This window comes from Pseudomonas sp. GW822-FHT06B12, assembly GCF_058799675.1.
Window position 1 is genome coordinate 1 of the sequence record NZ_JBXALR010000007.1, and the last position, 56,688, is coordinate 56,688.

General features: G+C 59.2%; 51 protein-coding genes and 4 tRNA genes (1 of these 55 only partly in view). 29 read left to right on the forward strand and 26 right to left on the reverse strand.

Annotated features, from left to right (window positions below; translation table 11 throughout):
• Positions 1–84: 84 nt before the first annotated feature.
• From msrQ to AC1RKH_RS16835, 6 genes are all read right to left on the reverse strand, one after another.
• Positions 85–705, reverse strand: a complete 621-nt coding sequence (gene msrQ, locus AC1RKH_RS16810) for a protein-methionine-sulfoxide reductase heme-binding subunit MsrQ (RefSeq protein ID WP_493064410.1) — start codon at positions 703–705, stop codon at positions 85–87.
• A complete protein-coding gene (gene msrP / locus AC1RKH_RS16815) occupies positions 705–1,718 on the reverse strand; it encodes a protein-methionine-sulfoxide reductase catalytic subunit MsrP (protein ID WP_493064411.1) in 1,014 nt (337 codons plus the stop codon). The genes msrQ and msrP overlap by 1 nt, the downstream gene beginning before the upstream one ends.
• A gap of 63 nt (positions 1,719–1,781) precedes the next feature.
• Positions 1,782–2,639, reverse strand: coding sequence for a CDP-diacylglycerol--serine O-phosphatidyltransferase (pssA, locus tag AC1RKH_RS16820; RefSeq protein ID WP_493064412.1), 858 nt, complete (start codon positions 2,637–2,639; stop codon positions 1,782–1,784).
• 144 nt (positions 2,640–2,783) lie between these two features.
• A complete protein-coding gene (ilvC, locus tag AC1RKH_RS16825; RefSeq protein ID WP_007948647.1) occupies positions 2,784–3,800 on the reverse strand; it encodes a ketol-acid reductoisomerase in 1,017 nt (338 codons plus the stop codon).
• A 46-nt stretch (positions 3,801–3,846) separates the two neighbouring features.
• Entirely contained in the window at positions 3,847–4,338 is a 492-nt protein-coding gene (ilvN, locus tag AC1RKH_RS16830; protein WP_003176102.1) for an acetolactate synthase small subunit, read from the reverse strand.
• A 2-nt stretch (positions 4,339–4,340) separates the two neighbouring features.
• Positions 4,341–6,065 carry an acetolactate synthase 3 large subunit gene (locus AC1RKH_RS16835; RefSeq protein ID WP_493064413.1) on the reverse strand — a complete coding sequence of 575 codons (1,725 nt, stop codon included), beginning with the start codon at positions 6,063–6,065 and terminating at the stop codon, positions 4,341–4,343.
• 399 nt (positions 6,066–6,464) lie between these two features.
• Here AC1RKH_RS16835 and AC1RKH_RS16840 point away from each other — a divergent pair, with 399 nt between their 5' ends.
• On the forward strand, positions 6,465–6,887 hold the full coding sequence (locus tag AC1RKH_RS16840; protein ID WP_493064414.1) for a DUF4124 domain-containing protein: 423 nt from the start codon (positions 6,465–6,467) through the stop codon (positions 6,885–6,887).
• 18 nt (positions 6,888–6,905) lie between these two features.
• Here the strand turns inward: AC1RKH_RS16840 and AC1RKH_RS16845 are convergent, their stop codons facing one another.
• From AC1RKH_RS16845 to mrcB, 3 genes are read right to left on the reverse strand one after another with little or no spacing between them, the layout of a single operon-like run.
• On the reverse strand, positions 6,906–7,241 hold the full coding sequence (locus AC1RKH_RS16845; RefSeq protein ID WP_123423652.1) for a YqcC family protein: 336 nt from the start codon (positions 7,239–7,241) through the stop codon (positions 6,906–6,908).
• Positions 7,241–7,999, reverse strand: a complete 759-nt coding sequence (locus tag AC1RKH_RS16850) for a tetratricopeptide repeat protein (protein WP_493064415.1) — start codon at positions 7,997–7,999, stop codon at positions 7,241–7,243. The genes AC1RKH_RS16845 and AC1RKH_RS16850 overlap by 1 nt, the downstream gene beginning before the upstream one ends.
• A gap of 16 nt (positions 8,000–8,015) precedes the next feature.
• A complete protein-coding gene (gene mrcB / locus AC1RKH_RS16855) occupies positions 8,016–10,340 on the reverse strand; it encodes a penicillin-binding protein 1B (protein WP_493064416.1) in 2,325 nt (774 codons plus the stop codon).
• 117 nt (positions 10,341–10,457) lie between these two features.
• Between mrcB and AC1RKH_RS16860 the strand changes: the two genes are divergently transcribed.
• The 3 genes from AC1RKH_RS16860 to AC1RKH_RS16870 all read left to right on the forward strand — a co-directional run bounded on the left by AC1RKH_RS16860 (position 10,458) and on the right by AC1RKH_RS16870 (position 12,952).
• Positions 10,458–12,014, forward strand: coding sequence for a bifunctional aminoglycoside phosphotransferase/ATP-binding protein (locus AC1RKH_RS16860; protein WP_493064417.1), 1,557 nt, complete (start codon positions 10,458–10,460; stop codon positions 12,012–12,014).
• 94 nt (positions 12,015–12,108) lie between these two features.
• Positions 12,109–12,453 carry a pentapeptide repeat-containing protein gene (locus AC1RKH_RS16865; protein ID WP_123423648.1) on the forward strand — a complete coding sequence of 115 codons (345 nt, stop codon included), beginning with the start codon at positions 12,109–12,111 and terminating at the stop codon, positions 12,451–12,453.
• A 226-nt stretch (positions 12,454–12,679) separates the two neighbouring features.
• Complete coding sequence (locus tag AC1RKH_RS16870; protein WP_123423647.1) at positions 12,680–12,952, forward strand: TfoX/Sxy family protein; 273 nt, start codon at positions 12,680–12,682, stop codon at positions 12,950–12,952.
• 253 nt (positions 12,953–13,205) lie between these two features.
• Here AC1RKH_RS16870 and AC1RKH_RS16875 read toward each other — a convergent pair whose 3' ends face one another.
• From AC1RKH_RS16875 to AC1RKH_RS16890, 4 genes are read right to left on the reverse strand one after another with little or no spacing between them, the layout of a single operon-like run.
• The gene (locus AC1RKH_RS16875) at positions 13,206–14,057 is read right to left on the reverse strand and encodes a ChaN family lipoprotein (RefSeq protein WP_493064418.1); all 852 of its coding nucleotides are present in this window, start codon (positions 14,055–14,057) and stop codon (positions 13,206–13,208) included.
• 9 nt (positions 14,058–14,066) lie between these two features.
• Positions 14,067–14,834, reverse strand: a complete 768-nt coding sequence (locus AC1RKH_RS16880; RefSeq protein WP_493064419.1) for a heme ABC transporter ATP-binding protein — start codon at positions 14,832–14,834, stop codon at positions 14,067–14,069.
• Entirely contained in the window at positions 14,834–15,871 is a 1,038-nt protein-coding gene (locus AC1RKH_RS16885) for a FecCD family ABC transporter permease (RefSeq protein ID WP_493064420.1), read from the reverse strand. The genes AC1RKH_RS16880 and AC1RKH_RS16885 overlap by 1 nt, the downstream gene beginning before the upstream one ends.
• Positions 15,868–16,755: a heme/hemin ABC transporter substrate-binding protein gene (locus AC1RKH_RS16890; protein WP_493064421.1), complete on the reverse strand. Its 888-nt coding sequence runs from the start codon at positions 16,753–16,755 to the stop codon at positions 15,868–15,870. Before AC1RKH_RS16890 ends, AC1RKH_RS16885 begins: the two co-directional genes overlap by 4 nt.
• A 185-nt stretch (positions 16,756–16,940) precedes the next feature.
• Between AC1RKH_RS16890 and AC1RKH_RS16895 the strand changes: the two genes are divergently transcribed.
• Positions 16,941–17,258, forward strand: a complete 318-nt coding sequence (locus tag AC1RKH_RS16895) for a Rieske (2Fe-2S) protein (RefSeq protein ID WP_493064422.1) — start codon at positions 16,941–16,943, stop codon at positions 17,256–17,258.
• Here AC1RKH_RS16895 and sfsA read toward each other — a convergent pair.
• Positions 17,255–17,968: a DNA/RNA nuclease SfsA gene (gene sfsA, locus AC1RKH_RS16900; RefSeq protein ID WP_493064423.1), complete on the reverse strand. Its 714-nt coding sequence runs from the start codon at positions 17,966–17,968 to the stop codon at positions 17,255–17,257. The two genes, AC1RKH_RS16895 and sfsA, sit on opposite strands and share 4 nt — an antisense overlap.
• Positions 17,968–19,140, reverse strand: coding sequence for a pyridoxal phosphate-dependent aminotransferase (locus tag AC1RKH_RS16905; RefSeq protein WP_493064424.1), 1,173 nt, complete (start codon positions 19,138–19,140; stop codon positions 17,968–17,970). The genes sfsA and AC1RKH_RS16905 overlap by 1 nt, the downstream gene beginning before the upstream one ends.
• A gap of 331 nt (positions 19,141–19,471) precedes the next feature.
• On the opposite strand from AC1RKH_RS16905, the gene dksA reads away from it, so the two are divergent.
• From dksA to AC1RKH_RS16985, 16 genes are all read left to right on the forward strand, one after another.
• On the forward strand, positions 19,472–19,915 hold the full coding sequence (gene dksA / locus AC1RKH_RS16910) for an RNA polymerase-binding protein DksA (RefSeq protein WP_123423639.1): 444 nt from the start codon (positions 19,472–19,474) through the stop codon (positions 19,913–19,915).
• A gap of 218 nt (positions 19,916–20,133) precedes the next feature.
• Positions 20,134–21,030, forward strand: a complete 897-nt coding sequence (gene gluQRS / locus AC1RKH_RS16915) for a tRNA glutamyl-Q(34) synthetase GluQRS (protein WP_493064425.1) — start codon at positions 20,134–20,136, stop codon at positions 21,028–21,030.
• A 77-nt stretch (positions 21,031–21,107) separates the two neighbouring features.
• Positions 21,108–21,284, forward strand: a complete 177-nt coding sequence (locus AC1RKH_RS16920; protein ID WP_003176118.1) for a hypothetical protein — start codon at positions 21,108–21,110, stop codon at positions 21,282–21,284.
• A complete protein-coding gene (locus AC1RKH_RS16925; protein ID WP_185015277.1) occupies positions 21,268–24,222 on the forward strand; it encodes a sensor histidine kinase in 2,955 nt (984 codons plus the stop codon). The genes AC1RKH_RS16920 and AC1RKH_RS16925 overlap by 17 nt, the downstream gene beginning before the upstream one ends.
• A gap of 22 nt (positions 24,223–24,244) precedes the next feature.
• The gene (locus AC1RKH_RS16930; protein WP_493064426.1) at positions 24,245–25,681 is read left to right on the forward strand and encodes a sigma-54-dependent transcriptional regulator; all 1,437 of its coding nucleotides are present in this window, start codon (positions 24,245–24,247) and stop codon (positions 25,679–25,681) included.
• 735 nt (positions 25,682–26,416) lie between these two features.
• Positions 26,417–27,820: a polynucleotide adenylyltransferase PcnB gene (locus tag AC1RKH_RS16935; protein ID WP_493064427.1), complete on the forward strand. Its 1,404-nt coding sequence runs from the start codon at positions 26,417–26,419 to the stop codon at positions 27,818–27,820.
• Between the two features lie 4 nt (positions 27,821–27,824).
• The gene (gene folK, locus AC1RKH_RS16940) at positions 27,825–28,304 is read left to right on the forward strand and encodes a 2-amino-4-hydroxy-6-hydroxymethyldihydropteridine diphosphokinase (RefSeq protein WP_493064428.1); all 480 of its coding nucleotides are present in this window, start codon (positions 27,825–27,827) and stop codon (positions 28,302–28,304) included.
• A 392-nt stretch (positions 28,305–28,696) separates the two neighbouring features.
• Positions 28,697–29,497 (forward strand): 3-methyl-2-oxobutanoate hydroxymethyltransferase, encoded by an 801-nt coding sequence (panB, locus tag AC1RKH_RS16945; RefSeq protein ID WP_493064429.1) that lies wholly within the window; start codon positions 28,697–28,699, stop codon positions 29,495–29,497.
• Complete coding sequence (gene panC / locus AC1RKH_RS16950; protein WP_493064430.1) at positions 29,494–30,354, forward strand: pantoate--beta-alanine ligase; 861 nt, start codon at positions 29,494–29,496, stop codon at positions 30,352–30,354. The genes panB and panC overlap by 4 nt, the downstream gene beginning before the upstream one ends.
• A 227-nt stretch (positions 30,355–30,581) precedes the next feature.
• Positions 30,582–30,962, forward strand: a complete 381-nt coding sequence (gene panD, locus AC1RKH_RS16955; protein ID WP_003228271.1) for an aspartate 1-decarboxylase — start codon at positions 30,582–30,584, stop codon at positions 30,960–30,962.
• A gap of 244 nt (positions 30,963–31,206) precedes the next feature.
• The gene (pgi, locus tag AC1RKH_RS16960; protein ID WP_123423631.1) at positions 31,207–32,871 is read left to right on the forward strand and encodes a glucose-6-phosphate isomerase; all 1,665 of its coding nucleotides are present in this window, start codon (positions 31,207–31,209) and stop codon (positions 32,869–32,871) included.
• Between the two features lie 205 nt (positions 32,872–33,076).
• Complete coding sequence (acs, locus tag AC1RKH_RS16965; RefSeq protein ID WP_493064431.1) at positions 33,077–35,014, forward strand: acetate--CoA ligase; 1,938 nt, start codon at positions 33,077–33,079, stop codon at positions 35,012–35,014.
• A gap of 62 nt (positions 35,015–35,076) precedes the next feature.
• Positions 35,077–35,949: an oxygenase MpaB family protein gene (locus AC1RKH_RS16970; RefSeq protein WP_493064432.1), complete on the forward strand. Its 873-nt coding sequence runs from the start codon at positions 35,077–35,079 to the stop codon at positions 35,947–35,949.
• Positions 35,950–36,124: 175 nt separating this feature from the next.
• Positions 36,125–37,141 carry a class I SAM-dependent rRNA methyltransferase gene (locus tag AC1RKH_RS16975; protein ID WP_493064433.1) on the forward strand — a complete coding sequence of 339 codons (1,017 nt, stop codon included), beginning with the start codon at positions 36,125–36,127 and terminating at the stop codon, positions 37,139–37,141.
• Positions 37,142–37,248: 107 nt separating this feature from the next.
• A complete protein-coding gene (locus AC1RKH_RS16980) occupies positions 37,249–40,191 on the forward strand; it encodes a DUF748 domain-containing protein (RefSeq protein ID WP_493064434.1) in 2,943 nt (980 codons plus the stop codon).
• Positions 40,192–40,193: 2 nt separating this feature from the next.
• Positions 40,194–40,490, forward strand: coding sequence for a DUF2845 domain-containing protein (locus tag AC1RKH_RS16985; RefSeq protein ID WP_123423626.1), 297 nt, complete (start codon positions 40,194–40,196; stop codon positions 40,488–40,490).
• 165 nt (positions 40,491–40,655) lie between these two features.
• Here the strand turns inward: AC1RKH_RS16985 and AC1RKH_RS16990 are convergent, their stop codons facing one another.
• Together AC1RKH_RS16990 and AC1RKH_RS16995 are read right to left on the reverse strand one after the other, a co-directional pair.
• Positions 40,656–41,012 (reverse strand): BON domain-containing protein, encoded by a 357-nt coding sequence (locus AC1RKH_RS16990; RefSeq protein WP_123423625.1) that lies wholly within the window; start codon positions 41,010–41,012, stop codon positions 40,656–40,658.
• A gap of 315 nt (positions 41,013–41,327) precedes the next feature.
• Positions 41,328–41,738 (reverse strand): pilin, encoded by a 411-nt coding sequence (locus AC1RKH_RS16995; RefSeq protein WP_401122159.1) that lies wholly within the window; start codon positions 41,736–41,738, stop codon positions 41,328–41,330.
• A gap of 226 nt (positions 41,739–41,964) precedes the next feature.
• Here AC1RKH_RS16995 and pilB point away from each other — a divergent pair, with 226 nt between their 5' ends.
• Genes pilB through yacG form a run of 5 tightly spaced genes read left to right on the forward strand, consistent with a single transcriptional unit; the run spans position 41,965 to position 46,578 of the window.
• The gene (gene pilB, locus AC1RKH_RS17000; RefSeq protein WP_123423623.1) at positions 41,965–43,665 is read left to right on the forward strand and encodes a type IV-A pilus assembly ATPase PilB; all 1,701 of its coding nucleotides are present in this window, start codon (positions 41,965–41,967) and stop codon (positions 43,663–43,665) included.
• Between the two features lie 3 nt (positions 43,666–43,668).
• Positions 43,669–44,886 carry a type II secretion system F family protein gene (locus AC1RKH_RS17005; RefSeq protein WP_493064435.1) on the forward strand — a complete coding sequence of 406 codons (1,218 nt, stop codon included), beginning with the start codon at positions 43,669–43,671 and terminating at the stop codon, positions 44,884–44,886.
• Positions 44,887–44,888: 2 nt separating this feature from the next.
• Positions 44,889–45,761, forward strand: a complete 873-nt coding sequence (locus tag AC1RKH_RS17010; RefSeq protein WP_493064436.1) for a prepilin peptidase — start codon at positions 44,889–44,891, stop codon at positions 45,759–45,761.
• The gene (gene coaE, locus AC1RKH_RS17015; RefSeq protein ID WP_493064437.1) at positions 45,758–46,381 is read left to right on the forward strand and encodes a dephospho-CoA kinase; all 624 of its coding nucleotides are present in this window, start codon (positions 45,758–45,760) and stop codon (positions 46,379–46,381) included. The genes AC1RKH_RS17010 and coaE overlap by 4 nt, the downstream gene beginning before the upstream one ends.
• Entirely contained in the window at positions 46,378–46,578 is a 201-nt protein-coding gene (yacG, locus tag AC1RKH_RS17020) for a DNA gyrase inhibitor YacG (protein ID WP_493064438.1), read from the forward strand. Before coaE ends, yacG begins: the two co-directional genes overlap by 4 nt.
• Positions 46,579–46,621: 43 nt before the next feature.
• Here the strand turns inward: yacG and AC1RKH_RS17025 are convergent, their stop codons facing one another.
• Complete coding sequence (locus AC1RKH_RS17025) at positions 46,622–47,308, reverse strand: energy-coupling factor ABC transporter permease (protein WP_493064439.1); 687 nt, start codon at positions 47,306–47,308, stop codon at positions 46,622–46,624.
• 131 nt (positions 47,309–47,439) lie between these two features.
• Between AC1RKH_RS17025 and AC1RKH_RS17030 the strand changes: the two genes are divergently transcribed.
• The 3 genes from AC1RKH_RS17030 (at position 47,440) to AC1RKH_RS17040 (ending at position 49,702) form a co-directional block, all read left to right on the forward strand.
• A complete protein-coding gene (locus AC1RKH_RS17030; protein WP_071553268.1) occupies positions 47,440–48,066 on the forward strand; it encodes a DUF1780 domain-containing protein in 627 nt (208 codons plus the stop codon).
• Positions 48,067–48,169: 103 nt separating this feature from the next.
• A complete protein-coding gene (locus AC1RKH_RS17035; protein ID WP_123423616.1) occupies positions 48,170–48,343 on the forward strand; it encodes a DUF3094 family protein in 174 nt (57 codons plus the stop codon).
• Between the two features lie 60 nt (positions 48,344–48,403).
• A complete protein-coding gene (locus AC1RKH_RS17040) occupies positions 48,404–49,702 on the forward strand; it encodes an NAD(P)/FAD-dependent oxidoreductase (RefSeq protein WP_123423615.1) in 1,299 nt (432 codons plus the stop codon).
• A gap of 120 nt (positions 49,703–49,822) precedes the next feature.
• On the opposite strand, the gene AC1RKH_RS17045 is transcribed toward AC1RKH_RS17040, so the two are convergent.
• From AC1RKH_RS17045 to rluD, 8 genes are all read right to left on the reverse strand, one after another.
• Entirely contained in the window at positions 49,823–51,448 is a 1,626-nt protein-coding gene (locus AC1RKH_RS17045) for a methyl-accepting chemotaxis protein (RefSeq protein ID WP_493064440.1), read from the reverse strand.
• A 166-nt stretch (positions 51,449–51,614) separates the two neighbouring features.
• Positions 51,615–51,688 (reverse strand) — tRNA-Pro (locus AC1RKH_RS17050).
• Positions 51,689–51,786: 98 nt separating this feature from the next.
• Positions 51,787–51,862, reverse strand: a tRNA-Lys gene (locus AC1RKH_RS17055).
• A 5-nt stretch (positions 51,863–51,867) separates the two neighbouring features.
• Positions 51,868–51,944: transfer RNA gene (locus AC1RKH_RS17060), tRNA-Pro, on the reverse strand.
• A gap of 9 nt (positions 51,945–51,953) precedes the next feature.
• Positions 51,954–52,029, reverse strand: a tRNA-Asn gene (locus AC1RKH_RS17065).
• Positions 52,030–52,325: 296 nt separating this feature from the next.
• Positions 52,326–54,890, reverse strand: coding sequence for an ATP-dependent chaperone ClpB (gene clpB, locus AC1RKH_RS17070; RefSeq protein WP_123423613.1), 2,565 nt, complete (start codon positions 54,888–54,890; stop codon positions 52,326–52,328).
• 130 nt (positions 54,891–55,020) lie between these two features.
• Positions 55,021–55,746: a peptidoglycan editing factor PgeF gene (gene pgeF / locus AC1RKH_RS17075; RefSeq protein WP_493064442.1), complete on the reverse strand. Its 726-nt coding sequence runs from the start codon at positions 55,744–55,746 to the stop codon at positions 55,021–55,023.
• Positions 55,743–56,688, reverse strand: partial view of a 23S rRNA pseudouridine(1911/1915/1917) synthase RluD gene (gene rluD, locus AC1RKH_RS17080; protein WP_123423611.1) — the 3' portion only. 17 nt of this gene lie beyond the right edge of the window; only the last 946 of its 963 coding nucleotides appear in the window; its start codon lies off the right edge, out of view; it ends in the stop codon at positions 55,743–55,745. Before rluD ends, pgeF begins: the two co-directional genes overlap by 4 nt.

Sequence of the window (56,688 nt, forward strand, 5' to 3'; positions counted from 1 at the left end):
TTTGTTTACCAAGGAGTTTTCCGTTTCGACTGCGCCGGAAGTGGGGCGAATTATAGACTTCCAGAATCTGCCGTCAAGGGTTAATTACGCTTTTGTTGCAGAAGGTGCTTTTCTGGCCACTAAACGCGGAACTCGGCGCGTTACAGATGGCACACGCAGCACTAATAGCAGCGCACCTATAGAGGCATAGATCGCCCACTCCTTCAGATCAGCCCGAACTATCCAGAGCATATGCAGCAATCCAAGACCAAGGATTACATAGACCAAGCGATGCAACTTCTTCCAGCGGACACCCAAACGTCGCTGGCTATAACGATTGGACGTTACCGCCAGCATCAACAAACAAAGGAACCCCAGGCTGCCGATAATAATGTACGGCCGCTTGCTCAGCTCCACACCCAACTGAGACCAATCAAGACCAAGGATAAAAACCAGATAAGCACTCAGATGCAGAACAACATAAGCAAAACACCACAAACCGAGCTGCCGCCGAACAGCAATCCAGCCCGCCCACCCCGTCAGCCTCTGTATAGGCGTCATGCTCAAAGTGATCAACAGCAGGATCAGCGCTCCCAACCCCAATCGATCAACCAGCACCTTTCCCGGATCCGGCCCCAACGCAAAGCTCCAAGCCTCATACAGCCAGAGTAACGGCCACACCATCACTGCTATAAAGACGCCGACGCGCCACACAGAAAAACGCATCAGTAGTTCTTCCTCAGATCGAGACCTGTATAGAGAGAAGCAACTTCATCCGCGTAGCCATTGAACATCTGCGTCTCACGCACATTGGGCTTCAACAATCCGCTCGGCAGACGTCGCTCGCGCGCTTGAGTCCAGCGCGGGTGATCAACCGTCGGATTCACGTTTGCATAGAAGCCATACTCATCGGACGCGATGCTTTGCCAGGTGGTTTTCGGTTGCTCGCTGACCAGACTGATACGCACGATGGATTTGACGCTCTTGAACCCGTACTTCCACGGCACCACCAAGCGCAAAGGCGCGCCATTCTGATTGGGCAGCTCGCGGCCATACATGCCGACGGCAAGAATCGCCAACGGATTCATCGCTTCGTCCAGACGCAGTCCTTCTACATAAGGCCAGTCGATCAAGGCAAAACCTGAGCGCTGCCCCGGCATGGTCTTGGGGTCCTGCAAGGTTTCAAAACGAATGTATTTAGCCTTGGAGGTAGGCTCCACCTGACTGAGTAATGCCGAGATGGGAAAGCCGATCCACGGAATCACCATCGACCAGGCCTCTACACAGCGCAGCCGATAAATGCGCTCCTCCAACTGATACGGCTTCATGAAGTCCTCCAGCGCATAACGCCCTGGCTTACTCACCTCACCATCAACAACCACAGACCACGGTTCGGTTTTCAGCGCGCCAGCGTTCTGCGCGGGATCGCCCTTGTCAGTACCGAACTCATAGAAGTTGTTGTAGTGGGTCGCATCCTTGAACGGCGTGATCGCCTCATCCTTGACGGTCACCGCCCCCCACTGGGTTGCAGGAAGCTTTTCGGAAAACCAGGAAGGCGCCTTGCCCGACTCGACATCCGCGTACCGAGCCGCGTTGTCGGCGCTGGCCCAACGTGGCAGGCCGCTGACCGCCATACCGGCGATAGCCCCACCGAGCACACTGCGACGAGAGAGGTAGAGGGACTCAGGCGTGACGTCCGACTCATGACAGTCGGACGACTTGGGAAACTTGAATAACATGGCAACTCCGCAGAATTGGAGGACAGATGCACCAATAGACTGCGGAGTATGGGGGAAATTACATCACTCGGCTTTTTTGTGCCGACGAAGACGCAACAGGTACTGCACCGGACCAGAAGCTGCATAGGCGAGGAAAACCAGCAGCAAAATGCGCGGTGGATCGCTGAAGACCACCGCAAACACCAGCACCACAGCCAGGATCGCCACGAAAGGTACGCGCCCTTTCAGGTCCAGCTCCTTGAAGCTGTTGTACTTGATGTTGCTGACCATCAGCATGCCAGCGGCGGCAACCATCAGCGCAACCAGGAAGGACATCTTGGAGCCCTGAATCCCGTAATCGCTGAATGCCCAGACAATACCTGCGACTACACCGGCAGCGGCCGGACTGGCCAGACCGATGAAGTAACGTTTATCCGCAGTGCCGACCTGAGTATTGAAGCGCGCCAGACGCAATGCCGCGCCCGCAACATAGATGAAGGCAACCATCCAGCCAACCTTACCCATATCCCCCAGCGCCCAGCCGAATGCCAGCAATGCCGGCGCGACACCAAAGGCGACCATGTCCGACAGCGAGTCGTACTCGGCACCGAAGGCGCTTTCGGTATTGGTCATGCGCGCTACCCGGCCATCAAGGCCGTCGAGGACCATGGCGACGAAAATCGCGATCGCCGCGAAAGCAAAATACTTGCTCGCGCTTGCAGCATCACCGGCACTCAAGGCGCTCTGGGCGCTCATCGAGTTGATGATGGAATAGAACCCTGCGAACAGGTTCGCAGTGGTGAACAGATTCGGCAGAAGATAGATACCACGATGCCGGACTTTACGGCCGTCAGCGTCATGCCCCTCTTCGACATGCTCATCGATGGGTAGCAGGCTTTCGGCGTCAGAGGCCTGGTTTGGCTCTTCGGGACGTTCGCTCATGGACATTACCTTGCAACGGCGTGGAAAGTTTCGACAGGAGTCTGCGACAACGGTTCGGCCGCAAACGATGCAGCTTTATACCAGAACCGACCACTCAAACGAAAAAACGCGGCCTAAGCCGCGTTTTCTGTACAAGCTCGTGACTTAGTTTTTGGCTTTGTCGACGATTTTGTTGGCGCCGATCCACGGCATCATCGAGCGCAGTTGCTCGCCGATGATCTCGATGCCGTGCGCAGCGTTGTTACGACGCTTGGCGGTCATCGAAGGATAGCCGGTAGCACCTTCGCTGATGAACATCTTGGCGTATTCACCGTCCTGAATACGTTTCAGGGCATTACGCATGGCCTGACGGGATTCAGCGTTGATGACTTCAGGACCGGTAACGTACTCGCCGTACTCGGCGTTGTTGGAGATCGAGTAGTTCATGTTGGCGATACCGCCTTCGTACATGAGGTCAACGATCAGCTTCAGTTCGTGCAGGCACTCGAAGTAGGCCATTTCTGGCGCGTAGCCAGCTTCAACCAGAGTTTCGAAACCGGCTTTGACCAGTTCAACGGTACCGCCACACAGAACGGCTTGTTCGCCGAACAGGTCGGTTTCGGTCTCGTCCTTGAAAGTGGTTTCGATGATACCGGTACGACCACCGCCAACACCGGCAGCGTAGGACAGTGCAACGTTTTTGGCGTTGCCGGAAGCATCCTGATAGATCGCGATCAGGTCAGGAATACCGCCGCCCTTTACGAACTCGGAACGCACGGTGTGGCCCGGAGCCTTCGGCGCGATCATGATCACGTCGAGGTCAGCGCGCGGCACAACCTGGTTGTAGTGGATCGCGAAGCCGTGGGAGAAGGCCAGGGTGGCGCCTTTCTTGATGTTCGGCTCGATTTCGTTCTTGTACAGCGCAGACTGGAACTCGTCCGGGGTCAGGATCATGACCAGGTCGGCAGCAGCAACAGCAGAAGCAACGTCAGTCACTTTCAGGCCGTGAGCTTCGGCTTTGGCAACAGTGGCCGAACCTTTACGCAGACCAACAGTAACGTCAACGCCGGAGTCTTTCAGGTTGCACGCTTGAGCGTGGCCCTGGGAACCGTAACCGATGATGGCAACTTTCTTGCCCTGGATGATCGACAGGTCGCAGTCTTTTTCGTAATAAACTTTCATGAATTTCCCCTATATCCAGGCCGTTCAGGCCGTTCGCTAATTTGGTTTAGATGCTGAGTACTTTGTCGCCGCGGGCAATCCCGGTGACGCCACTGCGTACGGTTTCCAGAATCGAGGCAGTGCCGATCGACTGAATGAAACTGTCGAGCTTGTCGCTGGTACCGGTCAATTGAACGGTATACACGCTGGCGCTGACATCGACGATCTGTCCACGATAAATATCGGTAGTGCGTTTGATCTCGGCGCGCTGGGCGCCGGTGGCCTTGACCTTGACCAGCATCAGTTCACGCTCGATGTGAGCACTCTCCGACAGGTCAACCAGTTTCACCACTTCGATCAGCTTGTTCAGGTTCTTGGTGATCTGCTCGATCACTTCATCGTGGCCGACTGTAGTCAACGTCAGACGCGACAGGGTCGGGTCTTCGGTCGGCGCCACGGTCAGGCTTTCGATGTTGTAGTTGCGCTGCGAGAACAGACCGACTACACGAGACAAAGCGCCCGGTTCGTTTTCCAGAAGCAAGGAAATAATGTGTCGCATGATTAAGTACGCTCCGTCTTGCTCAGCCACATATCGCGCATGGAGCCGTCTTTGATCTGCATCGGGTAGACGTGCTCACTGGTGTCGACCGAAATGTCGATCACCACCAGGCGATCCTTCATGGCGAACGCTTCCTCCATCTTCGACTTCAAATCTTTCGAATCGGTGATGCGCACGCCGACGTGGCCATAGGCCTCTGCCAACTTGACGAAGTCAGGCAGCGACTCCATGTAGGAATGCGAGTGACGACTACCGTAACTCATGTCCTGCCACTGGCGAACCATACCCAGAACACCGTTGTTCAGGATGACGATCTTTACCGGCAAACCGTATTGCAGGCAGGTCGACAATTCCTGAATGTTCATCTGGATACTGCCCTCGCCCGTTACGCAGGCGACGTCGGCATCCGGGAAGCTCAACTTGATGCCCATGGCCGCCGGGAAACCGAAGCCCATGGTGCCCAGGCCGCCGGAGTTGATCCAGCGGTTAGGCTTGTTGAACTTGTAGTACTGCGCCGCGAACATCTGGTGCTGACCCACGTCGGAGGTCACAAAGGCATCGCCCTTGGTCACTTCGCAGAGGGTTTCGATCACGGTTTGCGGCTTGATGACGCTGCCGTCGCCCTTGTCATACGGGAACAGGCCGCGATCACCGCGCCACTCGTCGACTTGCTTCCACCAACTGGCAACGGACTCCTTGTTCGGGGTCTCGCCGATTTCCTTGAGGATTGCGACCATCTCGGTCAGGACGCTCTCGACCGGGCCAACGATAGGCACGTCTGCCTTGATGGTTTTGGAAATCGAAGCCGGGTCGATGTCGATGTGAATGATCTTGGCATTTGGACAGAACTTGGCCGGGCCGTTGATCACGCGGTCATCGAAACGCGCGCCGACAGCAAGAATCACGTCGGCGTGGTGCATGGCCAGGTTAGCGGTGTAGCTACCGTGCATGCCGAGCATGCCGATGAACTGACGGTCGGTGCCAGGGTAGGCACCCAGGCCCATCAGGGTGTTGGTCACCGGCAGGTTGAGCATTTGCGCCAGTTCGGTCAGCGGCGCGGAGCCACCACCAAGAATCACGCCGCCGCCTGCGTAGAGCACAGGACGCTTGGCCGCCAGGAGCATTTCTGCTGCCTTGCGGATTTGCCCGGAGTGACCGCGAACAGCCGGGCTGTAGGAACGCAGCTTGGCTTTTTTCGGGAAGACGTATTCGAACTTCTCGGCCGGGTTGGTCATGTCTTTCGGGATATCGACAACGACAGGACCAGGACGACCGGATTGCGCCAGGTAGAACGCCTTCTTCATGACTTCCGGGATTTCCGACGCGTGCTTGATCATGAAGCTGTGCTTCACGATCGGCCGGGAGATACCGATCATGTCGGTTTCCTGGAACGCATCGGTGCCTACCATGGTGCTAGGCACCTGGCCGGAAATGATCACCATCGGAATGGAGTCCATGTAGGCCGTGGCAATACCGGTGATGGCGTTGGTTGCGCCCGGGCCAGAGGTCACCAGTACTACGCCGGCTTTACCGGTAGCACGGGCATAGCCGTCAGCCATATGGGTCGCAGCCTGTTCGTGACGAACCAGGATGTGGGTCACTTCCGGTTCTTTGAACAGGGCATCGTATACATGAAGGAGAGCACCACCCGGGTACCCGTAGATATATTTGACGCCTTCGTCACGCAAAAAGCGGACGAGCATCTCACCGCCAGATAAAAGCTCCACGTTGTTCACCTCTAAAACGCCAGAATACCGCCCACATATAGGGGACGGGTCTTAATAGGTTTACTTCTCGGCAGAGCATGAGCGACGGTGGTCGCCGACTACGTCAGCACTGACTGAGCAAGTATTGGGATCGTCCCAAGTGTTGCGGGGCTTTCCCACCCAGCGCGAGGTAACGCGTTGCGGGTGTAACAGGTCGGCGCGGATGTGCGCCTCATGATCTGCCGAGTGGGTCTGCTTCTGGCAGTCCCTCTACAGCGGACTTTGGATTCTTCTGTTTCGCCCTCTGCAAGTCAAGTCGTCAATGTGCTTTATTCGAACTAAGCGCATGAGAACGCAAGAAAAAACCTTTAAACAGCAGGTGTGTTAGCTTCAATTGCGCACCCACGACAAGGAAACGGCATGCGAACGTTCTTCTTCACGGCCAGTCTGCTGATCGGCCTGAGCCCTTTGTGCATGGCCAGTCCGATCTACAAATGGATCGATGGCCAGGGCGTTACCCATTTCGATGCTCAGCCGCCCCAGGGCCAGGAAGCCACGACTGTGGTGAAGCCCGCCCTGCCCGTCGGCAAACCGAGCCCGCCACCACGCAGCAGCGCCATAGGCGATCAACAGGCCATCGACAACTCGGTGAAAAAACAGGTAGCCGAGCAGCAAGCCCAGCTCAAGACGTTCTGCGAACAGGCGCGAACGAACCTGGCTCAATTGCAGAACAATCCGCGATTACGCGAGGAAGTCGACGGTGAGATGCGTCGCCTGACAGACCAACAGCGTCAGGAACGCATCACCGAAGCACAAAAACAGATCAAGGATAACTGCCAGTAGGCACTGGCAGTTTTCGGCTTAGCGGGAAGCCGTGATGAGCTGATCGAACTCTTTGAGCAAGACCTGCAGCTGCCGATCCTTGCCCTGGACATTGCGCGCAGCGAAGACCATCTCGGCCATTTCCTGAATGCCCGAGGCATTGGGCAGCGGCAGGTTGTTCTCAAGGATGGCCTTCATGCGCGGCAAGAAGATCCATTGCAGCCACTGTTCGAAATCCAGCGTATCGACGGAAAATGGCTCGACGCTGTTCAACGCTTCAGCGCTTGGCGGGAGCTCGTCCCACCAACCCTGAAGACGCAACTCGCGCTCGATCAGCAGCAGCTGTTCAGCGATCTTCGGAAAACGTACATCCATCAGAGCGTAACCTTGGCCTTTTGACGAGCCAGTGCGGCACCGGCGGAATCACCCTGCTTTTCACGCGCCTGGGCGATCAACGCCCACAGACTGGCCTGAAGATCCGGACGACCATTGGCAAACGTCAAACCGCGACGAGCGAACTGCTCGGCCTGCGCTGCATCGCCCTGGGCCATGCGCACCTGCGCCAGACGGTAAAGCACTTGCGGTTCACGCGGAGCAACCCGTTGGGCACGCTCAAGGCTGGACGACGCACCGTTGAGATCACCGCTCGCCTGTTGCTGCTGAGCGGTAGTCAGCAAGGCCAGCACCGGACCGTCCAGTTGCTCGTCGGCAGACAAACCGCCGGCGCTGCTGGCGGAAGGAATCCCGCTCGGCGTCGATGGCATGCTGTAGTTACCCTGATTGATCGGCGCCGACTGGAGCGGTCCGCTGTCGATCGGACCCGGAGTTATCGGACCGGAGCTGATCGGGCCAGGGCTGATCGGTTGAGTGCTGATTGGCGTCGAAGTCGTCGCGCCAGCACCCGGCACCATCACCACCACGCCAGTGTCACCCTGCGGGATCGCCTGAGTCTGGGCTTGTGCCGGACGCTTCACGGTAGTTTTGCGGAAACCGCCATTGGCAGAAATCCGTTCACTGTTGGACACCGCCGTACCGGAGTCGACCACTGGAATCGAGCCGTGCTGCACACTGGAGCAGCCGCTGAGCAAAGCCAGAGCTGTCACCGTAACCGCTGGAATAAACCACTTGTTCACTTGAAACCCTCTTCGCTTAATTCATCCAGCCCTTGACCCAATCCATCACCGACTCGCCTGAAGCGGGGCTTGAGCCACCGCACGTAGCGCCGGGAGGCGGTTCGCTGCCGCGAATATACGGCATCTGCACTGCGCCTGGGCAGCTGGCTTCAGAGCCCTGCCCGGTACGCGAATCGACCCAGGCCTGAACGACATTATCCGGCTGCGGCATATCCAGCGGCAACGGGTCGGCCTTGCGCATGAAACTGGTCCAGACTTGCAGCGCGCCCGTGGCACCGGTGAACGGCGTCTTGCCGTTGTCATCGCGACCCAGCCAGACCACCGCCAGCAGATCCTGACTGAAACCGGCAAACCAGCTGTCTCGCGAGTCGTTACTGGTACCGGTTTTACCCGCCAGGGTCAGCGTCTTGGGCAGCACGTTATAGACCGAACTGCCGGTACCTTCACGCATCACGCGCTGCATGGCGCTCTGGATCAGGTAGATGGAAGCCGGATCGAAACGTTGCTGAATCTGGAACGGATAACGCTTGAGCGGCTGACCTTCGGCGGTCAGTACGCTGCGAATCCCGCGCATCGGCGTGTTGAAACCGCCGTTGGCGAGGGTCTGGTACATGGTTGCCACTTCGATCGGCGTCAAGCCACCCGCCCCCAGCAACATCGACGGGAAGGCCGGGAATTCCCGGGTGATGCCCAGACGCCCAAGGGTTTTCAGGACGTTCGGCACGCCGACTTCCAGACCCAGACGCGCGGTCGACAGGTTGTAGGAATGCGCCAGCCCCTGGTACAGGAATACCGTGCCGTGGGAGCGACGATCATAGTTCTGTGGCTTCCAGACCTGACCATCCGCACCTTTTACCGAGAAGGATTCATCGGACAGCCAACTGGTCAAGGTGTACTGGCTCGGTTTCTCAAGCGCGGTCAGGTACACCGCCGGCTTGATCAGGGAACCGATTGGCCGCACCGCATCCAGCGCGCGGTTGAAGCCGGCGAAACTCGCCTGACGGCTGCCGATCATCGCCTGAACTTCACCGGTTTCCGGGTTGGTCACGACCATCGCCGCCTCAACGTCGTCCGAACCTTTACGGCCGGCGAGGCGCTTGAAGGTATCGTTGACCGAGGCTTCAGCCTTCATCTGCAGGATCGGGTCGAAGCTGGTGAAAATCCGCAGGCCTTCTTCGGTCAAGTCTTCGTCGCGGTAGTCTTGGCGCAGTTGGCGCTTGACCAGATCGAGGAAGCCCGGAAACGAGCTGTCTGCCAGGCTGCCGCGCTTGGTCACGCCCAGCGGCATCTTCTTCGCAGCGGCGACTTGCTCGGCGGTGGCAACACCTTGTTGTTCCAGCAGATCGAGCACCAGATTGCGTCGCTCAAGCGCGCGTTCCGGGTAGCGACGCGGGTTGTAGTAGGAAGGCCCTTTGACCATGCCCACCAACAACGCGACTTGATGCAACTTGAGTTCGGACAGCGGCTGGCTGAAGAAGAACTGACTGGCCAGACCAAAACCGTGCACGGCACGCTGACCGTCCTGACCGATGAACACTTCATTGAGGTACGCCTCAAGAATGTCCGGCTTTTTGTAGTGCAACTCAAGCAGCATCGCCATCATCGCCTCGGTCAGCTTACGGCTCAGGCTGCGCTCGTTGGTCAGGTAGAAGTTCTTGACCAGCTGCTGCGTCAATGTACTACCGCCCTGACGCATTTGCCCGGCCGACGTGTTGACCCAAACGGCCCGCATGATCGACTTTGGCGACACACCAAAGTGGTGATAGAAGTCGCGGTCTTCCACCGCTACCAGCGTATCGAGCAGATACGGCGGCACCTGATCGATCTTGATCAGGATGCGGTCTTCGAGGTTTTTCGGATAAAGACCACCGATCAGCAGCGGTTCAAGGCGCACTACGGATAACTTCGAACCGTTGGTCGCCGACAACTCGGCGACGTAATCGCCAGAGAAACGCACACGTACCGGTTGAGCCTGCTCCAGGCCTTCATAGAACTGGAAACCACGGGTGTTCAAGTCAACGGTATTGCCGTTGACCGACGCCGCGCCCGGCCCATTGGCGACGCTTTCGCGGCGATAACCCAGGGCGTCGAGCTCGGTGAGAAAGTCATCCCTGCTCAGCTTCTGTCCGACGAACAGCTCGAGCGGGCGCGCATAAACCTTGGCCGGAATGGTCCAGCGCTTGCCGGAGAACTTCTCCTGGACCACGGCGTCGAGGTAAACCGCGAAGCCTGCCAGCACCACGAGGCCGACCAGACTGAGCTTCAAGGCCCAGCCTAACCAGGGGCGCAGGCCGCTAGAAGGAGGTTTTTTAGGGGAACGAGGGGATCGGGTACGAGTCATGGCGGCGGATTATACGCACTTTATTCCCGATCAACATGAGCCCGGCGAGGTTTGCGTTAGCCCCGCTTGCGGCCATAATGTCGCCCTTGAATTTTCCCAGACTCTGAAGGATCACCTGTGAGCCAATCCTTGATCGCTGCCCTGCAAAACCCGGCCCTCTACCCTCACCCTGTAGAGGGCTTCCAGGTCATCGAGACGCACATCTCATGGGTGCTGCTCACGGGCCCTTACGCTTATAAAGTGAAGAAGCCGGTCAATTTCGGTTTCCTCGACTTCACAAGCATTGAGTCGCGCGAACATTTCTGCGGCGAAGAACTGCGCCTGAACCAGCGCCTGACCAACGATTTGTATCTTGAAGTGTTGCCGATCACCGGCAGCGTTGAAGCACCGCAATTCGGTGGTACAGGCCCGGTGCTCGATTACGCGCTGAAAATGCGCCAGTTCCCACAAAGCCAGTTGCTCAGTACCCTGCAAGCCAATGGTGAACTGACGACCACGCACATCGACGAGATGGCCAGGCAGATAGCTCAGTTCCACCTCAGCGCACCGAAGGTTCCGGCAGCTCACGAAGCCGGCACGCCTGAAAGCGTCATGGCGCCAGTACGCCAGAACTTCGAACAAATCCGCCCGTTTCTCAGTGAAAAGGCCGACCTATTGCAACTCGACGCCCTGCAAGCCTGGGCCGAGAGCAGCTTCGAACGCCTGAAACCGCTGCTGGACCAACGCAAGGCCGAAGGTTTCATCCGCGAATGCCACGGTGACATCCATTTGGGCAACGCCACCGTGATCGACGGCAAGGTGGTGATTTTCGACTGCATCGAATTCAACGAACCGTTCCGCTTCACCGACGTCTATGCCGACACCGGCTTCCTGGCGATGGACCTCGAAGACCGTGGCCTGAAAAGCCTGGCACGCCGCTTCATGAGCCAGTACCTGGAGTTGACCGGCGATTATCAGGGCCTTGAGCTGCTGAACTTCTATAAAGCCTACCGCGCACTGGTTCGCGCCAAGGTCAGCCTGTTCAGCATGCCCGCCGAAGCCGATCCGGTGCAGCGCGCCACTACCCTGCGCCAGTACCGCAATTACGCCAACCTGGCGGAAAGCTACAGCACCATTCCATCGCGCTTCCTGGCAATCACCCACGGCGTTTCCGCCGTCGGTAAAAGCCACGTCGCCATGCGCCTGGTAGAAGCGCTGGGCGCGATTCGGCTGCGTTCCGATGTCGAGCGCAAGCGTCTGTTCGGCGAGCAACATGTACCAAACGACCCGCAAGCCGGTATCTACAGCACCGACGCCAGCGCCGCCACCTACACCCGCCTGCATGAAATCGCTGACGTGATTCTGCGCGCCGGTTTCCCGGTGGTCATCGACGCGACTTACCTCAAGCGTGAACAACGCGATAGCGCGGCAAAAATCGCCGAAGCGACGGGTGCGCCGTTCCTGATCCTTGATTGCAATGCACCACAAGCGGTGATCGAGAGCTGGCTGGCGCAGCGTCAGGCAGACAAAAACGATCCGTCTGACGCCAACCTGGCTGTTATCGCCGCTCAACAAGCCAATCGCGAGCCGCTGACACCGACAGAGATTCTCTGCAGCAAACGCGTTCAGACCAATGAAAGCGGAACCCTCGACACAGTGGTCGCGCAGATCCGTCAGCGTCTGCCGGGGCTGTAAGAAACTATTTCAGGCGTGAAGCTCTAACCGGCTTCACGCCTGCAAAATAGTGGCACTATACTGGCGCCATAAAACCAACAGGTGATGACATCCTATGAGCCAGCCAAAACTTCTCGACACCCCGCTATATGCCTTGCTGCACAAAGACGACATCACCGGTTTCAATCGCGAAAGGCCCAAGTCCGGACCTATCGACATGGTGGGCGGCGATTTCCGTGGCCTCGACCTGCGCGAGCTGAACGCCGAAGGTATCGATTTCAGCGACGCCTACTTCCGCTCTGCCGACCTGCGTGGTATCGATTTTCGTAATGCCTCTCTGGAAGGTGCGAGTCTGGCCCACGCGCAAATCTCCGGTGCTTACTTCCCGCCTGAGCTGAGCGCTGACGAAATTCTCATGTCGATGAATTTCGGTACTCGCCTGCGCTACCGCACCCGCTGACACCTGCCCTCACCTGAAGTCCGGCGTCCACCGCTGCGCGTCGGACTGCATGCATGACCTTCCCAAGTCCTTTCCGACTGCCCTTACTGCCCTTTCCAGAACTATCTGGCAGAACGCCTTAGAAGCTTTTGCGTTCAAACTGACCAAACAACCACGCTTTTCCTACTGACCGCTACACTCCTTTGAGGCTCGCCCACGCACTCTTCGGCTGTCGCAAGGAGGCTTGATGAATGATGAACTGCAACACCTGAAAAACCTTGGCAAGACGTCGGCGCAATGGCTGCATGCCGTGGGCATCCACAGCGCCTCGGACTTGCGCCGCCTGGGGGCGGTGGATGCTTATCGGGCGGTGCGCACTCGCGGGTTTCGCGCATCGAAGGTGTTGTTGTACGCGATTGAGGGGGCGCTGATGGACGTGCACTGGAACGACATCCCCGCCGAACGCAAGGACGCACTCAATAAACAGCTCGAAGCCATATCCTCACGTCACAAGGTCTAAAGCCCAGCATTTACGGGCAATCCAAACAAGTGTTTGGCAAAAGAGAAAAGAATTCAGAAAACATCGATTGACTTAGAAATGAGAATCGTTATGATTATCGCAACTGGTCGCGAGATCAGCTGATCTTCTGAAAGACCATTGGTTCGGACTCTCAGATTATCTCCTCATCAGGCTAATCACGGTTATTTGACCCGGCTCTTGCCGGGTCTTTTTTTGCCTGACGAAAAGTGATTCCTGGATACGCCCAAACCGCCTACTGACGCATTTGCGCACAATAGTCCTGCACGGGCCGGGCGGCCGTGTACCAGACGTAATCAGCCGAATTCGACGAGACCTCAGCCCCCTTCTCCGCCAGCATCACCACCACGGGCGCCGAATGCTTGCCAAGATCCTGCACATGCACCGGCACGCCAATGTCCAGACGCGCGTGATAAGCACCAGCAAACAGCAACGCCGGCGCAGGGGCTGCCAGCAGTCGTTCGGCCATCTGCCGATCGCGTTGTTGCTGAACCGCCAGCATGGCCGGCATCCGGCTTTCGGGTAACAACCCGCAATGAGACTCACGGATTTGCGCCAGCAGCTCATTCTTGACCGCTGGCGCATTCGACCGGGCCCCACTCACGGCCGGCGCTTGCTTATAAATGCGCCGAACGTCGGTCGAGTCCAGATTCGCCGCCAGTAGCGGATAAGGCTGAGCCAGGGCATACCGCACAATCGGCCCATACAGATTCCAGTCCCAACCTGATTGCCAGGCCAACGCCGCCGGCAAATCGACAGGCCAGTGAGCGGCATTCGATGCATGGACTTCATCGACACGCCCCTGCTGATCCGGCGTCAGCATTTCCAGCAACACGCTGCCTTGAGCCCGGCGCTGAGCCAGCGCCTGTAATAACCACAGTTGCGCATGATGGTGATCGGGATTGTCATGCTGCTCGCCAACGATCAGCCGTGGCGCCTCGGCCAATCGTTCGACCAGCGCTTGCGCACTCAGACGCTGACCGCTGTGCAGATCGCGAATAACGCCAGCCGGTTGATCCATGGCACTGGGTGTCATGTTTTGACAGGCGCCCAGTAACAGCAGCGCCAGAATCAATATCCCACGCATGAGGTCACCTCAACGGGCAATGATCAGCGGATGCCCGCGCTCCGGGTGCGGCTGCACCAACACATCCAGTCCGAACACGGCTTTCAGCGGTTCCGGCCGCAGCACCTGCTGCGGTGTGTCCAACGCATGCGGACGGCCACCTTCGAGCAGCAGAATACGATCACAATAACGCGCCGCCAGATTCAGATCATGCAGAATTACCAGCACTGCTGCCCCGCGATCGGCGAATTCACGAATCGCCTGCAAGGTGGTGTGCTGATGCAACGGGTCAAGCATCGACGTCGGCTCGTCGAGCAGCAAGGTTTGCCCGGCCTCCCCCGGCCAAAGCTGCGCCAGTACCCGCGCCAGGTGCACACGTTGGCGCTCACCGCCAGACAGGGCCAGATAGCTGCGACCACTCAAATGCCCGACATCGGCGGCCTGCAAGGCGGCAGCGACAATTTCGTCATCGCGCACCCGGCCTGTTTGATGAGGCAAACGCCCCATGCCGACCACTTCCTCGACGCGGAAGGCAAAGTCCAGGGTCGAGGTCTGCGGCAATACCGCCAAGCGTTGCGCTCGTTGTGCGCCATCCCACTGGCTCAGTTCGCGCTGATCGAGCCAGACACGACCATGATCAGGCCGTAACTCGCCACACAACGCGCCGAGCAAGGTGCTTTTGCCCGCGCCGTTGGGGCCCAGCACACCGAGGACTTCACCCGGTTGAAGCTCAAGATCGATGTCCGCCAGGACGATTTTTTTGCCACGGCAGATCTGCAGATTTTCTACTCGCAGCATCAGGCGCGACCTCGCAACAGCAAATACAGAAAGAACGGTGCGCCAATAAATGCAGTGACGATGCCAATCGGCAATTCAGCCGGGGCCAGCGCCAACCGCGCCACCAGATCAGCAAACAGCAACAGGCTGGCACCCGCCAGGACCGAAGCCGGCAACAGCACACGATGATCGGGACCGGCCAGCAGTCGCACCAGATGCGGCACCACCAACCCGACAAAACCGATCATCCCCGCCGCCGCAACAGCGGCACCGACGCCCAACGCGGTGCAGAACACCAGTTCGCGCTTCAGCCCTTCGACATTGATCCCCAAATGGCTGGCCTCGGACTCGCCGAGCAATAGTGCATTCAGCGCCTTGGCCCGGCGCGGCAACCACAGCGCTACCGCCGCGCTCACCAGCAGCAATGGCCAGAGTCGCGCATAGCTGGCGCCATTGAGGCTGCCCAGGTTCCAGAAAGTCAGCGTACGCAAGGTCGCGTCGTCCGCCAGATAGGTGAACAAGCCCACCGCCGAACTGGCCAGCGCCGTCAGGGCGATGCCCGCCAGCAACATGGTCGCAACGTTGGTCTGGCCGTTCCGCCGGCCGAGGCGGTAAACCAGCGCCGTCACCCCGAGTCCGCCAAGGAACGCACACAGCGATAACAGATACGGGCCGATCGCCTCAGGTAAACCACCAAACATCGAGCCGCCGACAATCGCAATCGCCGCGCCCAAGGCTGCACCACTGGAAACGCCGACCAACCCCGGATCCGCCAGCGGATTGCGGAACAACCCCTGCATCGCCACGCCCGACAACGCCAGCACCCCGCCCACCGCCAGACCGAGCAAGGTACGCGGCAAACGAATCTGCCCGAGAATCAGTTCGGCCTGCTCCAGCCCTTCAGCGGGAATCGGCAGACCGATCAAGCGCATCGCGGCGCGCAAGGTATCGAGCAGCGGCAAGCTGACCGGGCCCAGGGCCAATGACAGCCAGATCGCCAGTAAACACAGCAGACTCAGACCGATGAATAAAGAACGTGGTTTAACCAGAGTCGTCATGGGGCGGTGTTTGCCTTGGCTGATTCAGCGGGATAGAACCCGGCGGACAGCTCCACCAGGCTCGCAGGCAAGCGCGGCCCCAAGCCACCGACCAACAGCGTCGGGTCCAGCTCGAACACCCGCCCGGCCTTGGCCGCCGGAGTCGACGCGAGAATCGGGTTTTCCTTGAACAACGCGGCACGCGCGGCGTCACCGGTCAGCGCCCGGTCGGCAAACACCAACACCTCTGGCGTCAAGCCAGCCAGGGACTCAACAGAAAAGGGTTTGTAACCGGTATGGGTCGCCAGGTTATGCCCACCCGCCTGTTGCAACAGCCAATCGGCTGCGGTGTCCTTGCCGGCGATCAGCGGTTTGCCGCCAGCATGCCCCAGCAGTAACAACACACCCGGCGCCTTCTGTTTGGCCTGGGCCTGGCTGACCCAGTCTTTTTGCTGTTCAAGTTGCTGCTGATAACTGTGAAACAGCGTTGTGGCTTGCGGCTCGCTACCGAGCAATTTACCCAGGTGCTGCAAGTTGCCTTGCAGGGTTGGCAAATCCGGCTGCGCCGAGAACAACTCGACTTGCACCCCGGCACTGCGAATCTGTGACAACACCGGCGGCGGGCCCATTTCTTCGGTGCCGATAAGAATCTGTGGGCGCAAACTCAGAATGCCCTCCGCCGACAATTGCCGTTGATAACCGATACTCGGCAAGGCCTTGAGCGATTCGGGATGCTGGCTGGTGCTGTCGACGCCGACCAGCTTCGACTCGCCGCCCAACGCACTCACCCACTCCGACAAAGCCCCGCCGGCACTGACCCAGCGTTGCGGCAATTCGGTCGCTGCGGCCCCATGGTTGACCAAAAGTCCGACACAGAGCGCAATAGCACTGGTACTCAGGCGCATAACAGGGTTTCCTTTGAGGGTATTCCCGCAAAATCGAAGCGTTTTCAGCAACGCTTACAGCACGGGCGAAGCGCCCATTTGATAATTGTTAGCATTTGCACGTCAAGCACAGACACATTTGCTAACCAGTGAACGCGCGCCGCATAACCGCCAGAGGCCAGAGCCCTCGGCACTTGAGGATAGTCATGAAGTTTCTTTGCACCAGCGCCGAGCTGGTCGATGCCAGCAGCCGTGGTTTCGAGATCGACGGCCAAAAACTGTTTGCCGTGCGCCGTGAAGGCCAGGTCTACGTGTATGAAAATCGCTGCCCGCATCGCGGCGTCGGCCTGGAATGGCACCCCGACCAGTTTCTCGACCCCAGTGCCAGCCTGATCCAGTGCGCCACCCATGGCGCGCTGTTTCTGATTGAAAGCGGTGAATGCGTGGCCGGCCCCTGCGCCGGGCAATCTCTCAGTGCCCTGGCATGCCGTGAAGACAGCCAGGGAATCTGGATAACCCCTTAAGCGCCGAACAACACCTCCAGCCGACGGTCGACGCGTACTTCGTGCGCGGTCAGGCTCACGCCATACGCCAACACCTCAACCCCGGCCGCTTTCGCCTCACGCAAAGCGGCTGCGTAACCCGGATCGATCTCTTGGGCCGGGCGCACCGCGTCGATCCCCGTCAGATTGACGCAGTACAACTGCACCGCACGGATACCGTCCCGCGCCAGGCACGCCAGCTCGCGCAAATGCTTGGCGCCGCGCAGAGTCACCGCGTCCGGAAAAGCCGCGACTGCCGATCCGTCGAAACCCAGCGTGACGCTTTTGACTTCGACGAAGGCCGGGCCGCTCGGGTAGTCGAGACGAAAATCTATGCGGCTGTTTTCCTGGCCATATGGCACTTCACGCTTGAGCCCGGTAAAACCGTTGAGCTCGGTGATCAAACCGCCACGTAGCGCCTCTTCAATCAAGGTATTGGCCCGCGCAGTATTCACGCAGGCCAACCGCCCTTGCGGAGTTTCGCTGATTTCCCAGGTACCGGGCAGCTTGCGTTTCGGGTCATTGGAACGGCTGAACCAGACCTGCCCGCCTTCGACCATGCAATTGAACATCGACCCGGTGTTGGGGCAGTGAATGGTCAGCAACTCGCCACCAACGGTTTCGATATCGGCGAGAAAACGCTTGTAACGACGAATCAGCCGACCTTCTTCGAGAGGAGGATTGAAGTGCATCAGCCTTGCCAGCTCCGCAAGCCACGGGCAATCCGCACCACCGCTTCCTGCAAGCGCGGCAGGCTTTGGGTGTAGGCGAACCGCACGTGATGACCCGCCTGATACCGGCCAAAATCCAGGCCTGGGGTGAAGGCGACGTGTTCGGTTTCCAGGAAGTGCCGGCAGAAGGCAAACGCATCACCGCCAAAGGCACTGATGTCCGCATACAAATAGAAGGCGCCTTCCGGCTCCACGGCGATTCCAAAACCCAGTTCACGCAAGGCCGGCAGCAGGAAGTCACGCCTGCGCCCGAACTCAGCCCGGCGCTCTTCGAGAATGCTCAGGGTATCCGGCTCGAAGCAGGCCAGCGCTGCGTGCTGAGCCATGCTCGGCGCGCTGATGTAAAGGTTCTGCGCGAGCTTTTCCAACTCGCCGACCGCAGCCTCCGGGGCGACCAGCCAACCAAGGCGCCAGCCGGTCATGCCGAAATACTTGGAGAAACTGTTCAGCACAAAAGCGCTGTCATCGACTTCCAGCACACTGGCGGCGTCGGTGCCGTAAGTCAGGCCGTGATAGATCTCATCTACCACCAGATGGCCGTGACGCTGTTTGATGGCTGCTGACAACCCGGCCAGTTCATCGCGGGTCAGGATGGTCCCGGTCGGGTTGGCCGGTGAAGCGACCAATGCACCGACGCTGTCGTGGTCCCAGTAGCGCTCGACCAGCTCCGGTGTCAGCTGATAACGCACGTCCGGGCCGACCGGCACCAGTTGCGCCGCGCCTTCCACCAACCGCAGGAAATGCCGGTTGCACGGGTAACCCGGGTCGGCCAGCAGCCAGTGTTTACCCGGATCGACCAGCAAGGCGCTGGCCAACAGTAACGCGCCAGAACCGCCCGGCGTGATCAGGATGCGTTGCGGGTCGATATTCAACCCGTAACGCTGCTGATAGAAGCCCGAAATGGCTTCACGCAGCTCTGGAATGCCGCGAGCGGCGGTGTAACGGGTTTTCCCCGCCGTCAGCGCAGCCTGACCGGCCTTGATGATCGGCTCGGCAGTGGTGAAGTCCGGTTCGCCGATTTCCAGGTGAATCACGTCGTGTCCGGCCGCCTGCAACTCATTGGCGCGCGCCAGCAATGCCATGACATGGAAAGGTTCGATAGCGCGGCTGCGCGCACTGTAGGGCTGAGCCATTAGCCTTCCTTCAACGGGGAAAAGAATTGATTCTACCCAAGCGCAGGAACGAGCGAGAACCTAAAGCGGTCATAACCGGAAGTTCACCCGTAAAAGAGCTGATACATAAGGCTCAGGATTGACTAAAATCAATATCTGATCAGGTCTCCAGACCCACCAGACAAGGCTTTGCAAACTTTTGCAAGCCTTGCGGGGCGCAGCCTCGACATCCGGGAGTAGCGCGCTCCGATTTGATCTGGTAAGTTCGCCCGCTTGCAGCCGCAGGGCCGGCAGGTGTCGGTGATGGAGCAATCCTGCGCAATGGATTACAAGAGTAGAGGCGGTCCATTTCATGCCCACCCAAGCAAAGCAACAGCAGAACCAGTCGATCAGCGGCTTCGAACCCTACAAAGAAGTGAAGGGCGAGGAGTACATGGGCCAGCCCATGCGCGCGCACTTCACCAAGATCCTGAACAAGTGGAAACAGGACTTGATGCAGGAAGTCGACCGTACTGTTGATCACATGAAAGACGAAGCGGCCAACTTCCCCGACCCGGCCGACCGTGCCAGTCAGGAAGAAGAATTCAGCCTCGAACTGCGTGCCCGCGACCGCGAGCGCAAGCTGATCAAGAAAATCGACAAGACCCTGCAACTGATCGAAGACGAAGAATACGGCTGGTGCGAGTCCTGCGGTGTCGAGATCGGCGTCAAACGCCTGGAAGCCCGCCCTACCGCCGACATGTGCGTCGACTGCAAGACCCTTGCAGAAATCAAGGAAAAGCAAGTCGGCAAGTAAGCGTCGATTTGAACGGCATCGACCTGAACAAAAAACGGAGCGTGCGAACGCTCCGTTTTTGTTTCTTTGGGAGCGACGGTGCGACGGTGCGACGATTCGACCTGCTCGCGATGGCGGCATTACATTCAACATTAATACTGACTGATCTATTGCTATCGCGAGCAGGCTCGCTCCCACAAGGTGGCTGACGCAAGCCCAGACCAAGTAACATTGTCCTCATGACTGCCATTAAATCCCCCGCCTACATCGGACGCTTCGCCCCCACCCCCAGCGGGCACCTGCACTTCGGTTCGCTGGTCGCGGCATTGGCCTCGTACCTTGACGCCCGTTCGGTCGGCGGTCGCTGGCTGTTGCGCATGGAAGACCTCGACCCGCCTCGGGAGGAACCCGGCGCCCAGGCGGCGATCCTCAAGGCACTGGAAAGCTACGGTTTCGAATGGGACGGCGAAATGGTCCGCCAGAGCGACCGTCACGACGCCTATGCGCAGGTGTTGAATCAACTGTTCAACCACGGCCTGGCCTACGCCTGCACCTGTTCGCGCAAACAACTGGCGCCTTATCACGGGATTTATCCAGGCCTGTGCCGCAACGCCGGTCACGCCAGCGAAAACGCGGCGATCCGCTTGCGCGTCCCGGAGTTGGAGTATCACTTCACCGACCGCGTGCAGGGCGAGTACCGCCAGCATCTGGGCCGTGAGGTCGGCGACTTCGTGATTCGCCGCCGCGACGGGCTCTACGCTTATCAACTGGCGGTAGTGCTCGACGACGCCTGGCAAGGCATTACCGATATTGTCCGCGGTGCCGACCTGCTCGATTCCACCCCGCGCCAGTTGTACCTGCAAGAACTGCTCGGCCTGCCGCAACCGCGCTATCTGCACCTGCCACTGATTACCCAACCGAACGGCCACAAGCTCGGCAAGTCCTACCGCTCACCGCCGTTGACCGAAGACCAGGCAACGCCGTTGTTGCTGCGTGCCCTGCGCGCACTGGGACAAAACCCCGGCTGCGAACTCGACGACGCCAACCCCGGAGAAGTACTGAACTGGGGTATCGGACACTGGGATGCGACACTGATCCCGCGCACACTGACACTGCCCGAAGCGCAATTACGCTGACTAAGCTTGCAGGTTGGCGCCCATCCGTTACCATCGCCGCACGTTTTCGGGCACGCACACAATAAAGAGAGGCCGGGATGTACATCTATCGCTTGGTCCTGCTCCTGGTAGTGGGGATCTATCTGTTCTCCCCAGCCATCATGGACTGGTGGATCGACGCCACCGGCGCCTGGTATCGCCCGTATCTGCTGTGGCTGATTCTGATCGTCGTGACCTTCATCCTGCAGAGCCAAAAAGATGCCGATGAGCTTTAGCCTGACCCAGATGATCCTGATCAGCGCCGCCTACCTGGCAGTGCTGTTCGGTGTTGCCTGGATCAGCGAACGCGGAATGATCCCGCGAGCGATCATTCGCCACCCGCTGACCTACACGTTGTCATTGGGTGTCTATGCCAGCGCCTGGGCGTTCTACGGCACGGTCGGCCTGGCCTATCAATACGGTTACGGCTTTTTGTCCAGCTACCTCGGAGTCTCCGGGGCGTTCCTGCTGGCACCCGTGCTGCTGTACCCAATCCTGAAGATCACGCGTACGTATCAGCTTTCTTCTCTGGCCGACCTGTTCGCGTTCCGTTTTCGCAGCACCTGGGCCGGCGCACTGACCACGATTTTCATGCTGATCGGCGTACTGCCGTTGCTGGCGCTGCAGATTCAGGCGGTGGCCGACTCGATCGGCATCCTCACCCGTGAGCCGGTGCAGCATCGGGTCGCCCTGAGCTTCTGCGCACTGATCACCCTGTTCACGATTTTCTTCGGCTCGCGGCATATCGCGACCCGCGAGAAACACGAAGGCCTGGTGTTCGCGATTGCCTTTGAGTCAGTGATCAAGTTGATCGCCATTGGTGGCGTCGGCCTCTACGCTTTGTACGGCGTGTTCGATGGCCCACAACAGCTGGAAGTCTGGTTACTGCAAAACCAGACCGCCCTCGCCGCCCTGCACACGCCACTGCAAGAAGGTCCATGGCGCACACTGCTTCTGGTGTTCTTCGCCTCGGCAATCGTGATGCCGCACATGTACCACATGACCTTCACTGAAAACCTCAACCCGCGCTCGCTGGTGAGTGCGAGCTGGGGCTTGCCGCTGTTCCTGCTGCTGATGAGCCTGGCCGTGCCGCTGATTCTCTGGGCCGGCCTGAAACTGGGTGCCACCACCAACCCGGAATACTTCACCCTCGGCGTCGGCATCGCCGCCAATAGCAAGGCCCTGGCACTGTTGGCCTATGTCGGCGGTTTGTCAGCTGCCAGCGGATTGATCATCGTCACCACGCTGGCGCTGTCCGGCATGGCCCTGAACCACCTGGTGCTGCCGCTCTATCAGCCACCCGCCGAAGGCAACATCTACCGCTGGCTGAAATGGACCCGCCGCGCCTTGATCGTCGCGATCATCATGGCCGGTTATGGTTTCTACCTGCTGCTGGGCGCCGAGCAGGACCTGGCCAACCTCGGCATCGTCGCCTTCGTCGCGACCTTGCAGTTCCTTCCCGGCGTGTTGTCCGTTCTGTATTGGCCGACCGCCAACCGTCGCGGCTTCATCGCCGGTTTGCTCGCGGGGATTCTGGTCTGGCTGGTGACCATGCTGTTGCCACTGGTAGGCAATCTGCAGGGCTTCTATATTCCGCTGCTGAACATGATCTACGTGCTCGACGACACCAGTTGGCACATGGCGGCGATTGCGTCCCTGGCGGCCAACGTGCTGATGTTCACGCTGATCTCGCTATTCACCAACGCCAGCACCGAAGAAGCCAGCGCCGCCGAAGCCTGCGCCGTAGACAATGTGCGTCGCCCGCAACGCCGCGAACTGCACGCCGCCTCCCCCCAGGAATTTGCCACCCAACTGGCCAAACCACTGGGCGCCAAAGCCGCGCAAAAAGAAGTCGAACAGGCCCTGCGTGACCTCTATCTGCCGTTCGATGAGCGTCGCCCATACGCCTTGCGGCGCCTGCGTGACCGAATCGAAGCCAACCTCTCCGGCCTGATGGGCCCGAGCGTCGCGCAAGACATGGTCGAAACCTTCCTGCCGTACAAGGCCGGCGGCGAAAACTACGTCACCGAAGACATTCACTTCATCGAAAGCCGTCTCGAGGATTATCACTCGCGCCTCACCGGCCTTGCCGCCGAACTTGATGCCCTGCGCCGTTATCACCGCCAGACCTTGCAAGAATTGCCAATGGGCGTTTGTTCGCTGGCCAAGGATCAGGAAATCCTCATGTGGAACAAAGCCATGGAGGAACTGACCGGAATCGCCGCACAGCGCGTGGTCGGCTCACGACTGGGCACTCTGGGCGATCCGTGGAAAGAGCTGCTGCAAGGCTTCATCAACCTGCCGGACGAGCATTTGCACAAACAGCACCTGGCCCTGGACGGCCAGACGCGCTGGCTGAACCTGCACAAAGCCGCGATCGACGAACCGCTGGCGCCCGGTAACAGCGGTTTGGTATTGCTGGTCGAAGACCTGACTGAAACCCAGATGCTCGAAGACAAACTGGTGCACTCGGAGCGCCTGGCGAGCATCGGTCGGCTGGCGGCCGGCGTGGCCCATGAAATCGGCAACCCGATCACCGGCATCGCCTGTCTTGCGCAAAACCTGCGCGAAGAGCGCGAAGAAGACAGCGAACTGACCGAAATCAGCGGGCAAATCCTCGAACAGACCAAGCGCGTGTCACGCATCGTCCAGTCGCTGATGAGCTTTGCCCACGCCGGAAGTCACCAGCACAATGACGAACCGGTCTGCCTGGCCGAAGTGGCTCAGGACGCCATTGGTCTGCTGGCGCTGAACCGCCGCAACTTCGAAGTGCAGTTCTTTAACCTGTGCGATCCCGAGCATTGGGTCGATGGCGACCCGCAGCGGCTCGCCCAGGTGCTGATCAACCTGCTGTCCAACGCCCGCGACGCGTCGCCGGCCGGCAGTGCGGTACGGGTAAAAAGCGAAGCCAACGAACACACGATCGATCTGATCGTGGAAGACGAGGGCAGCGGTATCCCATCGAGCATCATGGACCGATTGTTCGAACCTTTCTTCACCACCAAGGATCCTGGCGAAGGCACCGGTCTGGGCCTTGCACTGGTCTATTCCATCGTTGAAGAGCATTATGGACAAATCACCATCGACAGCCCGGCTGACACACAAAGCCAACGCGGCACCCGTATCCGGGTGACCTTACCGCGTCATGTCGAAGCGACGTCCGCTGTGAACTGAGACCGTCGAGAGTATCGAATCAATGCCGCACATTTTGATCGTCGAAGACGAAACAATTATCCGCTCCGCCTTGCGCCGCCTGCTGGAACGTAACCAGTACCAGGTCAGCGAAGCCGGTTCAGTGCAGGAAGCACAAGAACGCTTCAGCATTCCCACGTTCGACCTGATTGTCAGTGACCTGCGCCTGCCTGGCGCACCGGGCACCGAACTGATCAAGCTGGGCCAGGGCACGCCGGTGCTGATCATGACCAGCTACGCCAGCCTGCGCTCGGCGGTCGACTCGATGAAGATGGGTGCGGTGGACTACATCGCCAAGCCTTTCGACCACGACGAAATGCTCCAGGCCGTCGCGCGCATCCTGCGCGATCGGCAATCGGCGCAAAGCTCCGCGGGTGAACCTGCGGTCGGCAAGGCAGCCAACGGCTCGACGAAGTCCGCTGTCGATAACAGCAATGGCGAAATCGGCATCATCGGCTCCTGTCCACCGATGCAGGATCTGTACGGCAAAATCCGTAAAGTGGCCCCAACCGATTCCAATGTGCTGATTCAGGGCGAGTCCGGCACCGGTAAAGAGCTGGTGGCCCGTGCCCTGCACAACCTGTCCAAGCGCGCCAAGGCACCGATGATTTCGGTGAACTGCGCAGCCATCCCGGAAAGCCTGATCGAGTCCGAACTGTTCGGCCACGAGAAAGGCGCGTTTACCGGCGCCAGCGCCGGTCGCGCGGGGCTGGTTGAAGCCGCTGACGGCGGCACCTTGTTCCTCGATGAGATCGGCGAGCTGCCACTTGAAGCCCAGGCGCGCTTGTTGCGCGTATTGCAGGAAGGCGAAATCCGCCGCGTAGGTTCGGTGCAATCGCAAAAGGTCGACGTACGTCTGATCGCCGCGACCCACCGTGACCTGAAAAGCCTGGCCAAGATCGGCCAGTTCCGTGAAGACCTGTATTACCGTCTCCACGTGATCGCCCTGAAACTGCCGGCCCTGCGCGAGCGTGGCGCAGACGTCAACGAAATCGCCAATGCGTTCCTCGCCCGCCAAAGTGCCCGGGTGAATCGCACTGACCTGAAATTCGCTCAGGACGCCGAACAGGCGATTCGTCATTACTCCTGGCCGGGTAACGTGCGCGAACTGGAAAACGCCGTCGAGCGCGCCGTCATCCTCTGTGAGAGCCCGGAGATTTCTGCCGAATTGCTGGGTATCGATATCGAGCTCGGTGACCTGGAAGATGACGAGTTCATCGGCCTGGCACCGCAACAGGGCAGTGCCGGTAACACCAGCCACGAACCCACCGAAGACCTGTCACTGGAAGATTACTTCCAGCACTTCGTCCTCGAACACCAGGACCACATGACCGAAACCGAGCTGGCTCGCAAACTCGGGGTCAGCCGCAAATGCCTGTGGGAGCGCCGCCAGCGCCTGGGCATCCCGCGGCGCAAGACCGGTGTAGCCAGCGAGAGCTGAACGTCACCTGTCGAATGTGCGAGTAACACATGACATTGTGAAAAAACTGTTACCGAAGCTTGTTCTCGTAACAGAAGCCGGGGCTTACGGTAACGAAGCCCCGGTTTTTTTTGGCCCTGAAAAAGGCGATTCAGGCACCTAACCCCTTGTTTTACTGGGCCTCGTAAAAGTTGGCACGGCACCTGCTATATGTTTGGTACAAGAACAATAACAAGCAATGCACAAGACAATAAAAATAAGACGAATCGACTCACGCACAATAAAAACAAGACGGCGAGAGGCGTAGCTAACTGATTCTTTTGGAGAGGCGTTGTATTTGGGGCTTGCCCCGCAACCAGGCCGAGAACAACAAAAACTGCCCTAAGGCAGAGCCTGAACTGGTTGGATCACTGGATCATTGCAACACAGCGACCAAAGCAATCCGTTTGCTCTTGACTCCCGATTGGGAGAGTCATGAAGGAAAACTTCATGACAAGGGCGCTACACAAAAACAAGAAGCCCGAAACCAATAATAAAAATAGAGCACGCAACTACTTCTTGGGGAGCTTCGGCTCCCCTTGTGGTTTCTGTCATTCAAGAATCCCCCCTGCTCCCCCGCGCTTTACGCTTGTAGCTTATGGCTTGCAGCTCATATCTGCTGTGTCCTACACCATCCCCCGACTAAATGCTAGAATCCCCGCCCATCATGCGGTCATTCTTCGTTTTGGCCGAACATTCCTTCAAACAGTGCATCCCATGCTGAAGAAGCTGTTCCAGTCATTCCGTTCTCCCTTGCGTCGTACGCAACACATTCGCAGCACGCCTGAAGTGCTCAACAGCGGCCAACACTCGCTGCAACGGGCTCAGTTCAGCCGTTATGCAGTGAACATCGTCGAACGCCTGCAGAACGCCGGCTACCAGGCTTACCTGGTCGGTGGCTGTGTGCGCGACATGCTGCTCAACATCACACCCAAGGATTTCGACGTCGCCACCAGCGCCACGCCGGAACAGGTTCGCGCCGAGTTTCGCAATGCGCGGATCATCGGGCGCCGATTCAAACTGGTGCACATCCATTTTGGTCGCGAAATCATTGAGGTCGCGACCTTCCGCGCCAATCACCCGCAAAACGACGAAGAGGAAGACAGCAACCAGTCCTCGCGTAACGAAAGCGGGCGCATTTTGCGCGACAACGTTTACGGCACTTTGGAGGAGGACGCGCAACGCCGCGACTTCACCATCAACGCCCTGTATTACGATCCGGTCAGCGAGCGCATCCTCGACTACGCCAACGGCGTACACGACATCCGCAATCGCCTGATCCGCCTGATCGGTGATCCGACTCAGCGCTACCAGGAAGACCCGGTGCGGATGCTGCGCGCGGTGCGTTTCGCTGCCAAGCTGGACTTCGGCATCGAGAAGCACTCGGCAGTGCCCATCCGCGGCCTGGCGCCAATGCTGCGCGAGATCCCGTCGGCACGGCTGTTCGAAGAAGTGTTGAAGCTGTTCCTTTCGGGTCATGCCGCCGACACCTTCGAAATGCTGGTCGACCTGCAATTGTTCGATCCACTGTTCCCGGCCAGCGCCGAAGCACTGGAACACAACCCGACCTACACCCACACCTTGATCAGCGAAGCGCTGATCAACACCGACCTGCGGATCAAGCAGAACAAGCCGGTGACGCCAGCGTTCCTGTTCGCTGCCCTGCTCTGGCCTGCCCTGCCGGCCCGCGTACTGCGTTTGCAGGACCGTGGCATGCCGCCGATTCCGGCCATGCAGGAAGCGGCTCACGAACTGATCAGTGAGCAGTGCCAGCGGATCGCGATTCCGAAACGCTTCACCATGCCGATCCGCGAGATCTGGGACATGCAGGAACGCCTGCCACGTCGCAGCGGTAAACGTGCCGACATGCTGCTGGACAATCCGCGTTTCCGTGCCGGTTACGACTTTCTGCTGCTGCGTGAAAGCGCCGGCGAACAGACCAACGGTCTGGGCGAGTGGTGGACCGATTATCAGGACGCCAATGAAAGCGAACGCCGCGACATGATCCGCGACCTCAGCGGCAAGGACGACGGTGCCAGCGGTGCGCCACGCAAGCGTCGCCGCAGCGGTGGCGCCAAGCGCAAACGTGCCGCTGGTGCACCGAGTGTGTCGGGCGAGTAAGTCGATGGAACGCATCTACATTGGCATGGGCAGCAACCTCGCTGCCCCGGCGGAACAACTGCGCAGCGCCGTTGCAGCACTTGCGCAGTTACCCCGGACAGAGCTGGTCGGGGTTTCGAGCTTCTATCAAAGCGATTCCTTGCTGCCGGGCCAGCCGCGTTATACCAACGCGGTGGCCGCGATCGACAGCACGCTTGCGCCGCTTGAGCTGCTCGATGCGCTGCAAGCCATCGAAATCGACCAGGGTCGCGAGCGCCATGAGCGCTGGGGTCCGCGTACGCTGGACCTGGACATCCTGCTATTCGGCGATCGACTGATCGACGAGCCCCGCCTCAAAGTCCCTCACTACCACATGCAGGCCCGAGCCTTTGTGCTCTACCCGCTGGCCGAACTGGTGCCAGCTGACCTGCAACTGGCGGACGGCCGTCACCTGCACGAACTGCTCGCTGCTTGCCCGTTCGTCGGGCTGGAACGCCTCCCCTAGGCTTGATGAGGATCCCCTGTGGGAGCGAGCTTGCTCGCGAAGAGGCCGTCACTTTCAACATCAATGTTGACGGTCATACCGCTATCGCGAGCAAGCTCGCTCCCACATTGGTTTGTGTCGCACACAAACTGTGCAGCATGCCACTCCGACAAAAATCTGCTGAATCGCATCAGTAACGCCGGTAACACCAACGGCGTAACATTGCGGTAACACATCCAATTGACTTCCCGAGTTCTCCTCACGACTATAGGCGTCCCGCTGCCGCCAACCCGGCACTACAGGGCGCAATCCAGGCTTTTCAAGCACGACACAAGACCGTGCGCCTGAGTAAATGAAGAATCACGCGCGTTACTCGCAGTAGTTTTCCAAGCGCCTGAATGAGGATTTTTTTCATGCCAGCTATCACCTTGACCACCTTGCAGAGCCTCAAGCAAAAGGGTGAAAAAATCACCATGCTGACCTGCTACGACGCCACATTTGCCCACGCCTGCAATGAGGCGGGCGTTGAAGTGCTGTTGGTGGGCGACTCCCTTGGCATGGTGTTGCAAGGACACGACAGCACCCTGCCGGTGACCACCGCCGAAATGGCTTACCACGTCGCCGCGGTCAAGCGTGGCAACACCGACGCATTGATCCTCGCCGACCTGCCGTTCATGGCGTATGCCACCCTCGAGCAAACGATGACCAACAGTGCCCAGCTGATGCAGGCGGGTGCGCACATGGTCAAGGTCGAAGGCGCGCTGTGGCTGGCCGAGTCGATTCGTCTGTTGGCCGAACGTGGTATCCCGGTGTGTGCACACATGGGGCTGACGCCGCAGTCGGTGAACATTCTGGGCGGTTATAAAGTTCAGGGCCGCAATGAAAACCAGGCTCGGCAGATGCGCGCGGACGCGATTGCCCTGGAGCAGGCCGGCGCGGCGATGCTGCTGCTCGAGTGTGTACCGAGCGAGCTGGCCCACGAAATCACTCAAGCGGTGAAGATTCCGGTAATCGGCATCGGTGCCGGCAATGCCACTGACGGTCAAGTGCTGGTACTGCACGACATGCTCGGCCTGTCCCTCACCGGCCGCGCACCGAAGTTCGTGAAGAACTTCATGGCCGGCAAAGACAGCATTCACGCTGCCCTGAGCGCTTACGTCAGCGAAGTCAAAGCCGCGACCTTCCCTGGCGCCGAACACGGATTCTCTGCATGAACACTGTCAAAACCGTACGCGAACTGCGTGCCGCTGTAGCCCGCGCCCGCAACGAAGGCAAACGTATCGGCTTCGTGCCGACCATGGGCAATCTGCACAGCGGCCACATTGCGCTGATCACCAAGGCCACCCAACGGGTGGATTTTGTGGTCGCGAGCATTTTCGTCAACCCACTGCAATTTGGTGCCGGCGAAGACCTCGACAAGTATCCGCGGACCCTGGCCGCCGACCAGGAGAAACTGCTGCAAGCCGGTTGTCACCTGCTGTTCGCGCCAACAGTCGAGGAAATGTACCCGGACGGCATGGCCGGCCAGACCCGCGTCAGTGTTCCGCAGCTTTCTGAAGGCCTGTGTGGCGCCAGCCGCCCTGGGCATTTCGAAGGCGTGGCGACGGTGGTCAGCAAGCTGTTCAACATGGTCCAGCCGGACCTGGCGATCTTCGGCCAGAAAGACTTCCAGCAACTGGCGGTGATTCGTGCGCTGGTGCATGACCTGAACATGCCGATCCAGATCATTGGCGAGCCGACCGTGCGGGCCGCCGACGGCCTGGCGCTATCCTCGCGCAATGGTTTCCTCAGTGAAGAACAGCGGGCCGTCGCGCCCGTGGTGTATCGCACGCTGAGCGAAATCGCCGAGACCATCAAACAGGGCGAACGTGATTACCCGGCACTTCTGGCACGGCAGATCACCCAGCTCATGGCCGCTGGTTTGCGTCCTGATTATCTGGAAATCCGCCATGCGCTGACCCTGCGTCCAGCGACCGCGGATGACCGTGACCTGGTGATCCTGGTGGCCGCTTTCCTGGGCACGACCCGGTTGATCGACAACCTGCACCTGAACCTCGACGCCCCCGCATAACCACCGCAATCCCCCTGTGGGAGCGAGCTTGCTCCGGGCGGCGATCCGACGATGACGGCTTAACATTCAACAAAGATGTTGGCTGCCAGACCGCCATCGCGAGCAAGCTCGCTCCCACAGTAGAACGGTGTTGTTTTGTAGATTGCAGTCGGTTTCTCACGCCGTATTGCCGGCCTCAAAGGCTTCGGGCAAACTGCCGCGGTTCGGATCAGCCCAAGGAAACACTCATGCACGCCATCATGCTCAAGGCCAAGCTGCATCGCGCCGAAGTTACCCACGCAGTGCTCGACTACGAAGGCTCTTGCGCCATCGACGGCGAATGGCTGGACCTGTCCGGAATCCGCGAGTACGAACAGATTCAGATCTACAACGTCGACAACGGCGAACGCTTCACCACCTATGCGATCCGTGGCGAAGAAGGCTCGCGCATGATCTCGGTCAACGGCGCCGCCGCACACAAGGCCAAGGTCGGTGATCGGGTGATCATCTGCGCTTACGCTCATTACAGCGAAGCCGAACTGCTCAATTTCAAACCGCGCATGCTCTACATGGCGCCCGGCAACGAGCTGAGCCACACCAGCAATGCCATCCCGGTTCAGGTCGCCTGAGCCTTCCCCCGTACTCTGAGCACTGAAAACCCGCCTGCCTGGCTACCTGATGCGCCGGTACAAAAAAGTACCGGCCGCAGGTCAGACAAAGCCAAGACAGATCACACCGCGAGGTTTACTGTAATCGCCCTGCGCTATTTAATCGTTTATTCGCAGTTCGACCGGAGAGTGTCTGTCATCGAACAGGACATTCCGGGCTTTTCAGTGTCCTAAAGGCAGTCCAAGTAAAAGGAAACCCGCAGCGATGGCGTACTACCGCACTCCTCAAGACGTTACCGCTCTGCCAGCCTGGCAGGCGCTGAATGATCACCGCCAAGCCATGCAGGATTTCAGCATGCGCGAAGCGTTCAATGCCGACCCGCAGCGTTTCAGCCAATTCACCCTGAGCAGCTGCGGGCTGTTTCTGGATTACTCGAAAAACCTGATCACCACCGAAACCCGCAATCTGCTGGTGGGCCTGGCGAACGAAGTCGGCTTGCAGGACGCGATCAAGGCGTTGTTCAGCGGTGAAATCGTCAACGCCTCCGAAGGCCGCCCGGCACTGCATACGGCCCTGCGCCGCCCAGTGGGCGACAAGCTGTCGGTCAATGGCGTCAACGTCATGCCTGACGTGCACAAGGTGCTGAACCAGATCACCGAGCTGGTCGGGCGCATTCACGATGGCCTGTGGCGTGGTTACACCGAGAAGCCGATCACCGACGTGGTGAACATCGGTATCGGTGGTTCGTTCCTCGGCCCTGAGCTGGTGTCCGAAGCGCTGTTGTCCTACGCCCAGAAAGGCGTGCGCTGCCATTACCTGGCGAACATCGACGGCAGTGAATTCCACGAGCTGTCGGCGAAGATTCGTGCAGAAACCACACTGTTCATCGTTTCTTCGAAATCCTTCAACACCCTCGAGACCCTGAAAAACGCCCAGGCCGCGCGCGCCTGGTACCTGGCCCAGGGTGGCTCCGAAGCCGAGCTGTATCGCCACTTCATCGCCGTTTCGAGCAACAACGCAGCGGCCGTGGCTTTCGGTATTCGCGAAGAGAACATCTTCCCGATGTGGGACTGGGTTGGCGGCCGCTATTCGCTGTGGTCGGCCATCGGTTTGCCGATTGCCCTGGCCATCGGCATGTCGAACTTCAAGGAGCTGCTGTCCGGTGCCTACACCATGGACCAGCACTTCCAGAGCGCGCCATTCGAACAGAACATGCCGGTGCTGCTGGCACTGCTGGGTGTCTGGTACGGCAACTTCTGGGGCGCGCAAAGCCACGCGATCCTGCCGTACGACCACTACCTGCGCAACATCACCAAGCACTTGCAGCAACTGGACATGGAATCCAACGGCAAGAGCGTACGTCAGGACGGCACACCGGTTTCCACCGATACCGGTCCGGTCATCTGGGGCGGCGTCGGTTGCAACGGTCAACACGCCTATCACCAGTTGCTGCACCAGGGCACCCAGTTGATTCCGGCTGACTTCATTGTGCCGATCGTCAGCTTCAACCCGGTTGCCGACCACCATCAGTGGCTGTACGCCAACTGCCTGTCGCAAAGCCAGGCGCTGATGCTCGGCAAGACCCGCGCCGAGGCGGAAGCCGAGCTACGTGAAAAAGGCATAGCCGAAGACCAGGTGCAGAAGCTTGCGCCGCACAAGGTGATCCCGGGCAACCGCCCGAGCAACACCCTGGTGGTCGAGCGCATCAGCCCGCGTCGTCTGGGCGCGCTGGTTGCGATGTACGAACACAAGGTGTTCGTGCAGAGCGTGATCTGGGGCATCAACGCCTTCGACCAATGGGGCGTGGAACTGGGCAAAGAACTGGGCAAAGGTGTCTACAGCCGCCTGGTCGGCAGCGAAGAAACTCCGGCCGAAGACGCTTCGACCCAGGGCCTGATCAACTACTTCCGCGGTCGTCACCGCGGGTGATCTGATCACTGCTCCCACAGGTCTGCACAGACCTTGTGGGAGCGAGCTTGCTCGCGATGACGGTTTGATATTCGAGGAAAATGTCGGCTGTCAGACCGCTATCGCGAGCAAGCTCGCTCCCACATTGGTCCCCTGTACGACTTGAACCCTCCCCCTACTCGGCGCATCTTTATCACTTGTCGCAATACAAGAATAAGGAACCGTCATGTTCGATATCAGCACGTTCCCCAAAGCCGATGCCGTCCGCCGGGCTGCACAATTGAGTCAGGACGACTACCTGCGCCTGTACCGCCAATCCATCGAGCAACCCGACATCTTCTGGGCCGAACAGGCCAAGCGCTTTCTCGACTGGTCGACACCCTGGCAAAGCGTCCAGCAATCAAATATCAAAACCGGCACGGCACAGTGGTTTGCCGGCGGCCAGCTCAACGTCAGCTATAACTGCATCGATCGCCACCTCGCCCAACGCGGCGAGCAGACCGCAATCATCTGGGAAGGCGACGACCCGGCCGAATCGCTGCACATCACCTACCAGAAACTCCATCACTCCGTCTGCCGCCTGGCCAACGTGCTAAAAAGCCGTGGCGTAAAAAAAGGCGACCGGGTGTGCATCTACATGCCAATGATCCCTGAAGCCGCCTACGCGATGCTTGCCTGCTCGCGCATCGGCGCCGTGCACTCGGTGGTCTTTGGCGGGTTTTCCCCCGACTCCCTGCGTGACCGGATCCTCGACGCGGACTGCCGCACCGTGATTACCGCCGATGAAGGCGTACGTGGCGGTAAATATGTACCGCTCAAACAGAACGTCGACAAAGCCCTGCTCAGTTGCCCGGCCGTCAGCACTGTTGTAGTGGTCGAACACACTCAGGGCGACGTCAATTGGGTCGAGGGTCGCGACCTCTGGTATCACCAGGCACTGCGCGACGTCAGCGACGACTGCCCGCCAGAACCGATGGACGCCGAAGACCCGCTGTTCATCCTTTACACCTCCGGCAGCACCGGTAAACCCAAGGGCGTGCTGCACACCACTGGCGGCTATCTGCTGCAAGCGGCGATGACCTTCAAGTACGTGTTCGATTACCGCGACGGCGAAGTGTTCTGGTGCACCGCCGACGTCGGCTGGGTCACCGGCCACAGCTACATCGTCTACGGGCCACTGGCCAACGGCGCGACCACGCTGATCTTCGAGGGCGTGCCGAGCTACCCGAACAGCTCGCGCTTCTGGCAGGTCATCGACAAACATCGGGTGAACATTTTCTACACTGCGCCAACCGCCCTGCGGGCCTTGATGCGCGAAGGCCTGGAGCCCTTGAAAGACAGCTCGCGCGCCAGTTTGCGGCTGCTGGGCAGCGTCGGCGAACCGATCAACCCGGAAGCCTGGGACTGGTATTTCAACGCGGTCGGCGAGCAGCGCTGCCCGATCGTCGACACCTGGTGGCAGACCGAAACCGGCGGCATCATGCTCAGCCCGCTGGTCAGCGCGCAACGGATCAAACCCGGCTGCGCGACCCAGCCAATGTTCGGCGTGCAACCGGTATTGCTCGATGAGCACGGTAAGGAAATCAGCGGCGCCGGCAGTGGCGTGCTCGCCATAAAATCAAGCTGGCCGGGGCAGATCCGCAGCGTCTACGGCGACCCGCAACGCATGGTCGACACCTATTTCAAACCCTATCCCGGCTACTATTTCACCGGTGACGGCGCGCGGCGCGATGAAGATGGCGATTACTGGATCACCGGACGCATCGATGATGTGATCAACGTCTCCGGACACCGCATCGGCACTGCCGAAGTCGAAAGCGCACTGGTACTGCATGACAGCATCGCCGAGGCGGCGGTGGTCGGTTACCCTCACGACCTCAAGGGCCAGGGCATCTACGCCTTTGTCACGCCGATGAACGGCATCGAACCCAGCGATGCGTTGCACAAAGAACTGCTGGCCCACGTCAGCAAGGAAATCGGCAGTTTCGCCAAACCCGATCTGATTCAATGGGCGCCGGCCTTGCCGAAAACCCGTTCGGGCAAGATCATGCGACGGATCCTGCGCAAGATCGCCTGCAATGAACTCGACAGCCTCGGCGACACATCGACCCTGGCCGATCCCAGCGTGGTCGCCGGGCTGATCGACAAGCGTTTGAACCAATGACTGAATAACCCAGGCGCGGCCACTGGCCGCGCATCTTTTAATGCTGCTGCCACCGAGTTGTCATGGAATTCATCCGTAGCCGTATCGAAACCCAGATCATGAGCCTGTCCGGCCTTTCGCTGGGCAAGCTCGACCTGGAAAACCCCAAGGGCGACCCTGGGCTCTTCGGCCCCGACTCGGTGAGCTGGCAAGTGCATGGCGACTTCAGCAGCATGCTCATCGGCGGTATCAGCGCCCTGATGCTGCAAGCCTTGCACCCGCTGGCGCTGGCCGGGGTCTGGGACCACTCGAACTTTCGTGAAGACATGCTCGGTCGACTGCGCCGCACCGGGCAATTCATCTCCGGTACCACCTTCGGCTCGCGTCAGGACGCCGACTGGCTGATCGAAAAAGTCCGCACCATTCACCTGCAAGTGGTCGGCACCGCGCTCGATGGCCGGCCCTACGCCGCCAGCGATCCGGACCTGCTGACCTGGGTCCATGTGGCCGAAGTCAGCAACTTCCTCGCCGCCCATTTGCGCTACCGCAACCCGAATCTTTCACCCGCTGATCAGGACCGTTACTACGACGAGATCGCCTTGGTCGCCGAGCGTCTGGGCGCTCGCGATGTTCCGCACTCACGCCGGGAAGTCGCCGAGTACCTTGAGCGAATTCGCCCACAGCTGCTCTGCGATGAACGCAGCCGCGAAGTGCTGCGGTTGCTCCTCGCTGCACCGTCACCCAGCCGTCTGGCCAGACCCTTCGGTGGGCTGATGATGCAAGCGGGTATTGATCTGTTGCCCGACTGGGCCAGTGACATGCTCGGTGTCCGCCAGAATCCGCTGCAACGCAAACTGATTCGCGCCAGCGTCAATCGCAGTGCCCCGATGCTGCGCTGGGCGGTGCGCAATGGTTCAGTGCAGCGGGCCAAGCGTCGTATGGGCCTGCCGACTTGAAAAAAACTTCAAAGCATCGCGAGCAGGCTCGCTCCCACAGGAGTTTTTTGTTGGTTGTATATTTTATGTACAACACAAAACCAGTGTGGGAGCGAGCCTGCTCGCGATAGCAGCACCTCGGTTTGGCACCAAGCTGTTAAACTCCCGCGCCAAATTCCCCAGCAAGGCGCTTTGCATGTCTTCCTTGAATCAGGCGCTGTGCGCCGCCCTCGATCATCGCCAAGACTTGCTCGCCGAGCTGCACTCGCAAGGCACCGACTGCTATCGGCTGTTCCATGGCAGCCAGGAAGGTGCCGGCGGCCTGACCGTCGACCGTTACGGCCCACAGCTGCTGGTCCAGAGCTTTCACCAGTCGCTGGAGCTCGATGACTTGCTCGCGTTGCACGCGACCATCAATCAGCGCCTCAACCTGGACACCCTGCTGGTCTACAACGACCGCTCACGGGGCAACTCGCGTATTGATCGCGAAGACACGGTTTACCGCGCCGAAGAAGCCGCGCTGGCCGACATGGTCGGCCACGAATGGGGCCTGAACTACCGGGTTCGTGGGCGCCACGCCGGGCAGGACCCTCTGCTGTTTCTCGACCTGCGCAATGCCCGCGGCTGGGTCAAGGACCACAGCGCCGACAAAAGCGTGCTGAACCTGTTCGCCTACACCTGCGGCGTCGGCCTCAGCGCTGCGGCCGGTGGAGCCCGGGAAGTGTGCAATCTGGATTTCGCCGAGGGCAACCTCGCCGTCGGCCGCGAGAATGGTCTGCTCAACCCGCAACTGCCAACCATGCAGTTCGTACAGTCCGATTACTTCCCGGCCATCCGCCAACTCGCCGGCCTGCCGATCAGCCTGCGCCGGGGACAGAAACTGCCCAGTTATCCGCGCCTGGAACAACGTCAATACGACCTGGTTCTGCTCGATCCTCCGGCCTGGGCCAAGAGTGCATTCGGCACTGTCGATCTGTTGCGCGACTATCAGAGCCTGCTCAAACCGGCGCTGCTGACCACCGCCGACGATGGCGTGCTGATCTGCTGCAATAACCTGGCAAAAGTCAGCATGGACGACTGGCGTGAGCAAGTGCTGCGCTGCGCAGAAAAAGCCGGACGCCCGGTGCGTGACTGGAAAGTGCTGACACCCGGCAGCGACTTTCCGTCGATGGATCAACAGCCGCCACTGAAAACTCTGATCCTGCAACTCTGACCTCTCGCGAAAAAAACCAGAAAATTGCTGTTCCAGGTGATTGCTTCGCAACCTTAATCGCGTGCCATACTCCAAGGCACTCCGGATCCAGATAGATGAAGCCACACATGCCCAAAGGATTGATTCGCGCCATCGGCGCCTTGTTGACCGCTGTCGCCCTTTATAGCCTGTTGGGGTTTCTGATTTTGCCGGGCATCGCCTTGCGAGTCGCCAATCAACAATTGGCCAACTACGCGACGGTGCCGGCGCACATTCAACGGATCGAGCTCAATCCCTTCAGCCTTGAACTGACGGTGTGGGGCCTGAATATCGGCGAGCCGGGCAAGGAACAGATCGCCTTCGAGCGCCTGTACGCCAACCTGCAAGTCGACAGCCTGTGGACCCGCGCACTGCACCTGGTCGATGTGCAACTGGACAAGCCGAAAACCGAGATTCTGTTCAACAAGGATGGCAGCCTGAACCTCACGCAACTGTTCAAGTTGCCAGCCAGTGAACCGACGCCCGCAGACCCGAACGCCAAACCTTTCCCGCTGCGCATCGACCGGATCAATCTGGCCGGTGGTTACGTGCACTTCCAGGATCTGCGCCCGAGCGAGCCGATCGAATTCCTGTACGACAAGCTCGACTTCGAACTGAAAAACCTCAGTACCCTGCCCGACGACAACGCCGCCATGACCCTGGTCGCTGCTGGCCCGGCCGGAGGTCAGATCGACTGGACCGGCCACATCAGCCTGGTGCCCATCACTTCCGAAGGCACGCTGAAAGTGACCGACGGCAAGATGAAGTCCTGGTGGCCTTACGTGCGTGATGCGTTACCGCTGGTTCTTGAAGACGGCACCCTGAACCTGAGCACCGATTACACGTTCAACCTGGACAAGGGAACCGAACTGCTGCTGAACAACACTTCGGTGAGCATCGCACCCTTCGCCATCAAGGCCCCGGATGGCCGGCCACTGGTGCGCCTTGAGCGCCTGGACGTCAGCGAGACCACGGTCGATCTGGCCAAGCAACAAGTGATCGTCGGCAAGATCCGCAGCCAGAAACTCGAAACCTGGGTCACCCGCGAAGCCGATGGCCAACTCGACTGGCAGAAACTCTTCGCCAGCCAACCGGCCAAACCCGCCACAAAACCCGAGTCAACCAAGGCCCCGGCTGCCGCAGACTCGCCGCAACCAAAACCCGACCCAGCTGCACCGAGCAAACCCTGGCAAGTACTGCTCAAGGATGTAGAGCTGCGCAACTATCAAGTGCACCTGGCCGACCGTCAGGCGCAACCGGCGGTGGCACTGGAACTCGGCCCACTGAACGTCGACGTGAAGAACTTCGATAGCCTCAATGGTTCGCCGTTCTCCCTCAAACTCGATACCGGGCTGGGCAAGCAGGGCAAGATTCTCGCGGACGGGGAAGTCAACCTCGCGCCGATCAGCGCCAAACTCAAAGTCCAGACCAAGGACATCGACCTGCGTGTCGCCCAGTCCTACATCAACCCGTTCATTCGTCTGGAGCTGCGTTCCGGGATGCTCGGCAGCGACTTGGCGGTTGACCTGAAAAGCACTGACCCACTGGCATTCAGCGTCACCGGCAGGGCCCAGGTCGATCAACTGCACACCCTCGACACCCTGAAAACCCGCGACTTCCTCAAGTGGCAGCAAGTGGTGGTCGAAGGCCTGAACTACCAACATGGCGACAGCCTGTCGATCGACAAGATCAACCTGTTTCAGCCGTATGTGCGCTTCATGATCAATGATGACCGCACCACCAACATCAATGACCTGCTGATCCCGCAATCGACCGACAGCGGCAGCAAAACCGTCGCCGCAAAACCTGCCGCGAGCAAAGACAAGCCACTGGGCATCCACATCGGTGGTATTGCCATCAACGACGGCTCGGCGAACTTCGCCGACTTCAGCCTGACACCGAACTTCGCCACTGCCGTTCAACAACTCAACGGCCAGATCGGCACCATCGACAGCCGCCAGGTCAAACCCGCCGCCGTCGACATCAAGGGTAAGGTCGACCGCTACGCCCCGGTGACCATCAAGGGCAGCGTCACCCCGTTCGACCCGATGGCCTCGCTGGATATCGCCACCAGTTTCAAACGGGTCGAACTGACCACCCTGACACCCTACTCCGGCAAGTTTGCCGGTTACCGGATCCGCAAGGGCCGACTCGATCTCGACCTGCACTACCAGATCACCAAGGGACAACTGAAAGCCGAAAACAAAATGGTCGTGGAACAGCTGCAACTGGGCGAAAAAGTCGACAGCCCGGACGCCGTGAGCTTGCCGCTGAAGCTGGCCATCGCGTTGCTCAAGGACAGCGATGGCAAGATCTCCATTGATCTGCCGATAACAGGCGATTTGAACAACCCGCAATTCAGCATAATGCCGATCATCTGGCAGACCCTGCGCAACCTGATCGTGCGCGCCGCCGAGGCCCCCTTCAAGTTCATTGGTGGACTGGTCGGCGGTGGCGGGGCCGAGGACCTGGGCAGCGTGTCGTTCGCCCCCGGTTCAAGCGAGCTGAGCAAGAACGCCGAGTCGGCGCTCGATACCCTGGCCAAAGCGCTCAAGGAGCGTCCGACCCTGCGCCTGGAAATCGAAGGCACCGCCGCCGAAAAGAGCGATGGCCCCTTGATTGCCGAACAGCGACTGGAACGTGAATACCAGTACAACTACTACAAAATGCTCCAGCGCCGCGGCGACAAAGTCCCTGCGCAAGCCTCGTTGCTGGAAGTCCCGGACAGCGAAAAAGGCCCGTTGCTCGAAGCCATTTACCGCACACGCCTGAAAACCCAGCCACCGGCCGAATGGACGCAACTGGGCAAAGCAGAGCGCACCGCCAAACTGCGCGAAGGTGTGATCAAGTTCTGGGCTTCAGACAACGTGCTGCTGCGCCAACTGGGTCAGGACCGCGCCAGCAGCATCAAGGACTACATGGTCGATAAAACCCAGTTGGCCGATGACCGGGTGTACTTCATCGACGCTAACCTGGGTGAGGCCGAAAGCGATGGCCGGGTCGTCACGCCAATGCATCTGGACGCGGAGTGAGTATGAACAACCGATTGCTGATCGGCCTGATACTGGCGCTTGCCGCCAGCCAGGCGTCGGCGGCCGATACCTTGCGCTGCGGCAGTCAGTTGATAAGCGTCGGTGATCGCGCCGGTGAAGTGCTGCAAAAATGCGGCGAACCGGTAGCACGCGACTCCTTGGGTTACAAACGTAGCCCCAACCGCCGGGAAGAGTTTCCGGTTGAAGAATGGACCTACGGCCCGAACAGCGGCATGTACCAATACCTGCGTTTTGAAGGCAACCGCCTGGTACAAATCACCAGCAAGCGCGGCAACTGAAGTTACTACTATCCATTGTGGGAGCGAGCTTGCTCGCGATAGCTGACTAACATTCAACATATAGGTTGAATGATGAATTGCTATCGCGAGCAAGCTCGCTCCCACATTGGTTCTGCAGGGTTCGTTGGATTCCCTTCTCCCGATTCAGGCGAGAAGCCTTGAGTCTTACTTGGTCATCAGGCCATCAGCCGAAACGGCTTTGACGCCTTTGATTTTCTGGGTGATAGCGACTGCCATATCTTTCTGGGATTGGGTCACGGCTACTTTCGACGATAGAGAAACTACGCCTTTGTTGGTTTCGACTTTGATGTCGGTGCCAGGAATACCTTTCTCGGTGACCAGATCGCTTTTCACTTTGGTGGTGATCCAGGTATCGGAAGTAGCTTCCTCGGCCTTGGTCATTTCACCGGCAGCGACCACCATCGGCGACTGAGTGGTTTGCGTGGTCTGCGCAAATGCAGCGTTGGCCATGGTCAGGGTCAGAGCGGTAGCAGTTGCGGCAGCGATAGCGAACGTCTTCATACGAGTAACTCCTGTTCTTCCGGAAAGTCTGCTGCATGCCTTCTCAGCAGGGTTAACAGAGACAGTGCGAAGGCTGTGCCAACTCCCGCATACAAATTAAAACCTTATAAATCAATACATTATCAAAAAATAAAACCCCCGGGATCATGCAAAATGCATGACCCGAGCGTTGTTGACATGCAAGTTGCGGCTTTTATCGAACGCTCAGGGTCATGAATCGCCGGGACTTTTTCGAATGACCGTGCGGCCACCAAAGTGCGGGCAATAAAATGCCTCGCGTCCGCAGAGGCGAGGCATTGATGCTTCGATGCAAGATCAGACGCCAGTGCAACCCTTGGGCGCGTAGTCCTGCAATACCGTGGTCCCGCAGCTCCAGCCAGTCGTTGCTGACCGCGTGAGTGTGATGGTTTTGCCGAGCACCGGTCCTGGTGCATTGAGAATCGTGCAGGCAATAGTGCCTACACCGGTGGCGGCAGTACCCGATGCCGTGATCGTGCAGTTACCGGTAGTTGCCGTGCCGTTGATCAGCGCCAGCGTCGGGTCAGTGCCCTGATTGATGATGTCTTCAAAAGGCACCTTCAGCGCCGAAATTTCCGCCACCCCCGCCGTCACCTTGGCCCGAGCCTGATATTTGGAATACATCGGCAACGCGAACGTCGCCAGAATGCCGATGATTGCCACCACGATCAGCAGCTCGATGAGGGTAAAACCTTTTTGATTATTCATAGAACAGGCTCCATGCATGAGGCGAAATCTCATGTCCTGAACAAGTCAAAGCACAGCACATGCCAAGCCTTTCGCCCCCTGTTTACAGGGTGTCAGACCGACATTAGCCCGGCGCGCACCCCGAGAAACCGCACTATCTGACACTTTTTGTCACCTCAAGAGCGCTGGTGGGGCTCCATCCGTTGACTAGGCTATAAGTCTTGAACTGTCTGTGTCTGGTATTCGAATGAATGACATCAACCTCAGCGGCCTGGCCAAGCAATTGGTGCTGGCAGAACTGCTCACTGACCACAGCGCGCATCAGGCGGATCAGCAAGCCCACCGCAATCGCATTTCCCTGGTCAGCTATCTGGTACAAAACAAACTGGTGAGCAGTCGCCAGGTTGCAGAAGTTGCCTGCGAACATTTCGGCGTCGCCTTCCTCGACCTCAACTGTCTCGACAAGGACACCCTGCCCAAAGAGCTGGTCAGCGAAAAACTGATTCGCCAGCACCACGCCCTGCCGCTCTGGCGGCGCGGCAACAAACTGTTCGTGGGCATTTCCGACCCGAGCAATCACCAGGCGATCAACGACATCCAGTTCAGCACCGGGCTTACCACCGAAGCGATCCTGGTCGAAGACGACAAACTCAATGACGCCATCGAAAAGTTCTTCGATACCCACAGCTCCGGCCTGGAAGACATGGACGACGTCGACCTCGAAGGCCTGGACATCGAGGCCATCGACGACCAGCGCCAGGACACCATCACCGGCCAGGACTCCGACGATGCCCCGGTGGTGCGCTTCGTCAACAAGATGATGCTGGACGCGATCAAGGGCGGTTCCTCGGACCTGCATTTCGAACCCTACGAAAAATCCTACCGGGTGCGGGTACGTACCGACGGCATGCTGCGCGAAGTTGCCAGGCCGCCGATTCAACTGGCCAACCGCATCGCCGCACGCCTCAAGGTGATGGCCAGCCTGGACATCTCGGAACGTCGAAAACCCCAGGACGGGCGGCTCAAGATGCGCCTGTCGAAAAGTAAATCCATCGATTTTCGGGTCAACACCCTGCCAACGTTGTGGGGCGAAAAAATCGTGATCCGGATTCTCGACCCGTCCAGCGCACAGATGGGCATTGACGCGCTGGGTTACGAGCCCGATCAGAAAGACCTGTACATGGCGGCGCTCAAACAGCCTCAAGGGCTGATTCTGGTCACCGGGCCGACCGGTTCAGGGAAAACCGTATCGCTGTACACCGGGCTGAATATCCTCAATACCGTCGACATCAATATCTCCACCGCCGAAGACCCGGTAGAGATCAACATGGAAGGCATCAATCAGGTCAACGTCAATCCCAGGCAGGGCCTGGACTTCGCTCAGGCGTTGCGTTCATTTCTGCGCCAGGACCCGGACGTCATCATGGTCGGCGAGATCCGCGACCTGGAAACCGCCGAAATTGCGATCAAGGCTGCGCAAACCGGACACCTGGTGCTGTCCACCCTGCACACCAACAGCGCGGCGGAAACCCTGACTCGCCTGCACAATATGGGCATCCCGGGGTTCAACATCGCCACCGCCGTGCACCTGATCATTGCCCAGCGCCTGGCTCGCAAGCTTTGCAGCCACTGCAAAAAAGCCCTCTCGATTCCCGATGAAACCCTGATCAAGGAAGGCTTCCCTCGGGAACGCATCGGCTCCTTCACGATCTACGAACCCGCCGGTTGCGAACACTGCAACAACGGTTACAAAGGGCGAGTCGGCATTTATGAAGTCGTGAAAAACACCCCGGAGCTGCAACGGCTGATCATGGCTGAAGGCAATTCTCTGGAAATCGATACCCAGATGCGCAAGGACGGCTTCAACGACCTGCGCACCTCGGGCCTGCTCAAGGCCATGCAGGGCGTCACCAGCCTTGAGGAAATCAACCGGGTCACCAAGGATTGAGTCATGGCGGTCAAAGCAATCAAGGTCAATCTGTACGCCTGGGAAGGCACCGACAAGAAAGGCAGCAAAATAGCCGGCGAGCTGAGCGGTCATAACCCGGCCGTGATCAAGGCGCAGCTACGCAAACAAGGCATCAACCCGGGCAAGGTGCGGAAAAAAACCGCCTCGCTGTTCAGTGCCGGTAAACGTATCACGGCATTGGACATTGCCCTCTTCACCCGGCAAATGGCGACCATGATGAAAGCCGGCGTGCCCTTGCTGCAGTCGTTCGACATCATCGGCGAAGGCTTCGACAACCTGAACATGCGCAAACTGGTGGATGAGGTGAAACAGGAAGTCGCCGCCGGCAACAGCTTCGCCACCGCACTGCGGAAAAAGCCGCAGTACTTCGATGAGCTCTACTGCAATCTGGTCGATGCGGGCGAACAGGCCGGCGCCCTCGACACGCTGTTGGAGCGGGTTGCGACCTACAAGGAAAAAAGCGAAAGCCTCAAGGCCAAGATCAAAAAAGCCATGACCTATCCGCTGGCCGTGGTTATTGTCGCAGTCATCGTCACCGGCATTCTGCTGGTCAAAGTGGTCCCGCAGTTTCAGTCGGTGTTTTCCGGATTCGGCGCAGAACTCCCGGCCTTCACCGTGATGGTGATCGGTCTCTCCGAGTTCATGCAGGCGTGGTGGTGGCTATTGCTGGGTGGCCTGATTGTCGGGTTTCTGGGCTTTCGCCACGCGCTCAAACGCTCACAACGCTTTCGCGACTGGCTGGACACTCATCTGCTGAAACTGCCGATCATCGGAACGCTGCTCTACAAATCGGCAGTGGCCCGTTATGCCCGCACATTGTCGACCACCTTCGCTGCGGGCGTGCCCTTGGTCGAAGCCCTGGATTCGGTGGCTGGCGCCACTGGCAATATCGTCTTCAAACGGGCGGTTTTACGCATCAAGCAAGATGTCTCCACCGGCATGCAGTTGAACTTCTCGATGCGCACCAGCGGGGTTTTCCCCAACATGGCCATTCAAATGGCTGCCATTGGTGAGGAATCCGGTGCACTGGACGACATGCTCGACAAGGTTGCGACCTACTATGAAGCTGAAGTCGACAATATGGTCGATAACCTCACCAGCCTGATGGAACCCTTCATCATGGTGGTGCTCGGCGTCATTGTCGGCGGGCTGGTGGTTGCGATGTACCTGCCCATTTTCCAACTCGGCACAGCGATCTGAACATGCCCTTGAGTGAGTTTCTGGCCGGTTACCCACTGGCGTTTGTTGTCATCACACTAGTGCTCGGACTGGTGATCGGCAGTTTTCTCAACGTGGTGGTCTGGCGTCTGCCGAAAATGCTTGAGTACGACTGGCGGCAACAAGCTCTGGACGTACTGGATTTACCGCCCGAAGCACCGGGTCCGACCTACAACCTGATGCTGCCGCACTCGCAGTGCCCGCATTGCGCGCATCGAATCCGCGCCTGGGAAAACATTCCGCTGCTCAGTTACCTGGCACTGCGCGGCCGCTGCTCAAATTGCAAAGCGCCGATCAGTGCACGCTACCCTTTGACCGAACTGGCCTGCGGCGTGCTGTCGGCGTTTGTCGCCTGGCACTTCGGCTTTGGTTGGCAGGCGGCGTGGGTGCTGGTCTTGAGTTGGGGGTTGCTGGCGATGTGTCTGATCGACGCCGACCACCAATTGCTGCCGGATGTGCTGGTGTTGCCGTTGTTGTGGCTGGGGTTGATTGTCAACAGCTTCGAGCTCTTCGTATCCTTGCAGGCGGCGATGTGGGGCGCGGTGGCCGGCTATCTGCTGCTGTGGTCGGTGTATTGGCTGTTCAAACTGATGACCGGCAAGGAAGGTATCGGTCACGGAGACTTCAAGCTCCTGGCGCTGCTCGGTGCCTGGGGCGGCTGGCAGATTCTGCCGCTGACGGTCCTGCTTTCATCACTGGTGGGCGCCGTGGGGGGAGTGATTTTACTGCGCCTGAAAGAGGTCAAAACCTCGACGCCGATCCCCTTCGGACCGTATCTGGCAATTGCCGGCTGGATTGCCTTGCTCTGGGGTGGTCAAATAACCGACTTCTATTGGCAGTTTGTCGGTTTCAAATGAATACCCCTGTGGAAAAACCCTGGATTCTCGGCCTGACCGGTGGCATCGGCAGCGGCAAAAGCGCAGCGGCCCGGCATTTCATCGATCTGGGCGTGCATGCAGTGGACGCCGATCATGCCGCACGCTGGGTGGTTGAACCCGGTCGCCCGGCGCTGGCGCAAATTGCCGAGCACTTCGGTGCCGGCGTGCTGCAAGCCGACGGTCAACTGGATCGCGCCGCACTGCGCAAACTGATCTTCGAAGTACCCGAAGAACGCCGCTGGCTCGAAGCGTTGCTGCATCCGCTGATCGCTCAGGAAATCGCAGCGCACCTGGCACGCGCACAATCACCTTATGCGATTCTGGTGTCGCCGCTGCTGATCGAGTCCGGGCAGTACAAAATGACCCAACGAGTGCTGGTGATCGATGCACCAGAACACTTGCAGATCGAACGCACCTTGCAGCGCGACCAGACCAGCGAACAGCAGGTTCAGGCGATCCTCAAGGCCCAGTCCAGCCGTCAGGACCGCATCAGCCATGCCGACGATGTGGTGGTCAACGACCGCGACCTCGCCTGGCTGCACAGCGAAGTCGAACGCCTGCATCACTTTTACCTTACTTTGCGTGGAGGCCAGTCATGAGCCAACCCCCTGTCGTCGAATGTCCAACCTGCGGCGCCCCTGTTGAATGGAGCGAGACCAGCACCTTCCGGCCGTTTTGCTCGGACCGTTGCAAACTGATCGATCTGGGCGCCTGGGCGTCGGAAGAACACAAGATTCCGGTCAGCCCGGATGCTGAAGATGATCTGTTTACGGAAGATTTCGACCCGCGTCACTGATCCCCGGCATCAGGGGCGCATGCAGCCATAATCCAGTTCGTTATCAAGGCTTGTCGTCGTCCTTCCAAGGCGCCGACAAGTAACGCGTACGATTGAAGGTCTCCAGCCACTCGGGACAGAACACCACCAGCGCACTGATCACCATGCCGTTGATGAACGCCTCGGGGAAGATGATCAACCACAGATAACCGACAAAATCCTCCAGCCATTCCGGCATCGCAAAACGCTCGTCGAACCACAGCAAACCCAGCCCCAGCAAAAGACAGAGCAACGCCGAGAGTGCGGCGGCCAAAAAGCCTGAGCAGAAGATATACACAAAGGGATTACGCGGTTGCGCCCGCTCCACCAGAATCGCGCAACATTCGGTGACCAGCACCGGCAACAGGATCAGCAACGTGCCATTGACCCCCATTGCGGCCAGATCCTGACGCCCGAGCAGCACCAGCCCCACCTGCGCAACCAGCCCGCCGACAATCGCCAGCGGCCAGTCCAGCAGCAACGTCACCGCCGTCATGCCAATAAAGTGGTAGGACACGCCGGTATCGAAATCCCGTCGCACCAGCCAGAGTATGAACAGCGAGAACACAGTGCCGAACAGCAAATGCTGACGTCGACTGTCGGTGAACAGTTCGACCCATGGTGCTCGCGCAACGGCCCAGATCAGCACCGGCACGTAGATCAACCAGCCGAGCGTGAGGGTTTCGGGTGATAGTAATCGGGCACCGATCATGAGGGTAAATCCTTCGACTCCATAGCTGTCTCCTTGGCAACAGCCCCATACGCAGCAGTCTACACCGCCCCCAAATCGTGCCACTCGATGCAAAGCTTCAGCTTGTCGCATTTGGACGCTAAGCTTGGCCTATGGATGACTCAGATTATTTGCGCCTGCTGACCATCGCGGCCGAGCAAGCCAACGCGTTCCTTTCCAATGCCCGCAAATGGGAGCGTGAGCGTTGGGTCTGCCAACGCCTGCTGCAAGGCTTGAACATTCCCTACCGCGTCGACGAATTCAGCCCTGCCGGGGAGCCGCCGGACGTTCTGTTTCGCGAGGCGAATTTCGAGGTGTTCTTCGTGCTCGACGAAGGTCGACGGCTCAATGACGAGTGGCGCGACGAGCTACAACGCCGGCGCAGTGCCTTCTCCCTGAGCCAACTGGTACGCCGCGAAGCCAAACCCAGGCGCATTCCCGCCAACGAGTTCTTGCTGAGACTGGCGCCGACCTTGCGCAAAAAAGCGCACAACTACAAAGAACGCGGCATGGACCTGGGCGAACTGGACATCATCGCCTTCGCCAGCCTCAAGCGCGAAGTACTCGACCTCAACAGCCACTTCCCGCCGCCCACCGAATACCTGCGCCAGGGCTGGCGCTCGCTGTCACTGGTGGGCCCGACCTTCGCCCGGGTGCTGTTCGCCCACCCCGAGGCGCCGGACTTTCTGCGCGGCAACCTGGGACGCAGCATCCTCTTCGACGTCGGGATCAGCCTGTGAGCGTCGGCCCCTTCCCTGCCTGCGGCTATGCTCCGTTCACAGGGGAATAAATTCCCTGTAGCTTCTACACATTCAGCAACGTCTACCCCTGACGAGGCCCACGATGACCAGCCGCCTGAAACCCGACGACCAACAGCATGTCGAAGACTACCTGCAACTGTCCCAGAACCGAGTCGAGCGCCGGCCTTTCCGGCCGTGGATGCTCCTCGTGGTGGTATTGGCAGTGACAATTGGCCTGGGCCTGCTGAGCCGACTTATCAGTTACCTGACGCTATGAGCTGCATCGCGCTCGCTCGGGTAATTGCACCGATTTCCTTTAGCCTTGCGAGATATCCCCATGACTCATCGTATTGTCATCGTTGGCGGCGGCGCCGGCGGTCTGGAGTTGGCTACCCGTCTGGGTAAGACTCTGGGCAAGCGTGGCACGGCCAGTGTGATGCTGGTCGACGCGAACCTGACCCACATCTGGAAACCGCTGTTGCATGAAGTGGCGGCAGGTTCCTTGAACTCTTCCGAAGACGAACTCAACTATGTCGCCCAGGCAAAATGGAACCACTTCGAGTTCCAGCTGGGGCGCATGAGTGGGCTCGATCGCGCACAGAAGAAAATCCAGCTGGCCGCCACCTACGACGAAAATGGCCTGGAACTGGTGCCGGCACGCGAGGTGGCTTATGACTCGCTGGTGATTTCGGTCGGCAGTACCACCAACGATTTCGGCACTCAGGGTGCGGCGCAGCACTGCCTGTTCCTCGACACCCGTAAACAGGCCGAGCGCTTCCATCAGCAATTGCTCAACCACTACCTGCGCGCCCACGCCGGGCAATCCGATGCGGTGCAACAGATCAGCGTGGCCATCGTCGGCGCTGGCGCCACTGGCGTCGAACTGGCGGCGGAACTGCACAACGCGGCCCACGAACTGGCGGCGTACGGCCTGGACCGGATTCTTCCGGAAAACATGCACATCACCCTGATCGAAGCTGGCCCACGGGTGTTGCCTGCCCTGCCGGAGCGGATCGGCGGCCCGGTGCATAAAACCCTGGAAAAACTCGGGGTCACGGTGCTGACCAACGCGGCGGTCAGCGAAGTCACCGCCGATGCGCTGATCACTGCCAGCGGCCAGGAGATCAAGGCCAGCCTGAAAGTCTGGGCGGCCGGGATTCGTGCACCGGGTTTCCTCAAGGATATCGACGGCCTGGAAACCAACCGGATCAATCAGCTGCAAGTGCTGCCGACCCTGCAAACTACCCGCGACGAAAACATCTTCGCCTTCGGTGACTGCGCGGCCTGCCCACAACCCGGCACCGATCGCAACGTGCCGCCACGTGCGCAGGCGGCACACCAACAAGCCTCGCTGCTGGCCAAATCCTTGAAACTGCGCATCGAAGGCAAGGCGCTGCCTGAGTACAAGTACACCGATTACGGTTCCTTGATCTCGCTGTCGCGTTTTTCGGCTGTGGGTAACTTGATGGGCAACCTGACTGGCAGCGTGATGCTCGAAGGTTGGCTGGCGCGGATGTTTTACGTGTCGCTGTACCGTATGCACCAGGTCGCGCTGTACGGCCCGTTCCGCACGGCGATGCTGATGTTGGGCAGCAAGATTGGCCGTGGGACCGAGCCGCGTCTGAAGCTGCACTGACAAAGCCAATAAGGTGGGAGCGAGCCTGCTCGCGATAGCGGACTGCCAGTCAACCCAAGTGTTGACTGACCTACCGTCATCGCGAGCAAGCTCGCTCCCACATTTTTTTATCGCTCAAATTTACACCTGAAAGCGCCGAACCATACCCTGCAACGCGTTGGCCAGTTTCGACAGTTCATGGCTGGAAGCGCTGGTCTGATCCGCACCCGCCGCAGAACGCACCGACAAATCACGGATGTTCACCAGATTGCGGTCGACTTCCCGCGCCACTTGCGCCTGTTCTTCGGCGGCACTGGCGATCACCAGATTGCGCTCGTGAATTTCATGCACCGACGCGGTGATGGTTTGCAGGGCTTCGCCCGCCCGCTCGGCCAGTACCCGCGTACTGGCGGCACGCGAGGCACTGGCCTGCATGGACTCGAGTGCCAGGCTCGAGCCGCTGCGCATGCCCTGCACCATCTGCTCGATTTCCTGGGTCGACTGCTGCGTGCGATGCGCCAGCGCGCGCACTTCATCGGCCACCACCGCAAAACCTCGCCCGCTCTCCCCCGCGCGTGCGGCTTCGATCGCGGCATTTAGCGCCAACAGGTTGGTTTGCTCGGCAATGGCGCGAATTACATCCAGCACCTTGCCGATGTCCTGGGATTGGTTGGCCAGCGACTGCACCAGTTCACCAGTGTGTTGCACATCGCAGGCCAGGGCGCTGATGGCACTGGTGGTTTCGCTGACCCGCTCCTGACCCAGATGCGCCGACTCACTGGACTGGCGGGTCGCATCGGAAGTCGACACCGCATTGCGCGCGACTTCTTCCACCGCGGTGGTCATTTCCGTGACGGCGGTGGCGGCTTGTTCGATCTCGTTGTTCTGCTGCTGCAGGTTCTGGGTACTGTCGAGGGTTACTGCGTTCAACTCATCCGCCGCCGTGGCCAATTGCGTGGCCGAACCGCTGATGCCTTGCAGGGTTTCCCGCAGGTTCTGCTGCATGGTCGCCAGCGCCTTGAGCAAACGGCTGACTTCGTCGTTGCCATGAGTTTCGATGGGTTGGGTCAGGTCGCCCCGCGCCACGTTTTCGGCTGCATTCAGGGCTTCGGTCAGAGGGCGCACGATGCTGCGGGTCAGCAACATGGCGAGTCCGACAGTGGCCAGAGCGGCCAGACCGATGAACAGACTGACAATCAGGCGCGAGGTTTGGTAATGCGCTGCGGAGTTCTGGCTTTCAGTGGCGACCTGTTTGGCGAACAGTTCCGCCAGGTCATTGAGCTGCTTGCCGGAACCGTCGACCACGGTTTTCATGTCGACCAGCAGCAGCTTGGTCAGCTCGTCACGCCGACCTTGCTCGGCCAGGACGAAGGACTGGGCGATGCCCGAACGATAGGCCGCGAAGGTTTTCTTGAACTGGTCATACAACCCTTTGCCTTCGGCGGTGGTGACCAGTTTGTCGTAGGCAGCGATCTTGTCGCTCAGCTCCTTGTCGCGGGTGTCCATCTGGCTGCGGTACTGCGCAATGTTCTTCAGATCCGGATCCAGGGCCATGCGCAGGGAAATGGTCCGGATGCGCAACATGATCTCGCGGATCTCGTCGCCACCACGAATGCTCGGCAGCCATTGGTTCTCTACCGCGACCTCACTGTCGCGGATGCTCGACATCTGCCCCAGCGCGAACACGCCGAGCAAGGCGACCAGCACCGCAATAAGGGCAAATCCCAACGCTGCGCGAGGAGCGATATTCAACTGACGAAGCAACATAACGAGCGCCCTTTTTCTTGTCGTGGCTTGAGTAAAGGGGCGTTACTGCGGCAGTCCCCCGTCAACTCGTTATCGGCAAGTTGTACGATGACTTGAAGATGACGGGGATTTTTCAACAGACAAAAAAAATCCCCGTATCTTTCGATACGAGGATTTTTAATATGGGTCGGGGTAAGGGGATTCGAACTCCTGACATCCTGCTCCCAAAGCAGGCGCGCTACCGGACTGCGCTATACCCCGGTAAAAAAAAGGCACCCTTCAAAAAGAGCGCCTTCTTCGATCAGCGCTTTTGGCCTCTGATCTTAAGATTCGATTCCAGCGCTAACTGGTTTCAAAAATGGTGGGTCGTGTGGGATTCGAACCTACGACCAATTGGTTAAAAGCCAACTGCTCTACCAACTGAGCTAACGACCCAAAAATGGTCGGGGTAAGGGGATTCGAACTCCTGACATCCTGCTCCCAAAGCAGGCGCGCTACCGGACTGCGCTATACCCCGGTTTGAAATTGGCTCCGTGACCAGGACTCGAACCTGGGACCCAATGATTAACAGTCATTTGCTCTACCGACTGAGCTATCACGGAACTACACATTTCAATTACAACTGTGAAGCTTGCTTCACCTCTTCGACCCGTTCGCATCGCTGCGTTCGTGTGTCTGAGGCGCGCTATTCTACAATCTTAAACACCTCTGTCAACCCCCTAAATTGCTTTCAAGACAATGATTTGCAACTTATTTCAGATTTCTACTTGGGGAGTAGAAACCCTTGGGGCGACTTACTGCGGGGCGCACTTTACAAGCCTTTTCCTTACAGTTCAACACCCTAAGAAAAAAAAGGCCCCGCGATGCGGGGCCTCCTCCATTACCGTGCCGCGAACGCTCAGTTGAAAACGATTTCGTCGTTCGCAACGGTGGCCGTCACGGTGGCGCCCGGCAGGAAACTGCCGGACAGAATCAGCTGAGCCAGCGGGTTTTCGATCCAGCGCTGGATCGCTCGTTTGAGCGGCCGTGCGCCATAGACCGGGTCGTAACCCACTGCAATCAACTTATCCAGCGCCTCGCTGCTCAAGTTCAGTTTCAGCTCACGCTCGGCCAGACGGCTGCGCAGACGACCCAACTGAATCTCGGTGATGCCGGCAATCTGATCACGGGCCAACGGTTCGAAGATCACCACCTCGTCGATCCGGTTGATGAACTCCGGACGGAAGTGCGTCGACACTGCATCCATCACCGCCGCACGTTGCGCCTCGCGATCACCGACCAGCTCCTGGATCTGCACCGAGCCCAGGTTGGACGTCATGACGATCACCGTATTGCGGAAATCCACGGTACGCCCGTGACTGTCGGTCAGACGGCCGTCTTCCAGCACTTGCAGCAATACGTTGAACACGTCCGGGTGGGCCTTCTCGACCTCGTCCAGGAGGATCACCGAGTAGGGCTTGCGACGCACCGCCTCGGTCAGGTAACCGCCCTCCTCGTACCCTACGTAGCCCGGTGGCGCCCCGATCAGCCGCGCCACGGAATGTTTCTCCATGAATTCGGACATATCGATGCGCACCATCGCCTCTTCGGTATCAAAGAGGAACTCGGCCAAGGCTTTGCACAACTCGGTTTTACCGACACCGGTCGGGCCGAGGAACATGAACGAACCGCTTGGGCGATTCGGGTCGGACAACCCGGCACGCGAACGGCGCACTGCATTGGCCACCGCCACCACCGCTTCGTTCTGACCGATCACGCGCTGGTGCAACAGGCTTTCCATTTTCAGCAGCTTGTCGCGCTCGCCTTCGAGCATTTTCGACACTGGAATTCCGGTCCATTTCGACACGACTTCAGCGATCTCTTCTTCAGTCACCTTGCTGCGCAGCAACTGGTTTTCGCTCTTGCCGTGCTGATCGACCATTTGCAGGCTGCGCTCCAGATCCGGGATCACCCCGTACTGCAATTCAGCCATGCGGTTAAGGTCGCCTTTGCGGCGAGCAGCTTCCAGTTCCTGACGGGACTGCTCGATTTTCTGCTGGATCTGCGCAGAGCCCTGCACTTCGGCTTTTTCCGAATTCCAGATTTCTTCGAGGTCCGAATACTCACGCTCGTGACGAACGATTTCTTCCTGGAGCTTTTCAAGACGCTTCTTCGCCGCTTCGTCGTCTTCTTTCTTCAGCGCCTGGGATTCAACCTTGAGTTGAATCAAACGCCGCTCCAGACGATCCAGCACTTCCGGCTTGGAGTCGATTTCCATGCGAATGCGGCTGGCCGCTTCGTCGATCAGGTCGATGGCCTTGTCCGGCAACTGACGGTCAGTGATATAGCGATGGCTCAGCTTGGCGGCTGCAATGATTGCGCCGTCGGTGATCGCCACCTTGTGGTGAACCTCGTAGCGCTCTTTCAGGCCACGCAAAATCGCAATGGTGTCTTCTTCACTCGGCTCGTCCACCAGCACTTTCTGGAAGCGCCGCTCAAGGGCCGCGTCCTTCTCTATATATTGGCGATACTCATTGAGCGTGGTCGCGCCGACGCAATGCAACTCGCCACGGGCCAGAGCCGGTTTGAGCATGTTGCCAGCATCCATCGAGCCTTCGCCTTTACCAGCGCCGACCATGGTGTGCAGTTCGTCGATGAACAGGATGATCTGACCTTCCTGCTTCGACAGTTCGTTGAGCAGGGATTTCAGGCGCTCTTCGAACTCGCCACGGTACTTGGCACCGGCAATCAGCGCGCCCATATCCAGCGACAGCAAGCGTTTGCCTTTCAGGCCATCCGGCACTTCGCCATTGATGATGCGCTGGGCCAGGCCTTCGGCGATCGCGGTTTTACCCACGCCAGGCTCACCGATCAGCACCGGGTTGTTTTTGGTACGGCGTTGCAGAACCTGAATGGTCCGGCGAATTTCGTCGTCACGGCCAATCACCGGATCGAGCTTGCCTTCTTCGGCGCGCTTGGTCAGGTCAATGGTGTATTTGTCCAGCGCCTGACGCGACTCCTCGTGATTGGCGTCATTCACCGCTTCGCCGCCACGCAGGTTGTTGATCGCGTTTTCCAGGGCTTTTTTGCTGACGCCCTGACCCAGCAACAACTTGCCGAGCTTGCTGTTCTCGTCCATGGCGGCGAGCAGTACCAGCTCGCTGGAGATGAACTGGTCACCTTTCTGCTGGGCCAGGCGATCGGCCTGGTTGAGCAGACGCGCCAAATCCTGCGACATGTTCACGTCGCCGGTGGGATTCTGGATTTTTGGCAGATGGTCGAGCTCTTTGCTCAACTCTTTGCGCAGGCTGTTGATGTCAAAACCGACTTGCATCAGCAACGGCTTGATCGAGCCGCCCTGCTGTTCAAGCAGCGCTTGCATCAGGTGCGCAGGCTCAATGCCTGGATGATCGAGGCCGACAGCCAGCGATTGAGCATCGGATAAGGCTAACTGTAATTTGCTGGTTAAACGGTCTATACGCATTGGTCACCTTCCTTTTGAGCAGGCCGGAGCGATGGACACACCTAAATAGAGAAACCTGCCAGATACCCCACTAGATGCGGTCGATTCTGGAAGATTCAAGCGTCGTGCAGTTGATGCAGGTCAGCTAAGTCTAGCGCTCGAGCCAGACCAGGGAGGCAAACCGACCGGTGCGATGACTGCGGCGGTAAGAAAAGAAGCGTGGATCGGTCACAGTACAGAAGCCGCCACCGTACACGGCGGTAACGCCGCATTGCGCCAGACGCAGGCGCGCCAGCAGATAGATGTCGGCCATGAACTTACCGGCATTGTGACTCGGGACAAAAGCCTGAGCGGCTTCAGGAAGTTGCTGGACAAAGACCTCGCGAACTTCCGGGCCGACTTCGAAGGCTTTCGGACCGATGGCAGGTCCCAGCCAGACGAGCACCTCGGCAGGGTCTACGGCCAGGCTTTCGACAGTTGCCTCAAGCACACCCGCCGCCAGACCGCGCCAGCCGGCGTGAGCGGCGGCGACGCGAGTACCGGCGCGATCACAGAACAATGCTGGCAAACAGTCGGCCGTCATTGCCGCGCAGGCGATGCCCGGCGTGGCAGTCCAGCTCGCGTCAGCCGTCGCGACGGTAACCGGGTCAGCATGGGCCACGGCAATGCCGTGAACCTGTTGCAACCAGGCCGGTTGAATAGAAAAGTGATCGGTCAGACGTCGGCGATTCTCGGCGACAGCCGCAGGGCTGTCCTCGACATGCTCGCCCAGGTTGAGACTGTCGAACGGCGCCAGGCTGACGCCGCCCGCTCGGGTGGTGACGCAGGCTTTCACCCTGGCCGGCGCGGGCCAGTCAGGAATCAGCCAGTCAATCATCCGATGAACGCCTCACGGTCTTGCTTGAGCAGCGACAGCAACCAGACGAAATCGTCCGGCAATGGCGATTCCCAGCTCATGCGCTTACCGGTGGTCGGATGATCCAGTTCCAGGAAACGCGCATGCAGCGCCTGACGCGGGAAATGTTTCAGGGATTCGACCATCGTCACACTGGCTGCCGGCGGGATACGGAAACGACCGCCGTAGGCAGGATCTCCGACCAACGGGAAGTTGATGTGGGCCATGTGCACGCGAATCTGGTGCGTACGACCGGTTTCCAGCTTGACCCGCACGTGAGTGTGGGAGCGGAAACGCTCGAGCACGCGGTAATGACTGACCGCCTGCTTGCCGCCTTCCATCACCGCCATACGCTGACGCTGCTGGCCGTGGCGACCGATCGGCGCGTTGATCTTGCCGCCGGCGGTGACCACACCGATCACGATGCATTCGTAGATCCGGCTGACGCTGCGGCTCTGCAACTGTGTGACCAGCTGCGTCTGCGCCTGAATGGTCTTGGCCACCACCATCAGACCGGTGGTGTCCTTGTCCAGACGGTGCACGATACCGGCGCGCGGCACATTGATGATGTCCGGCACGTGGTGCAGCAAGGCGTTGAGCAAGGTGCCGTCGGCGTGACCGGCAGCAGGATGCACCACCAGGCCCGCAGGTTTGTTGATCACCAGGATGTCGTCATCTTCATAGACGATGTCCAGGGCGATGTCTTGAGCGATCCATTCTCCTTGAGCTTCCTGCTCGGCAGTCAGCTCAAGGATGGCGCCGCCATGGACGATGTCTCGCGGGCGGATAACCGCTCCATCCACAGTCAGGCGGCCGTCTTTGATCCAGGCGGAAAGGCGCGAGCGCGAGTGCTCAGCGAATAATTGTGCGGCGACTTGATCGAGGCGTTGGCCGCCCAATTCGGACGGCACCTCTGCGCGAAGT

Excerpts from the sequence above, each read along its gene's own strand:
- AC1RKH_RS16845 (WP_123423652.1), bottom strand. The coding sequence starts at position 7,241 with ATGGATGTACGTTTTCCGAAGATCGCTGAACAGCTGCTGCTGATCGAG.
- AC1RKH_RS16995 (WP_401122159.1), bottom strand. The coding sequence starts at position 41,738 with ATGAATAATCAAAAAGGTTTTACCCTCATCGAGCTGCTGATCGTGGTG.
- AC1RKH_RS16840 (WP_493064414.1), top strand. The coding sequence starts at position 6,465 with ATGCGAACGTTCTTCTTCACGGCCAGTCTGCTGATCGGCCTGAGCCCT.
- acs (WP_493064431.1), top strand. The coding sequence starts at position 33,077 with ATGTTCGATATCAGCACGTTCCCCAAAGCCGATGCCGTCCGCCGGGCT.
- AC1RKH_RS16880 (WP_493064419.1), bottom strand. The coding sequence starts at position 14,834 with ATGCTGCGAGTAGAAAATCTGCAGATCTGCCGTGGCAAAAAAATCGTC.
- ilvN (WP_003176102.1), bottom strand. The coding sequence starts at position 4,338 with ATGCGACACATTATTTCCTTGCTTCTGGAAAACGAACCGGGCGCTTTG.
- AC1RKH_RS17035 (WP_123423616.1), top strand. The coding sequence starts at position 48,170 with ATGACCAGCCGCCTGAAACCCGACGACCAACAGCATGTCGAAGACTAC.
- panC (WP_493064430.1), top strand. The coding sequence starts at position 29,494 with ATGAACACTGTCAAAACCGTACGCGAACTGCGTGCCGCTGTAGCCCGC.
- pilB (WP_123423623.1), top strand. The coding sequence starts at position 41,965 with ATGAATGACATCAACCTCAGCGGCCTGGCCAAGCAATTGGTGCTGGCA.
- AC1RKH_RS16935 (WP_493064427.1), top strand. The coding sequence starts at position 26,417 with ATGCTGAAGAAGCTGTTCCAGTCATTCCGTTCTCCCTTGCGTCGTACG.
- AC1RKH_RS16865 (WP_123423648.1), top strand. The coding sequence starts at position 12,109 with ATGAGCCAGCCAAAACTTCTCGACACCCCGCTATATGCCTTGCTGCAC.
- AC1RKH_RS17010 (WP_493064436.1), top strand. The coding sequence starts at position 44,889 with ATGCCCTTGAGTGAGTTTCTGGCCGGTTACCCACTGGCGTTTGTTGTC.
- pgeF (WP_493064442.1), bottom strand. The coding sequence starts at position 55,746 with ATGATTGACTGGCTGATTCCTGACTGGCCCGCGCCGGCCAGGGTGAAA.
- yacG (WP_493064438.1), top strand. The coding sequence starts at position 46,378 with ATGAGCCAACCCCCTGTCGTCGAATGTCCAACCTGCGGCGCCCCTGTT.
- AC1RKH_RS16895 (WP_493064422.1), top strand. The coding sequence starts at position 16,941 with ATGAAGTTTCTTTGCACCAGCGCCGAGCTGGTCGATGCCAGCAGCCGT.
- msrP (WP_493064411.1), bottom strand. The coding sequence starts at position 1,718 with ATGTTATTCAAGTTTCCCAAGTCGTCCGACTGTCATGAGTCGGACGTC.
- AC1RKH_RS16905 (WP_493064424.1), bottom strand. The coding sequence starts at position 19,140 with ATGGCTCAGCCCTACAGTGCGCGCAGCCGCGCTATCGAACCTTTCCAT.
- mrcB (WP_493064416.1), bottom strand. The coding sequence starts at position 10,340 with ATGACTCGTACCCGATCCCCTCGTTCCCCTAAAAAACCTCCTTCTAGC.
- pgi (WP_123423631.1), top strand. The coding sequence starts at position 31,207 with ATGGCGTACTACCGCACTCCTCAAGACGTTACCGCTCTGCCAGCCTGG.
- AC1RKH_RS16930 (WP_493064426.1), top strand. The coding sequence starts at position 24,245 with ATGCCGCACATTTTGATCGTCGAAGACGAAACAATTATCCGCTCCGCC.
- folK (WP_493064428.1), top strand. The coding sequence starts at position 27,825 with ATGGAACGCATCTACATTGGCATGGGCAGCAACCTCGCTGCCCCGGCG.
- panD (WP_003228271.1), top strand. The coding sequence starts at position 30,582 with ATGCACGCCATCATGCTCAAGGCCAAGCTGCATCGCGCCGAAGTTACC.
- AC1RKH_RS16875 (WP_493064418.1), bottom strand. The coding sequence starts at position 14,057 with ATGCGTGGGATATTGATTCTGGCGCTGCTGTTACTGGGCGCCTGTCAA.
- AC1RKH_RS16870 (WP_123423647.1), top strand. The coding sequence starts at position 12,680 with ATGAATGATGAACTGCAACACCTGAAAAACCTTGGCAAGACGTCGGCG.
- AC1RKH_RS16985 (WP_123423626.1), top strand. The coding sequence starts at position 40,194 with ATGAACAACCGATTGCTGATCGGCCTGATACTGGCGCTTGCCGCCAGC.
- pssA (WP_493064412.1), bottom strand. The coding sequence starts at position 2,639 with ATGAGCGAACGTCCCGAAGAGCCAAACCAGGCCTCTGACGCCGAAAGC.
- AC1RKH_RS16890 (WP_493064421.1), bottom strand. The coding sequence starts at position 16,755 with ATGCGCCTGAGTACCAGTGCTATTGCGCTCTGTGTCGGACTTTTGGTC.
- ilvC (WP_007948647.1), bottom strand. The coding sequence starts at position 3,800 with ATGAAAGTTTATTACGAAAAAGACTGCGACCTGTCGATCATCCAGGGC.
- gluQRS (WP_493064425.1), top strand. The coding sequence starts at position 20,134 with ATGACTGCCATTAAATCCCCCGCCTACATCGGACGCTTCGCCCCCACC.
- sfsA (WP_493064423.1), bottom strand. The coding sequence starts at position 17,968 with ATGCACTTCAATCCTCCTCTCGAAGAAGGTCGGCTGATTCGTCGTTAC.
- AC1RKH_RS16975 (WP_493064433.1), top strand. The coding sequence starts at position 36,125 with ATGTCTTCCTTGAATCAGGCGCTGTGCGCCGCCCTCGATCATCGCCAA.
- AC1RKH_RS17025 (WP_493064439.1), bottom strand. The coding sequence starts at position 47,308 with ATGATCGGTGCCCGATTACTATCACCCGAAACCCTCACGCTCGGCTGG.
- msrQ (WP_493064410.1), bottom strand. The coding sequence starts at position 705 with ATGCGTTTTTCTGTGTGGCGCGTCGGCGTCTTTATAGCAGTGATGGTG.
- dksA (WP_123423639.1), top strand. The coding sequence starts at position 19,472 with ATGCCCACCCAAGCAAAGCAACAGCAGAACCAGTCGATCAGCGGCTTC.
- AC1RKH_RS17045 (WP_493064440.1), bottom strand. The coding sequence starts at position 51,448 with ATGTTGCTTCGTCAGTTGAATATCGCTCCTCGCGCAGCGTTGGGATTT.
- clpB (WP_123423613.1), bottom strand. The coding sequence starts at position 54,890 with ATGCGTATAGACCGTTTAACCAGCAAATTACAGTTAGCCTTATCCGAT.
- AC1RKH_RS16970 (WP_493064432.1), top strand. The coding sequence starts at position 35,077 with ATGGAATTCATCCGTAGCCGTATCGAAACCCAGATCATGAGCCTGTCC.
- AC1RKH_RS16920 (WP_003176118.1), top strand. The coding sequence starts at position 21,108 with ATGTACATCTATCGCTTGGTCCTGCTCCTGGTAGTGGGGATCTATCTG.
- AC1RKH_RS17030 (WP_071553268.1), top strand. The coding sequence starts at position 47,440 with ATGGATGACTCAGATTATTTGCGCCTGCTGACCATCGCGGCCGAGCAA.
- AC1RKH_RS16980 (WP_493064434.1), top strand. The coding sequence starts at position 37,249 with ATGCCCAAAGGATTGATTCGCGCCATCGGCGCCTTGTTGACCGCTGTC.
- AC1RKH_RS17005 (WP_493064435.1), top strand. The coding sequence starts at position 43,669 with ATGGCGGTCAAAGCAATCAAGGTCAATCTGTACGCCTGGGAAGGCACC.
- coaE (WP_493064437.1), top strand. The coding sequence starts at position 45,758 with ATGAATACCCCTGTGGAAAAACCCTGGATTCTCGGCCTGACCGGTGGC.
- AC1RKH_RS16885 (WP_493064420.1), bottom strand. The coding sequence starts at position 15,871 with ATGACGACTCTGGTTAAACCACGTTCTTTATTCATCGGTCTGAGTCTG.
- AC1RKH_RS16925 (WP_185015277.1), top strand. The coding sequence starts at position 21,268 with ATGCCGATGAGCTTTAGCCTGACCCAGATGATCCTGATCAGCGCCGCC.
- panB (WP_493064429.1), top strand. The coding sequence starts at position 28,697 with ATGCCAGCTATCACCTTGACCACCTTGCAGAGCCTCAAGCAAAAGGGT.
- AC1RKH_RS16990 (WP_123423625.1), bottom strand. The coding sequence starts at position 41,012 with ATGAAGACGTTCGCTATCGCTGCCGCAACTGCTACCGCTCTGACCCTG.
- AC1RKH_RS17040 (WP_123423615.1), top strand. The coding sequence starts at position 48,404 with ATGACTCATCGTATTGTCATCGTTGGCGGCGGCGCCGGCGGTCTGGAG.